Source organism: Halomonas sp., from assembly GCF_029263665.1.
Classification (GTDB): Bacteria; Pseudomonadota; Gammaproteobacteria; order Pseudomonadales; family Halomonadaceae; genus Halomonas.
Genome location: NZ_JAJUFQ010000013.1, coordinates 1 through 57,671 on the forward strand (window position 1 = coordinate 1; position 57,671 = coordinate 57,671).

Consider the following 57,671-nt stretch of genomic DNA (forward strand, 5'->3'; position numbering starts at 1 on the left):
CACAAAGTACTTAGCACAAAGTACGTAGCGCACAGCACGTAACGCAAAGGGCGCGACGGAAAAGTGCTGGCTACTGAAACAGGAGTCATTCCATGAGTCACGTCAGAACACTGAAGGGAAGTTGCCTGTGTGGCGCCGTTTCACTGCAATTGGAAACCGATAAGCACGACATCGGCGCCTGTCACTGCAATATGTGCCGGACTTGGGGAGGAGGCCCTCTTCTTGCCTTGGAGTCTGTTAGCCAAATACAGATTCAGGGAGAAGAACATATCAGCCGCTATGCTTCGTCCGACTGGGCCGAGCGCGCCTTCTGCCGGCACTGCGGCACCCACCTGTACTATCGCCTCAAGGATCAGCCGCATTACGCCATCCCCGCAGGACTGGTAGATCAAGGAGAAGACTGGGTGTTTGACTCACAGATCTTCATCGACGAAAAACCAGCCTGGTACCATTTCGCCAACGACACCAGGAACATGACGGGGAAAGAAGTTTTCGAGGCCTTTACCAAGGAACAGGATCACTCCTGACGGAGCATATCAGGCATATCGCATCAACCCCTGCAGAAAGAACCGGGAGCAACTTCTCTCGGTTCTTTCTTTGCCTGTTTCATGGCTTGCTTCATGCAGCCGTTTCGGAGCGTCGATATCCCTAGAAACCAGAGGGCCTACAGCATCCATTCCACCGGCAGGATGGAGACCACCGATACCAAAGCTCGGCGGAAGATGCCCACATTGGGCTCACCATCATAACGAAACACGCCGTCAGGAGTACGCTCCAGCCAGTACATGCTCCCATCATCGTCCAACTTGACCTCATAGGCGTTGTCGATGACATCGGTATTGAACACCCGCGCCATTTCCTGAGCCAGCTCGGGGCTCTCCACGACAAACCCCAGCTCAGTGTTGAGCTTGGCCGAGCGTGGATCGAAATTGAAGGAGCCAACGAATAGGCGCTCGCCATCCACGGCAAAGGTCTTGGCATGCAGACTGGCGCCAGAACTGCCAAAGGGACCTGCAGATTCATTACGCTCAGGCGCTGATGGCGAACGCCTCAATTCGAAAAGGCGTACTCCTGCTTCCAGCAATGCGCGCCGCCGCTTGGCATAGCCGGCATGCACTGCTGCGACATCCGTGGCCTCCAATGCATTGGTCAGAATGGTGACCTGAACGCCTTCCTTCTCCATGTCGGTGAACATCTGTGTGCCCATTTCTGCCGGTACAAAGTATGGCGATACCAGCTCCACGCTCTGTTCCGGCCAGCCCAGCAGCTTTCGCATACGCTCCATCAGCAGGTCATCATCACTGGCAAGCCCCAGCCCCTTGGAGGGGTCGTCGCTGACCAAGGTCGTCTTCGCCCATACCAGCTCCAATGTACCTTCATCCAGCGACTGCACCAGATCGCTCTGTTCCAGTACCTGGCGATATTCGCGAGCAGCTGGCGATGCCATCACAGCCTGTGTCTCGGCCTGGAAACGCGCCAGCCCTCGGCGCCCGACAGAATCAATCATTCGGCTCGCGGGATAGGCTGACTGGCTGGCCCAATAGCGATCGAAATCCTCCGAGACCTGTTGCACCACGGGACCAATGGCCACGACATCGAGATCGGCAAATGCAATGTCATCACTGGCACCAAAATACTCGTCCCCCACATTGCGCCCACCAATGACTGTGGCTTGATTATCTACCGTGAAGGACTTGTTGTGCATGCGTCGATTAGCCCGGGAAAAATCCGTCAGGTAGCCCACAAAGCGAGGCGAACGCACCAGGAAGGGATTGAACAGGCGGACTTCAATATTGGGATGTGCATCCAGGGCCGCGATCTTTTCATCGAGTCCGGCCGTGTTGGTGTCATCCAGCAGCAGTCGTACACGAACACCCCGGTCAGCCGCTTCGAGCAAGGCGTTGTACAGCATGGTGCCAGAAAGGTCGTCATGCCAGATGTAATACTGCACATCAATCGTCTGCTCCGCCGCTTGTGCCAACAGCAAGCGGGCAGCAAAGGCATCATGTGCATGACGCAGAGGGTGGAGACCACTCTTGTCCGGATGAGCGGCTTCCAGAGGTTCCGTCATTTCACCCAACCGGGTATAGCGGGCTTGTTCAGCAGGCAAGAATGCCGTCTCGCTACGTCCTTCCAGGGAAGGTAGGACACCGCACCCGTTCAATATCAGAACAAGGGCAATTGCCGGCACACCACGCAGGGCAAATAAAGGCATGGATGTCATACGTGACTCTCAACCCACATCGCTAGGCATGCCAGCATAACGAATATATGCCGTAGATACTTCTTACCCAACTGCCTGATGTTGTATGGCGCTTTCCTGTATCAGTGCTCTTCCATATCAGCAAAGCAGGAGGGCGCCAGAGATGTCAGCATTCTCTGACGCTCTTTCACCATCGACACCACACTGCCCACCATGATCAGACAAGGTGATGGCAGCGGAGTACCGGCAAGTCGCATGGGCATATCCGCCAAAGTCCCGATCAAATGCTGCTGATTCGGCAAACTGGCATTGGCGATCAGCATCACTGGCCAGTCATCTGCCAACCCTGCCTGACGCAGACCCCGACAGATGGCCTCAATCTTGTTCAACCCCATATAGAACACCAGCGTTTCATCCGTGCGCGCCAGTGATGCCCAGTCTGGCTCTCCTCCCTCCCGACACAACTGGGCTGTTATCAAGTGCAGGCTCTGGGCATGGGCACGGTCAGTCAAGGGTATTCCCATGGCAGCACAGGCCGCAGACGCCGCCGTGATGCCTGGCACGATGTCACATGCAATACTGGCGCTGTCGAGCGCTGCCAGCTCTTCGCCCATACGGCCGAACACACCGGGATCGCCTCCCTTTAGACGCACAACCGTCTTGCCCTGCCGAGCCAACTGAACCAGGAGTTCTCCAATCTCGTCCTGGGGCACACTATGGTGACCTCGCGCCTTGCCCACATAGCACCGTTCCACATGACCGGGAATCATCTGCAACACTTCATCACCCACCAAGCGGTCATACACCACCACGTCGGCGTTCTGCAGACAACGCAGGGCCTTTAGCGTCAACAGGTCACCCGCCCCACTGCCCGCGCCCACCAGAGACACGCTACCTGGTTTCAAGCGCCCTGGTTTCAAGTTCTCTGGTTTCAAGCTATCTGGCTTCAAGCCAACCGCGATCGACGCACGCATCACGTTTCTGTCTGCGTAGCATTCAGGAAACTGCTGCAGTCTGGCAGCCAAGCGTGCAACGGAATGGCACAGCCTAGCGGTAACATGACACAGGCGGACCATGACTCCCTTCGAGTCCTCAGGCAAACTGGGCTTCAGCGGCATTGCAGGCACTCGCATGGCCTTTCTCCTCTTCAAGCAAAGCTTTCAACTCTGGAATGCAACTACCGCACTGGGTACCGCAAGCCAGACGTGCACCCAAGGCTTCAACACTGTCATCACCACCATGAATGGCCGCCACAATGGGGGTGCGTCCGACCTGATAGCAGCTACACACGACAGGTCCTTGATCCACTGCACCGTCATCGCAGCCGGCCAGCACTCGACGCCGTTGCTCAGAGCTCATGGGTTTTCCATCCGCACTCTCCTGCAGACGTTCTACAAGCCAGCCCAAACCAGGCAACTCTTCAACGGGACCAACCATCAACCACCAGCGTAAGCGGCCATGTTCAATACCCGCGGCACGCAGGCGGCCACTGGAGGCATCCTGTGCCACCGGCCCCACTGGTACGGGAAGGTTATCGGATATCCAGCGCATCCAATCACGCTTGCTGCACTCAGGAGTTCCTGCCAACTGCCAACGCATACCTGAAGTCAGCGGAATTCGAGCCCAATAGGCCGTATCCTCGCAAGCTCGTGCTGCCACTCCATTCATCAGAGCAGGAGGCTTATTCGTCATGGCTAAAGGCTCACTCACCAGGGCTGAGGGCTCATTCATCAGAGCTGAGGGCCCATTCATCAGGGCTGAGGGCCCATTCATCAGGGCTGAAGGCTCTGCTACCCCCAGGCCAGAAGCCAGTGCGTCATCCAGCACCAATGTCGCTTCCCAGGAGATGTCCAGTGCGGTCAGTGCAACGGCACCATGCTTGGATTCAGGTTGGCCGGATAACGGATCGGTAAGTGATTGGTACAAGCTGCCTGCACGCCCAGCAAGGCAGAAGCGATCCGTCCAGTGGATCGGCACGATTACCTCTCCTTGACGCTGGGCCGGTGAAATACGTACCCGAGCACGCATCTCTCCCGTGGCAGCGCGGACCAAGGCCAGGCTATATTCCCTGAGGCCAAGTGCCTTGGCATCGGCTTCGTGAACATCCACGAAAGGCTCGGCCCGATGGTTCATCAAGCGCGCACTGCGGGCCGTACGGGTCATGGTGTGCCACTGGTCACGCACCCGCCCGGAGTTAAGGCGCAATGGGAACGTTTCGCTCAATGCCTGCTGAGGCCCCTGAGGTTTCACCGGCCATAGCCGTGCCTTGCCAGTAGCCGTCGCGAAGACGCCATCTTCAAACAGGCGTGCTGTGCCTTGTGGGGCCTCGGACGTCACCGGCCACTGAATCGGCTTGAGTGCGTCATAGCCTTCATGACCAAGGCCTACCAACCCGGAGAGGTTGAACAAGCGTAACTGGTGTTCGGCATCATTCTCGAAAGCGGATAAACGAGCATGCTCATCGAAGATCTCCCACGGGTGCTGGTAACAGAACGCTTCACCATAGCCCATACGCTCCGCTACTCGGCTGATGATCCACCAGTCATGTCGGGCATTACCGGGAGATGCCAGCAGACCACGCTGCCGGGAAATTCGCCGCTCGGAATTGGTCACGGTGCCATCCTTCTCCGACCAGCCACTGGCAGGCAACACGATATCTGCCATTGCCACGAGATCCGTATCCGCCATGCACTCAGAGACAATCACCAACGGGCAACGCTCAATGGCAGCACGCACCCGATTGGCATCAGGCAGGCTGACCAGAGGATTCGTTGCCATGATCCATAGCGCCTTGATCTCGCCACGTTCAATGGCATCGAACAACTGCACGGCCTTGTAGCCCGGACCATCCGGCAACGTCGGCGTCAGCGATGGCGTACTCCAGAAGCGTGTCACCCGATCGATGGCCCCCGGGTGTTCATAATCCATATGTGCAGCCAACTGATTGGCCAAGCCTCCGACTTCACGCCCGCCCATGGCATTAGGCTGCCCAGTGATGGAAAACGGCCCGGCTCCCGCTAGCCCGATCTTGCCGCCAGCAAGGTGGCAGTTGATGATGGCATGACATTTTTCAGTGCCACTGGTGGATTGATTGATGCCCTGGGAATAAAGCGTTACCACATGCAACTGGCTGGCAAACCAGTAGTAGAAGGTTTCCAGGCGTTCGGCGTCCACATCACAATCTGCAGCCACCGCCTCTACACTTGCATCATCCTCCTGAGCGGCCGCCAGAGCCTCCTCCAACCCGGTAGTGAAACGCTCCACAAAGACCTGATTAAAGCGCTTCTTCTTAGCCATCCAAGCCAGCAAGCCATTGAACAGACGCGCATCGGAACCAGGACGAATGCCAAGATACAGGTCGGCCAGCTCACAGCTATCGGTCACCCGAGGGTCGATCACGACCACTCGCATCAGAGGATTGCGATTCTTGGCCACACGCAGACGTTGAAACAGTACCGGGTGGTTCCAGGCCAGGTTGGATCCCACCAGAACCACCAGCTCCGCATCTTCGATGTCTTCATAGCTGCATGGCACCGCATCGGCACCAAGAGAGCGTTTATAGGCGGCAACTGCAGATGCCATGCATAAACGAGAGTTGGTATCGAGGTGAGGGGTACCGAGAAACCCTTTGAACAGCTTGTTGGCAACGTAGTAATCCTCTGTCAGCAGCTGTCCAGAAAGATACGTCGCCAGCGCTGCGTTACCGTGTTCCTCGCGTACTGTTTGTAGACGTGACGCTACCGACGACAAAGCGGTGTCCCAATCCACCTCTACGCCATCAACTCGAGGGCGAGTCAAGCGACCATGATGCCCGAGTGTTTCTGCCAGGGCAGAGCCCTTTACACATAGGCGGCCGTAATTCGCAGGGTGCTCGCTGTCTCCTTTCACATCGACGATGCGCCCTTCTTCCAGTTGGGCCTCGATACCACAACCCACGCCACAATAGGGGCAGGTTGTCAGGTTGAGCTGCGCCATATTCACTGTCCTCAGAGCCTGGTTAGAAACCGATAAGTGCGACACAGGTAATTCGGCAAAAGTGGTGGACCATGCGGTTCATGAGCCCATAAACGAAAGCGCCCACCCTCCAGGCCGCCAGCATTGCTGACATGGCTTGAATGGGTGGACGCCATTGCCCGACCAATGGAGAACCTCTTCTGGTTCTCCCGCTGTGATTACCTGCCGTTGTCGTGATGAGCTATCGTGAAGCGCTAAATCGAAGAGCTTGACTTGAAGAGCTAACTTGAAAAGCTGTTCTGAATAGCTGACTTGACGGATGCTTCTTCAGCTTAAGCAAACCTCGTGCCAGATTTTCTCTCAAGCAAGCCCAGCCCGCTCTCCCACTCCTCTATCTACCTCTCCGACGACGCTGCTCGATGATGCATTGCACCATATGTCCTCTGCATCCACGTCAATCGCACCATCAAGGTGCAGCTCCACTTTCATCCCATGGTCCAACGCTGCTGTACTTTCATTTCTAACTTTCATTTCTAACTTTCTTCTCCTGACGCTCTTTATTTGACTCTCTTTCTCTGCACTCCCCTACATTGCACCTCTGTTGCATGCCCCTTTTCCATGGATATCTCGCAGCATATCGTCACCAATAAAAAGGCAAGGAAGGTAAAAGCTGGAACACTTCTTGCAAAGCTCATGCAGATCAACAAGGTCGTTGACATCACCCGGCGATGCAACACAACGATGTAACAACAAGGCAGACGCCACTGACCGCAACTTTCTAGATATGAGCCATACCTTATGCCCCTGCCGTTGAAAGTGCTGCTGGTAGATGAGGAGGTCGTTCGTGCCGCCATGGTCGAAGAGGCTTTGTGCCAGGAAGGCCACGAAGTGATCTGTCGGCTTTCCAGTCCTGCCAGCCTGAATGAAATGGTCGCCCGTCACTCCCCTGATGTCGTGATCATCGACATGGAATCTCCCGACCGTGACACCTTGGACAGCATGTCGCTACTGCATCGGGAAAACCCTCGCCCAGTGGTTTTCTTTGCCGACCAACATGACCCTGACTCCATGCAGGCAGCACTCAAGGCCGGTGTCAGTGCCTATGTCGTCGATGGATTGGTGGCCGGCCGGGTAAAGGCTGTCATGGATGTAGCAATAGCACGATTCGAGTCCTTCCAGTCCATGCGCAAGGAGCTGGATCGGGCCCGTAACCAGCTCGCCGAACGCAAGCGCATTGAGAAGGCCAAGGGCCTGTTGATGAAGCATCAGAGCTGCGATGAGGAGCAGGCTTATCGCATGCTGCGCAAGCTGGCCATGGATCGTGGTCAACGCATCGCTGATGTTGCCGACAGCGTTATCGACATCCTGGAACGCCTGGAGAAAGGACTATGAGCGAAGCCAACACCTTTATTACGACCTCTCGCCCTCCCGAGATCGACACTCTGACGCTGGGCTTCATACCACTGATCGATGCCGCCTTGCTGATCATTGCCCGGGAAGGTGGTCACTTCGCTGCACAAGGGCTGGACGTCAATCTTTCCCGGGAAAACGCCTGGTCGACACTGCGCGACAAGGTTGCTGCAGGATTTCTGGATGGCGCACATATGCTCGCCCCCATGCCATTGGCAATGAGCCTTGGCATGTCTCGCGCTCCCTGTGAAACCCTGGCGCCCATCGTACTGGGCACCCATGGCAACACGCTGGTACTTTCCAACCGTTATGCCGAAGGCATGGCACCGCCAGACCCAAACGACCCTGCACGCAACGCCAGAGCCTTGCGCGATCTACTATCCGATCGCTTGATCCACCATCGTGGCACGCCGCCACGCCTGGCCATGGTCTATCCCTATTCCTGGCAGCACTTGCAGATCAGGGCATGGTTGGAGCGAGGCGGCGTCGACCCAGATAACGACGTGGAGCTGATTGCCCTGCCACCGGCACGTATGGTGGATGCCCTGCATGAAGGCCAGATTGATGGTTTCTGCGTCGGAGAGCCCTGGGGCAGCCTAGCGGAGCACCACGGTATTGGACGCATCGTGGCCAGCGGAGCAGACCTGTTTCCGGGGCACCCGGAAAAGGTGCTTGGCGTGACAGCTTCCTGGGCGCATCGTTACCCCGATACCCTAAGCGCCCTGCTGAGGGCCATACAAGCCGCAGCCGACTGGCTCGATAGTGGTGAAGAGGCCCAACAACAAACCTTGCAGTGGTTGGCACTGCCACCCTATCTGGATCGTCACGTCAGTCATCTGGACAAACTGCCGCTCGGTCAGGCGCCGACCATGCAGTACCTGACCCACCTGTCGCTCCATCCTGAAGCTTTTGCTGTCATGGCCGCGCACATGAGGCCATTGGCCGAGTCCCGAGGCAACCGACTGGACCCTGAGGTATTGGCACGCTGCTATCGACCGCTCCTGTAGAACGTCGTTACAGCAATGTGCAACACCGTGCAGCCATGCACCAATGCTGTGCTGCTCTGGTGATACATGCACGATACCGTCCATCGTCTCATACAGCTACTGTCATATATATACTTGTTTTATAAGCAATAGATTCATATCTGGCCCATATCTCGCTAGAAGAATCACATCAATAACCGGACCTGGTTTCACTGCGGTCAACGGCGATCGCTTCCCGAAAGCAGGATGAACCTGCATAGGTAGACAAAGACGTCTCTGTATTCCCGATGAAGGGGGTACGAGACGTCTTTGCCGTTTCTGGAGGCTATCCATGAGTCACTTCCCTGTGCTGCACCAACACCTGGTGATCGTCGGCAACGGCATGGCAGCTCACCGACTGGTCGAAAGTCTGCGCAAACTGCCAGGCGCTCCTTCACGCATCACGGTCATCGGTGAAGAGCACAGTGCCGCCTATAACCGCATCATGTTATCGCCTTGGCTGGCGGGTGAAATCGATCATTCAGGTCTGCTCTTGCCTAGCGCCGCAGCAGATCAGCCAGAAAAGCTTCATGCAGCCCCCCATATCGAAACCCGCCTGGGATTGCGTGTCACCACTATTGATCGTGCTGGCCATCATTTGCATTGCGCCAATGGTGAAGTGATCGACTACGACCACCTAGTGATCGCCACAGGCTCACGCTCCTTCATGCCAGAGCTGGCAGGACTCGAGCTCGAGGGCGTTGGTGGTTTTCGCGATCTTCAAGACGCAGAGAACCTTGCCAGCAACACCATAAAAGGTGGAGCCGCCGTGGTTATCGGCGGCGGCCTGCTCGGCCTGGAAGCAGCAGAAGGCCTGCGTAAGCGCGGCATGCAAGTCACAGTCCTGCAGCGCAGTGACCGCTTGATGAATCGCCAACTGGATACCACTGCCGCCAGGATGCTGACCCAAGAGCTCGGGTCCCGCGGGCTGCACATCATCACCGCAGCCAACCCCACTGAAATCATCGGCAATGATCAGGGCCAGGTATGTGGCGTCCGCCTGGCCGGAAAGAACGGCATCATCGCAGCGGACCAGGTGGTCATTGCCGCAGGCATCACTCCCAACATCGAACTGGGGCTTGATGCTGGCCTCGATTGTCAGCATGCCATCCTCGTCGACGAATACCTGGCCACTTCCGATCCTGATATCTCGGCCTTGGGTGAGTGCTGCCAGTTCCAGGATTCCACCTACGGTCTCGTCGATCCCATCTGGCGTCAGGTGGACGTACTGGCCAAGCGTCTATGTGCTCAGCCTGGAGAGCCTTATCGCGACCAGGAAAGTGCCACCAAACTCAAGATTTCCGGCATATCGCTGTACGCCTTCGGCCCTACTGATGCGGAACCGCACCACGAAGTGCTGACCTACCACGATCCCCAGCAAGGAGAGTATCGCCGCCTGCTGCTGCGTGCCGGACGCCTGGAAGGTGCCGTGCTGTACGGAGATACCCGCATGGGTCCCTGGCTGTTCCAGCTTGCCCAAGATGCCACTCAGCTCGACAGCGTGCGCCAGTCATTACTGCTGGGGCAGGCCGATACCGAAGCTCTGTTCTCCGAGCACCTGACACAGTACCAGAGCAGCGAGCCCCATGCTGAATCCGCAGGCTCCGCTCACGCAAGTGCCAGTTGCTCAGACGCCAAGAGCTCTGATCCCAAGAACGTTGATTTCAAGAGCGTTGATTCCAAGAACAGCGCCGCCGCTCAGGAGGCTGCATGACCATGACAACACTCCCCTCTTTCTCCGCTCGCCCCACTTTGATCGTGGTGGGAAACGGTATGGTCGGTCATCATTTGATCGAGCAACTGGTCGAGCGCAATCTTCATTGCGACTACCGCATCGTGGTGTTCGGCGAAGAACGCCATCTGGCCTACGACCGGGTGCACTTGTCCGAGTATTTCAGCGGCCGCGATGCCGAATCCCTGGCCCTGTCCACCACGCAATATTACGCAGAGCACGCCATTGAGCTGCACCTGCACGAACAGGTGACGGGGATTGATCGTGAAAGGCGTGAAGTGCTCACCCCTCAAGCCCGCTACCGCTTCGATCGTCTGGTTCTGGCAACAGGCTCCTACCCCTTCGTGCCACCGATTCCCGGCAACGACCACGATGGCTGCCTGGTCTATCGCACTCTGGAAGACCTCGATGCGATCCGCGATGCTGCTCAGACTTCATCGACGGGTGTCGTGGTGGGAGGAGGTCTGCTGGGCCTCGAGGCCGCCAACGCTCTGCGTGGCCTTGATCTCGATACGGCGGTGGTCGAGTTCGCTCCGCGCTTGATGCCCATGCAGGTCGATGCTCAAGGTGGAGAACTGCTGCGCGAAAAGATCGAGATGCTGGGGGTACAGGTGCTCACTGAACGCGCGACCCAACACATCGAACCAGGAGAATCGAGCCGCCTGCGCATGGTATTCCAGGATGACAAAGTCCTGGAGACCGACCTTATCGTCTTTTCTGCCGGCATCCGGCCCCGTGACGAACTGGCCCGCGACTGCGGTCTGGAAATCGGCGAACGCGGTGGCGTCGTCATCGACGATTGCTGCCTGACCAGTGATCCCGCCATTCTGGCTGTGGGCGAAGTGGCACTATGGAACAACAGTATCTTCGGACTGGTCGCACCAGGCTATCAGATGGCCAAGGTCGCTGCCGACACCCTGAGTCTGTCTGAAGTCGAGCAGCCCGCCACCTTTACCGGCGCCGACATGAGCACCAAGCTCAAGCTGCTCGGCGTCGATGTGGGTGCCATTGGCGATGCACATGGCAACCGCTCTCCGGGAGCCAAGCAATATCGTTACTTTGACCAGATCGAGCAAGTCTATCGCAAGCTGGTCGTCACCGGTGATGGCAAGAAGCTGCTGGGTGCCATGCTGGTAGGAGATAATGCCGCCTATGACACCCTGATGCAGTATTACGCCAATGGCATGGAACTGCCCAAGGATCCTGCCTCACTGATTTTGCCGAATACGGAAGGTGCCCCAGCCTTGGGCCCCGACGCCCTACCAGAAACGGCCACCATCTGCTCATGCCACAATGTCACCAAAGGCGCGATCAGTGCTGCCATTGATGCAGGTTGCAGCGACCTCGCCACCATCAAGGGACAAACCAAGGCCAGTACGGGTTGTGGCGGTTGTGCAGCGCTGCTCAAGAGCGTCTTCGACCATGAGTTGGCATCCCGTGGCATGGAAGTCGATCATTCCATCTGTGAACACTTCACACACACCCGTCAGGCACTCTACGACATCGTTCGCGTGGAAGGGATCAAGACATTCAGTGAGCTGATGGCCAAGCATGGCCAGCAGCTCGACGATGGTTCTCCCTGCCTGGGCTGCGATATTTGCAAGCCAGCAGTGGCTTCGATCCTGGCGTCCTGTTTCAACGAGCCGATCACCGATGCGGCCCATATCCCGCTGCAGGATACCAATGACACCTTCATGGCCAACATGCAGAAGAATGGGACCTACTCCGTGGTGCCCCGCATTCCCGGTGGAGAAATCACCCCGGACAAGCTGATCGTTCTGGGAGAGGTAGGCAAGAAGTACAACCTCTACACCAAGGTGACCGGAGGCCAGCGCATCGACCTGTTCGGTGCCCGCCTGGAAGACCTCCCGGCCATCTGGGGCGAACTGATCGAAGCGGGTTTCGAGACGGGCCACGCCTACGGCAAGTCTACCCGGACAGTGAAATCCTGCGTCGGCAGCACCTGGTGCCGCTACGGTGTACAGGACAGCGTCGGGATGGCCATCAGGCTCGAGCACCGCTACAAGGGGCTGCGCTCTCCCCACAAGCTCAAGTTTGCTGTATCAGGTTGTACCCGAGAATGCGCCGAAGCCCAGAGCAAGGATATTGGTGTCATTGCCACCGAGAACGGCTGGAACCTGTATATATGCGGCAACGGCGGCATGCGGCCACGTCACGCCGAACTCTTCGCCACCGATCTGGATGACGAGACGCTGATCCGCACCATCGACCGAGTACTGATGTTCTATATCCGCACAGCCGATCGTCTCCAGCGTACTTCGGTATGGCGTGAGAACATCGAAGGTGGGCTCGACTACCTCAAGGACGTCATCCTCAACGACAGCCTGGGGCTGGGTGAAGCGCTCGAGCATCAGATGCAGGCCATCGTCGACACCTACGAGTGCGAGTGGGCCAACGCCATCAGTGACCCGGAAAAGCTCAAGCGCTTCCGCACTTTCGTCAATGACCGGCGTCCAGATCCAGACATCATCGTGACCGAAGAACGTGGCCAGTTACGCCCAGCCTGATATTCGACATGCCCTATCGACTCAAGGAAACTGACTCATGAACTCATCCACTGCAGCCATGGCAACGTCTTCCGCCTCCTGCTGGCACCTCCTGTGTGAACGTCACGACCTGATCCCTTTTTCCGGTGTTGCTGCATGGCTGGAGACCAGTGAAGGGCCGGCTCAAGTTGCCATCTTCTACCTGCCTGGGCAAAAACAGGAGCTCTATGCCATTGACAACCACGATCCGTTATCCGGTGCCAATGTCATGGCCCGAGGCATCATCGGAGACCTTGACGGCCAGCTGGTGGTAGCTTCTCCGCTATACAAGCAGCATTATCGTCTGGAAGACGGGCAATGCCTGGAAGAAGCCGCCATCAAGGTGCGCGCCTGGAACATCGCTTTTGATGGCGACAATGTACTGATTTACAAATAGCGGTATTGATAAACAACATCGCTTACCAACAACTACAAGAAAAAACCTTCCTGACGCTCCACTCTGGGGCGCCAGGCCCAGGCTCTGCTCTGTCCTTTTCCCCGGCGATTGCTGTTTTAAGAAATTTGCATTTCGCCCTTGCAGCATTTCTGTCATGGTCCATGATTAAGGGGAGTTTGCTTGAAAGGGAAATGCACCCTGGGAGCAAATCAAGGTCCAAAGGATATACCCCGACAGATTTCCCCAGCGAAGAAGGAGGTTCTGGCCCCAGCAATCATTGCACGACGGCCCTGTCACACAACTGGCTGTCACATGACTGACACAGTGCGCTGACAGTGTCGACATCGAGACGTCATGTTGACGTCCAAGGTGACAATCAGGAGAGCTGTGCCGATGGTACGCATCGACAAGAAGGCCACCCGACTGTACGTGCTGGACACCAATGTCCTGATCCACGACCCAGCCGCCCTCTACCAGTTCGACGAGCATGAGGTAGTCATCCCCATGACCGTGCTGGAAGAGCTCGACAAACACAAGAATGGTATCCGAGAAATTGCTCGTACCGCCCGGCAAGTCAGCCGGACCCTCTCGGACCTTACCGCCAATGTAGACTTCGACCAGATCCACCAGGGAATTCCCATCGAACGTGCCGCAGGTTCCAATGGTTGCCTGCGCTTGCTGTGCTACAGCGACCTCACCCTTCCCGACAACATGGACGACAGTCCTGACAATCGCCTGCTGGCAGAAACCTGCCGCCTGCGCGATGAACGCCCTGACGCCTCTGTCATCTTGGTCACCAAGGACATCAATCTCCGGGTCAAGGCTTCCGCCTTGGGCGTACCGGTAGAAGATTACCTGACCGACCGTGCCTTCGATGACACGGATGTCATGGCGGAAGGTGTCAAGATCTACCCGGATGCAGGACATGATCTGTGGGAAACCCTGGCCATGGATGTCAAGGTCGAACGTGATCATCACAAGGTGATCTATCACCTCAATGGAGAAATCCCCCCCGAGTGGTACCTTGGCATGCTGGTGTCCGACAACGACCATGAAGCCAGCTTCGAGGCCATTGTACGGGAAAGCGCTCCCCATCAAGCCACCCTGGAGCTACTGACCAATTATCGCCATGGCGCCAGTGTATGGGGAGTACATGCCCACGACAGTCGCCAGAACTTTGCCCTCAACCTGTTGATGGACGATGACATCGACCTGGTCACCATTGCCGGTAGTGCCGGTACCGGAAAGACCTTCATGACCCTGGCTGCGGCCTTTCAGCAGACACTGGACAGCAAACGCTTCGAACGTATTGTCTTCACCCGAGCACCAATCTCCATGAGCGAAGACATCGGCTTTCTACCAGGCACAGAAGAGGAGAAAATGTCGCCCTGGATGGGCGCCTTCCACGACAACATGGACAACCTGTTGCGCGATGAGCACGACGGTAGCTCCACCTGGAACCAGGATGCCACTCGTCAGTTGCTCGGATCGCGAGTGCAGATCCGTGCTCCAGGCTTCATGCGTGGCCGGACCCTGAATGATACTTTTCTGATCATCGACGAGGCCCAGAACTTCACACCCAAACAGCTCAAGAGCCTGGTGACCCGTGCTGGACGCAATACCAAGATTGTGTGTCTCGGCAATGTCGGCCAGATAGACACGCCTTACCTCACGGCCAATACCTGTGGCATGGCCGCTGTCGTCCAGAACTTCAAGAACTGGCCTCATGCAGGGCATGTCACCCTACAGAGTGTCGAACGTTCCCGCTTGGCCTTGGCTGGTGAGGAGCTTCTATAGTCTATCTACCCTTGGATACTACTGCCCCCGGACCAAAGGTCCGGGGGCAGTAGGAAGAGCTGGTAACCCGTTGCTTCTTTTCGGTTAGAGTACTTAGTATTCCGCCCCAAAATAGCTATCAAGTTACTCCTGACCATCACCCTCATACGGAATGGTCACCATTCCATAAGAGTGCACGAGCTCGCTACCTTCATAACTATCAACCAGGCTCAGCGTTCCATCATCATGGTTAATCTTGAAAACCCATGTCGTCCCTGTATTTCCACTTATCGTGTTGACATAATTTCCATCAGCACTTAAATCAATATCCAAGAAATATTCATCATAACTTGGCGCATGATAGGCAATTTCTTCCGACAGCTTGATGCTTCCATCTTCATTGATACTATAGGTAGAAATACTTGATGTTGGCGTATTGGTTGTCCATGCAAACTTTCCATCACGAGATGAAGTTATCCAGCATACCGCTTGTTGTCCACCCCAAATATCGCTCCCGGCAAGAACATCAGGGGAGATAATGGATATCTTCCCTGTTTCATCAATATTATAAGAAGTTACTGAACCCGTTTGTCCTTCATACAAATCAAGGAACGGGTATTTTTTCTTGCTTTCTGGCGATGATGGATGGGGCTGGTAGTTACTGTCAATGAATCTCGCCTCGGTCACCAGAAATGTACTATTACCACCCTCTCCGGGAATCATTTTAGTTCCAATGGGCAGGGCAAAAAAGCGTTCTTTTGAAGATTGCGGTGAATTGATACTTGATACCGGGGCATCAGACAAGAGACCATCACTTCCAACCGAGTAAACATGGGTTACTCCTGTAGTTATCTCTACTACAGCCAGGAATTTTCCATCAGGAGTAAACTCTACACTCGCCGGACGACCTGTTAGGTTTCGAATTGAATTGGGAATGGGAGTCAAATCCCCCTGTTCATCAATCGTAAATCCTTTGAGATTACCATCACCGGGACCATCTTTCTTTTTTCCCATGCTGGAGACATAAACCAAGTCATGATAAGACGCAATGCTGTTAGGCTTTACATCACCAGCGTCAACCACATCCACTAACTTCAGGGACAAGTCTTCTTGTACCTTTAAAGAACTGACTGTTCCATCGCCTGCATTCGCAATAAGGACATTTTTATTATCCCAGGATCTCCACAGACCATAAGACGAACTTAACGGATCCATTCCGTCTTCACCTTTTTCTGGGGCATAGGGAAGGCCATCCAGTTTGATAAGACCAGTTCCTTTACCACCTGTATTGAACTTTCCAATTTCTTCTAAAGTTCCATCAGAGTATTGTTTATATCCGATGATTGAATTTTCCTCATCATCATTTGTGGCTACATATACACCACCTGTAATTTCTCTTGCCATCGCGTTAACTGATGCCAACATCAACACACATGCCAGAAATTTCTTCATAATCCCCTCACTTTACTTACACTCTAGATAAACAAAGGTAATTTATACAATTACCAAACCTGATCATATTCGTGATATAAATCAATATCTAGAAGAGAGTCTTCTGGCATGCCAAACTGGCACAATTAAACAAATATTGCGCATAGAGTAATGTTGTCTTAGTAATCAGAAGCAATAGCAACTTCAGTTAAAATCATTAATATAACAATAGGATACGAGGATCATCAGGAAGGAAAGTCAGCCGCTTCATTATAGCGACACACAAAAGCTCGGCAGGCTCCACAATACACCCAGGCGTCAGGTGTCCCCGTGGTAGGGGCACGCAACTGTCGTTGACCACAATTCGGGCAGGGGGTTGGCAAGCAAGGGCCTTCTGGTAGCTCATGCAAGGAGTTACTGGGTTCATCGATGGCCAATCTGGCACTACCAGAGAAGGTATCAACAAAGCGATATTCCCTTATATGGCTGCCATCGCCTTCATGACCGCTTGCACTGATTTCGTCCTGATCGAGCCAACCTCCCCGCGACAAGCCACGCAAGCAATTTCTCCCTGCATGCTTGGCTTCATAGAGTGCTCGGTCAACACGTAGCATTGCCATCTCCAGCTCTTCTGCTTCATCGAGCCAGATAGCCCCCATGCTGACAGTCACCCGGAGTGCCCTATCGCCAACCTGCATGGTCATCGATTCGACATTGCTCCTCAAGCGCTCAAGAATCTCGCGGGCATCAACCAGTTGGACATCCACCAGCATGACCACGAACTCTTCTCCACCAATACGCGCAATCTGATCATAAGGTCTGAGGCTCATACGACAGGTTTCCGAGAAAGACTGCAGCACCTTGTCGCCAGCGGCATGGCCATAGCAATCATTGAGCGCCTTGAAATGATCCAGATCGAGCATGGCCAGCACCACATGCTGTCCATGACGCATGGCCTGAGCTGCAGCGGCTTCCGCTGCATCATGAAAGGCACGCCGATTCATCACCCCAGTCAGCGCATCGGTACTTACCAGTTTCTCAATCTGGCTCTCGTGCAGCTTGCGCTCCGTGATATCCAGCAGCAGGCCATCCCATGCAACAGCACCATCAGCAACGCGCTGGGGCACTCCTCGTGCTTCAAACCAACACAGACTACTACCAGAATCGATGCACATTTCAAGCCGCCAAGGAGACATGGTAGACCCGGATTGAGCCAATTCGATGAATAGCTTCAGACGCTGCTCCTCACTCATGCGGTTCAGCAATACGTCCGCATCTTTCCTTACTTCATCGGCGCACAGCAAAGTCTGCTCTTCAAAACCCGGCCCAAGGTAGTCGAAGGACAGAGCACCTTCGTGAGCTTGGCGCAAGCGAAAGACAATCCCTGGGATACGAGCCACATAGGATTCAATATCCTCTCGAGTGCTAATATTTTCAGGAGTTTCATTGTTCTCATGCAGGTACCGTTCAGCGAGGACCTGAGAGAATACTTCCGAGATGTCATGCAGCATGACCAGACAAGCAAGACCGGCATCATAAAACGGTTGCACCACCACACTCATCTGGCACATACCGCCACCTCCTGTACGGCAGGTGACCAGTCCTTGCCAGGCGGAACCTTGACTGATGCAATCACGAATCGCCCGAGCGAACACCGACGCCTCACCTTGCGCGGCAATCACTTCCGGGGATTTTTCCAGTAATAGCTGATCCGACAATGCCAGACACGACATTGCCTGAGGGTTGGTACAACGGATGAGTCCTTGATGATCAACGCCAAGCAACACACCTGGGAAGTGCTGAAACAGCATTTTCACAGTCGCTTGAGCACACTCTTTTTCTTGCTGACGTCGATGTTCCCCTAATCCCAACATGCCCTGAAGCCACATGAGAGGCTCCCTGCACAATCTGCGCAACTAGTGTTTATGGTTATTGTGTATACCTAGCTTAGGACACGCCATGGCGACTCGCTCAGACAGCTTCCTCATTTCCATGATCTAGGTTCAACGAGGAGCTAACGCTTGAAGAGGACATGGCGTGACAAGCTCTCTGATAGGCCCAATTTGCCTGACTTGGTTTTTCAGACTTGGAGGTTTCAGAATCAGCTTTTTTCCTTCGGACTCAGTCGCTCACTCATCCAGGCACCTATGTCAGCGATCTGCTGGGGGCATACTGCATGAGCCATGGGATACTGGCGGTAGCTGGCGCCATAGCCCAATTGCTGCAGCTTCGCATGAGCCTCACGTCCAAGGGACTCGGGTACAACTGGGTCCATACTGCCATGATGCACCTCAATGGGCAGGCTCCGATTGGCCTCGTTGAGCACAATGGAATCCACAGTGGCGAAGTAAGTCGACAGTGCCAGCAAGCCTCCCAGGGGACGTTCGAAGCTCAACGCGGCCTCGTAGGCAACGGCACCACCTTGAGAGAACCCCACCAGCAGAATGCGACGACTATCGATGCCCTCTTCGATCTGATCGCGAATCACCCCTTGGATACGTTCTGCAGAGCTACGCAGTTGAGCCTCGTCGACCCGACGGTTGAGGTTCATCTCAAGAATGTCATACCAGGCAGGCATGACCATGCCACCATTGACAGTGACGGGTAGACGCGGAGCATGGGGCAAGATGAAGCGCACCCTGGCGAAGTCCGGGCGTGGAAGCATAGGGACAATGGGTTCGAAATCCCGACCGTCAGCGCCCAATCCATGCAGGATGATCATGCATGCATCAGCACGACCATCCAGAGGTTCAATGACCAGTTGGTCCTTGTCACTCATTCTTTTCTCTCTCAGCTAGTGCCATAAAGTGAGATGGCTTCACGTCACGTCTCACATGATCGAAACAACAGTATCAGCATGACAACAACTGCTGTATAGCCGGGCCGTACCAATCATCCATACAGGACCATGAAGAAACGAGCCATGAAAAACCAGAAGTCATGGAATCAGAAATCCCAGAAATACAAAAGGCCCGCCGAAGCGAGCCTTTTGATTTTCAAGCTATTCCATCAAGCATCGACACATAAGAATTGCTAGAGAAATATCAATCCGCTAGCAGTCGTGCCGATTTATCGAATTTAGTCGATGAGCTTGATGTTGGAAGCCTGGAGGCCTTTCTTGCCCTGAGTGACGTCGAAGGAGACCTTCTGACCGTCCTGCAGAGACTTGAAGCCGTCCGCTTGAATTTCGGAGAAGTGAGCGAACAGGTCGTCACCGTTGTCGTCCGGAGAGATGAAACCGAAACCTTTAGCGTCATTGAACCACTTGACTGTACCAGTAGCCATTTACGAATCCTCGTATCACTTTGAATTGCCGGGAAATACCCGAGTAGCAGTGGGTAAAACAAGAAACCTTTCCCGGGAAACCGATGCAAGAGCTTCGATGACCACTGAGATGTTCAACTTGCCAACCAACTGCGACCAGCATGCGCTGTCCTGGCGCCTACGTCAACATATTTGCTCACCATGACATAGACATTACACTCCTCGCTTGATCCAAACCGCCGCTTTTTCAGCAATCATCAGCGTTGGCGAATTCGTATTTCCGGATACGATGGTCGGCATCACACTAGCATCCACCACTCTCAGACCACTGACCCCATGGACCCGCAAGTGAGAGTCTACCACGGCCATAGGGTCTTCTCTCCTGCCCATGACCGCAGTGCCTACAGGATGAAAAATCGTGGTGCCAATGTCTCCCGCGACCCTGGCAAGCTCCTCGTCACTCTGAAAATCCGTTCCGGGTTTCATCTCCTGAGGAGAGTAGTGTGCGAATGCCGCCTGCTGCACGATGCGCCGGACCACTCGCAATGAGTCCGCAGCCACCTTGCGATCTTCCTTCGTTGATAGATAGTTCGGTGCAATTTTCGGAGCTTGGGAAGGGTCGGTGCTCTGAATTCGGACCGAGCCCCGGCTGGTAGGGTTGAGATTGCACACACTGGCAGTGATGGCGGGGAAATCATGCAGAGGTTGCCCGAACGCTTCCAGGCTCAGGGGTTGAACATGAAATTCCAGATTGGGCCATGGCTGATCCTCACTGCTACGCGTAAATATTCCCAGTTGTGAAGGCGCCATGCTCATGGGCCCTGTGCGCTTGACCAGATAGTCCCAGGCAATGCGCATCTTGCCCCAGACAGAGTTGGCCATGGTATTGAGAGTCTTCGCATCACTGAGTCGATAGACTGCACGCAACTGCAGATGGTCCTGCAGGTTTTCCCCGACACCGGGAGCCTCCTTGAGCACCGGAATTTCGTACTGCTCAAGCAGTTTCCGGGGGCCTATTCCGGATAGTTGCAACAACTGGGGCGAACCAATGGCACCCGCGCTCAGCACAACTTCGCGGTTGGCACGTATCGCCCTAGTCTTGCCGGCATGCCGCACACGGACCCCCCTACATCGGAGCTGTTGATCACTCTCTGGGTCATCTGCTTTCCTGGTATCTGACGCATCCCCTGATGTCGTCTCAAACAACAGTCTTTCCACCATGCTGGAATGCCATAGAGTCAGATTGGGTCGTGCAAGTGCATCCCGTAGAAAGGCCTTGGCAGTATTCCAGCGCCAACCTGAACGCTGATTGACTTCAAAGTAGTCGACCCCTTCATTATCGCCGCGATTGAAATCCTCTGTTGCTGGAACACCAGCTTCCTGTGCCGCTGCAGCGAAATCATCCAGTACTTGCCAGGAAAAACGCTGACGCTCGATACGCCACTCCCCGCCATGGCCATGAAAGCGCTGGTGCTCGACATCACCATCGGCACCAGGGTCGAGCCGATAGTGATCTTCATGACGCTTGAAATCTTCCAGGCATGCCTCCCAGCGCCACACGGGATCTCCGGTCATTTCTGCCCAATGATCATAGTCACGCGCCTGTCCACGCATGTAGATCATGCCATTTATGCTGGAACAGCCACCCAGAGTGCGACCACGCGGGTACAACAGTGAACGACCATTGAGCCCCGGTGTCGGAACAGTGCGGAAACGCCAGTCTGTGCGTGGGTTATCGATGCAGTATAAATATCCCACCGGGATATGAATCCAGGGATAGTTGTCTCGTCCCCCGGCTTCTATGAGCAGCACCGAGGTATGGGGGTCCTCGGACAGACGCTTGGCCAACAGGCAACCGGCACTTCCAGCACCGATGATGATGTAATCGAAAATCACGCCATCAAAACTGTTTTCATCAAGGCTGTTTTCATTAAAGCTGTTTTCACTAAAACAAGGCGTAGCGGGGTTGTCTGGCGATACCGTCATGGGCTTGTGGCTCCGTTATGCTTATATTCGGACCGTCTCAGAACATATATCAGGAGACTTGGATGTCTGCCTTACCTATTCTCAGCGCATTCCCTGTTCGATATAGCGCTTATGCGCTGAGCATCGCAGGAACTGTCGTCAGTCTTGTCGGGCTTGGCTTCTCAGCGTGGTGGTGGTTGGGAGTCGTGATATTCGGTGGACTTGCCATTCTCGGCACCTTTGACATCCGGCAACGCAAACGCACGGTAAGCCGCAACTATCCGATTCTTGCTCATATGCGCTACTTCCTGGAGTCCATTGGTCCAGAGTTCCGCCAGTACTTCATCGAAGCCGACACTGACGAAGTGCCCTTTTCCCGGGAGCAGCGCAACCTGGTCTACAACCGGGCCAAGAATACCGTCGACAAGAAACCGTTTGGCTCCTTGCGTGACATGAATCAGCCAGGTTACGAGTGGATGAGCCCATCCTTGACTCCAACGCACATCGAGGATCACGACTTCCGCATCAGGGTAGGTGAAGATCGCGCCAGACCCTATGACGTCAGCGTGGTGAACATCTCGGCGATGAGCTTCGGTGCCCTGTCTCCCAACGCCATCAGTGCTCTGAATGAAGGAGCAAAGCGAGGGGGCTTCTATCACACCACAGGGGAAGGTTCGATTTCCCCCTACCACCTGCGTGGTGGTGACCTGGTCTGGCAACTGGGCTCTGGCTATTTCGGCTGTCGTCGCGAAGATGGTGGCTTTGATCCCGAAAAATTCCGCATCAATGCCCAGCGGGATGAAGTCAAGATGATCGAGATCAAACTGTCCCAAGGAGCCAAGCCGGGCCACGGTGGCATCCTGCCGGCCGCCAAGGTGACAGCGGAAATTGCCACGACGCGTGGTGTCCCGATGGGGCATGATGTCGTATCACCATCCTCTCACTCGGAATTTTCCACTCCACGAGAGATGATCGCTTTCATCCAGACCCTGCGAGAACTTTCTGGTGGAAAACCCGTCGGGGTCAAGTTGGCCATTGGCCATCCCTGGGAGTGGTTCGCCATGGTCAAGGCAATGCGGGAATGCAATGACCATCCAGACTACATCATCGTCGACGGCGGCCAGGGAGGTACGGGGGCTGCCCCGCTGGAGTTCATCAACCGACTTGGCATGCCCCTCAACGATGCACTCAACCTGGTGCATAACACTCTGGTAGGCGCAGGATTGCGCAAGCACATCCGCATTGGTGCCAGCGGCAAGATCATCAGCGCTTTCGATATCTGCCGCACCTTGGCTCTGGGCGCAGATTGGGTCAACATGGCACGTGGCTTCATGTTTTCACTGGGCTGTATCCAGGCCCAGAGCTGCCATAATGACCGCTGCCCAAGTGGCGTAGCCACCCAGGACACCACCCGTAGCAGCCGTCTGGATATCGAGGACAAGGCATCACGCGTGTACAACTTCCATACCAACACCTTGCATGCCCTGCGCGAGTTGCTCGAAGCAGCAGGCCTGACCCATCCTGGCGAACTCGGTCCTGAACACATTATCCGTCGCCTTGAAGATGGTCATGCCCGCCCCTATATCAGTCTGCTCAACCTGCTGGAACCCGACGAACTGCTCAATGGTGGAGCCAAGGATCATCCCCTCTACAATGAGTTCTGGGATATCGCCAGCGCTGATCGTTTTGATGCCCCCACCGCCTTGATTCGTCTGAGGGAGACGAAACTGAAGTGATATCAACACAGACCCAGGAACCCCAGTCGAACACTTCCACAGCCCATATCTCCCCGTCAGACAACGACCTGCCAGATGTTCTGGCGGGCCCGATTCTCCGCCGCCTGAACAGTGAGCGGTTATGCCTGTGGCTGGTCACCAGCCAACGGATGGAGATGAGCCTGGAGATTGGCCCGCAAGGCGATCCCATGCAGCAGCTGGTACTGGGCGATGACCACTGCCGTGTACTTCCCTTGGGTCGCTATGCCTACCTCTCTCTGATCGAGGTGGAATTGGAAGACCCGCTGCCCCAGGATCGGTACATCGAATACGATCTCAGGTTGCGCGGCCTGGAGGGAGTCGACAAAGAGGGAGGAGACAAAGGGGGAATCGCCGATTGGGCACCGCACCTTTGCTACCCGGGACAACCACGTCCCGCCTTCGTGATTACCGCCCAGCAACGCAGGCTGTTGCATGGATCCTGCCGTAAACCCCATTACCAGGGTCCCGACGGCCTCGCGCATGTGGATGGCTGGCTGGAAAGGCACCTTGATACTCCAGACGCCAGGCCCCGCTGGCTATTGCTTACCGGCGATCAGGTCTATGCCGATGATGTCGCTGGTCCCATGCTGGCCGCCATCCACGCTCTGATCCGACGCCTGGGACTGTTTGATGAGGAGCTGGACGGCGCAACCATTACCAATAGCCAGGAACTCTACGCCGACCAGCAAAGCTATTACCGACGCCAACACCTGCTCCCTGATGCTGAAGGCGTGCGCAAGAGCTTTTTCAGTGGTGTGCGCAAGCCCGTATTCACTTCGGACCATGCTGGCAACCACCTGATCACCTTCGCTGAAGTCATTGCCATGTACTTGCTGGTGTGGTCCCCCACGCCCTGGCGCCTGGTGGACATAAAGCGCCCAGCATTGGATGACGATCACCGCGACACGTTCGAACGAGAACGCAAGATCATCGACAGTTTTGCAGCGTCCCTGCCCCAGGTGGCCCGCGTGATGGCGCAGTTGCCCAGCCTGATGATCTTCGACGACCACGACATCACCGACGACTGGAATCTGACAGCCGACTGGGAAGCCACGGCTTATGGGCACCCATTTTCCAAGCGCATCATCGGCAATGCCCTGCTCGGCTACCTGCTTTGCCAGGGATGGGGCAATGCCCCCGACAAGCTGGCTGATCCCCTGGCGGAGGTTGCTCATCTGCTGAACGATGCCAAGGAACATTCAGATGGCACGAGCTTCTCGGATAGCACGCATTCTGGGTCTGAGGGCGGCTCAGCGCACACTAGCGAACATGCTGCCGGTTGGCTGAACGCAGCAATGCAGGACACGGTGATCCAGCACCTGCTGAAGTTCGAAGGTTGGGAATATGAGGTATCAGGCACTCCCAAGCTGGTCGTGCTGGATACTCGCACTCGGCGCTGGAGGAGTGAACGCAATCCGAAACGCCCCTCTGGTCTGCTGGACTGGGAGGCCTTGTCCGACTTCCAGCAACAGTTGCTTGATTCACCTTCCGTGGTGATTGTCTCTCCTGCCCCCATGTTCGGTGTCAAGCTGATTGAAGTCATTCAGTCCCTGTTCACTTTTGCCGGCAAGCCACTGATGGTCGATGCCGAGAACTGGATGGCCCACCGCGGTGCCGCCAGCGTGATGCTCAACATCTTCCGGCACTCGCGCACGCCTGGACACTACGTTGTCCTGTCGGGAGACGTGCACTACTCCTTCGTCTACGATATCCGCATTCGTCATCGCCATGGTGGCCCAAGACTGTGGCAGGTCACTTCCAGCGGGCTCAAGAACAGCTTCCCCGACACCTTGCTGGATGTACTGGACCGCCTCAATCGCTGGCTGTTTTCACCACGCTCACCCATGAACTGGTTCACCAAGCGTCGCCCCATGGCCATTCGCCCCAGGGACCCAGACCGCGCCAAAGCAGGCGAGCGCCTGTGGAATGGCCCAGGCATTGGCCTGATCGAGCTGGCCGAAGATGGCAGTCCTGCAGAGATCCGTCAGTTGGATGCGCGAGGCTTCGAGGTGATCTTCCCTCAACCACACCAACATGACTGATCAAGCGGGATCTGCGGCCCCCGGCTCTATCACCAACCGGTAACAAAGCAGGTCGCAAAGCTGATAGCCCCACTGTGCTGACTAATGCATTATGGAAGGCCGAATCACGTCGGCGATCCCGACGATTTCAGTCAATCATGGTCATGGAAGCACCCAGATGACGGTCACTCTTGATGATGTCCGCCAGGCGGCCGAAGCCACCGCTGGCCACCTGGTTCGCACACCTTGCCTATACTCGGCGACGTTATCCCGCCTCGCCGGGTGCGAACTGTATATCAAGTTCGAGAATCACCAGTTCACAGCGGCTTTCAAGGAGCGCGGAGCACTCAACCACCTGCTTTCCCTCAGTCCAGAGCAGCGCTCAAGAGGCGTGATTGCCATGTCTGCCGGCAACCACGCTCAGGCTGTGGCCTATCACGCCTCCCGCCTTGGAATCAAAGCCATTATCGTGATGCCTCGCCACACCCCCAACCTCAAGGTAAGCAATACCCGTGCCTTTGGTGCCGAGGTGCATCTGCAAGGCGACGGTGTGGATGAAGCAGGCGCCTATGCTCAACGCCTGGCAGCACAGCACGGCTATGTCTTCGTCCACCCTTACGATGATCCTCGCATCATCGCCGGACAAGGAACCATCGCAGTAGAAATGCTGGAGGATACTCCCGAACTGGACTGCCTCGTGCTTCCTATCGGTGGTGGCGGATTGATTGGCGGCAACGCAGTGGCGGCCAAGGGCATCAAGCCCGATATCGACATCATGGGTGTGCAGAGCGAACGCTTCCCGGCAATGAAGCAGGCGCTCGCTGGAGAACCAGTGCATTGTGGACGAGTCACCGTCGCTGAAGGCATTGCCGTAAAACAACCAGGCAATCTCACCAGGGCTTTGGTGAACGAGCATGTCAGCGACATATTGCTGGCCAGCGAAGCCGACCTCGAACGTGCCATCCTGATGCTGCTGGAAATCGAGAAAACCGTTGCAGAAGGAGCAGGAGCAGCAGGGCTGGCAGCGGTTCTCAGTCAACCTGAACGCTTCCGGGGCCGCAAGGTAGGCCTGGTGCTCAGCGGTGGCAACATCGACATGCAGGCACTCTCGTCGGTCATCCAACGCGGCCTGGTACGCTCAGGCAGGATCGTACGTGTTCGAGTCGGAATCCCTGATGTCCCGGGAGCACTGTCGGAACTCACCCTGCTGCTGGCCAATCAGCGTGCCAATGTCGTCCATATCGCCCATCAGCGTACATTCACTGACCTGTCACTGAGAGCAACGGAAGTCGAAGCAACCCTGGAAACGCTGGGAAGCGAGCACACCAGAGAGGTAATCGAAGCGCTGCGTGCAGAAGGCTACGATCCGGTATTGCCCGCCAATGAGATTCACCCGGACGAACGCTGGGGACAGCGTTCATGATGCTTCCATGTCTCCCTTGCACACACCCATGGTGTCGGGAGACCTCGCACGAAGGTACTAGAAGACACAGGTACTAGAAGACATAGGTGCTAGAAGACATAGACACGGCAAGCACAGATCAGCCGGCAAGAAGCCTGTCATCATGAGTGCGTTATCACTATGGGCGTGTTGTGATCAAAAACCGGGCCCTGGCTGCAACCGCCAGGGCCCGTATCATGCCAGGGAGATGATGCAGCACTCAGACCGGTCGAAAGTTCTCCAGCAACCCGGCCTTGCGCCAGGCCTCCCTGACCCGCTCTTCGTGCCGCTCCAATTCATCCACCTCGGCTGTCAGTTGCTCCGCTGACTTATTGTCCACCGCCATGTGTTTCAGCTTTATTGCTGCTCGCATGATGGCTGTGCACCCCAGCGTGGCCGAGGCATTGTTCAGCCTGTTCGCCTCATCCCCAAGCGCCTTGCAATCGCCACCCTCTATCGCGATGCGCATACGCGCCAGGCGTACCGGGTAATGGGCCAAGTAGTCATGCACCATGCGTTGCAAGGCATCAGCCGACATCATCGAACGTAGCTCATTCAGTGTCATGGCCGATATCTCCTCGCCTTCCTCCGGCTCATGGCACTGTCCTTCTCGCGACACTTCGGACAAGGCGCTGCCTGCTGTCAATCTCGCATAGACATGTGAAGGATAACGCTGGAGCACACTGCTCAGTTCCTTACGCGTAAAGGGCTTGCTGATCATATCGTCCATGCCTGCCTCAACGCTTGCTTGGCGGTGCTCGGGAAGGATGTTGGCCGTCACTGCTATCATCGGCACAGTGGTACCTTGTGCATGGTTCTGGCGCTCCAGCATCCGCCATCGGCGTGCAGTTTCGATACCATCCATGCCCGACATCTGCAGATCCATGAACACCATGTCAAAGGAACGCTCACTCAACACTGCCAACGCCTGCTCGCCACTGCTCACCAGTTCGGATGATTGCCCGAGGCGTGACAGCATCGCTGCCATCAACTCGCGATTGGCGGCATTATCTTCTACCACCAGCACATGATGAGGTGCCGGCAGGTCAGTTTGCATTCCTTCTTGTTCCGCTTCACGGCACTCTTCCTCGCAACTCGCCAAGGGAAGCTCGAACCAGAAGCGACTGCCACTCCCCACCTGGCTATCCACGAGTAACTCGCCCCCCATGGCCTGCACCAGACGTCGAGCAATCGCCAACCCCAGGCCAGATCCCTCATGACGCCGTGTCATCACGCTATCGACCTGCTGGAAAGGCTCGAAGATATGCCCCAGATCTTGCTCGCCAATGCCACAGCCTGTGTCATAAACGACAAAAGAGATGCCTCGGGCATCCACCTGGGTCACCCGTAACATGACAAAGCCTTGATCGGTGAACTTGAAGGCGTTGTCGAGCAGGTTCATCAATACCTGCCGCAAGCGATGCTCATCCCCCTTCACACATTCGGGCAGACGCGGCGCCAAGCGCATGAGAAACTGAACCTTGTCGCTCGAACTGATGCGGTAACCCTGAGCCAGTTGGTTCAGCATCTGCACCAGACTAAAAGGGACATCCTCAATACCCATGTGCCCAGCTTCGATGCGGGTATAGTCGAGGACATCATTGATCACCGTATGTAGCCCCTTGGCACTGGCCTCCAGGCTTTCAACATAATGCCGCCCCTCTTCACTAAGCGGCTCATCCTTGATCAGGTCGGTCATGCCAATGACACCACTGAGAGGTGTCCGCATCTCATGACTCACCATCGCCATGAAATCGGACTTGGCACGGCTGGTAGCCTCGGCCTGTTGCACCGCTTCTCGTAATGCCTGGGACTGCGCCTCCAGCAACTCCGCCTTGAGGGTATGGCCACGTGCTTCGCGAATCAGCAGCACAACCAGCGCACTGCCAGCCAGCATGATCAGCACGATGCACGCCAGCACAACGGCATACAGGTGCAACATCGCCCGGCTATCATCACTACGCAACTTGGCAACCGTGATGGTGTGCTCCAGCAGCATTTCCCGCGTAGCTTGCTGCAGCTTTGTCAGGGACGATAACAGGGTCTGGCGAACTTCCTCGTCGAAGGCTTTCTCGCCAGAATCCAGAGATTCCATCAGTGGTTCCAGCGACACGACCAGCTGCTCGACCTTCGCCGACCAGCTGGTATCCCGATATAGCTCGGTCATGAATCGTCGCGTCTGGCCTTGATGCATCAACTGGCTGCGGCCATAAGTGATGTCATATGCCAGCACCAGAGGCTCGACATTCTCTGGTGTCGTTTCCAGCGCCTTGATGCGCAAATCATGGACAGAGCGATCGAACTGGTAGAGATTCCAGCTCAGGGTATCCAGTGCTCGATGCATCAGGTCCTGCTGCCGATCAAGCGTCAAGCCCCCCGCCACCAGTGCCGCAACAAAGAACAGCACTGCCGCAATGGCAGAAACTCGGAACCTCAAGGGAAATGAGGACATGGCAGGCCCTGTGTCTTTTTCTCTCATGGTCTCGAACTTCGACGCACATCAATGGACGAGACCTGCCAAACAGACCGATGCAGATAAACCTCGGTATACAGTTCAGGGAAGTCATCAAAAGGATAGATCACGAACAACGGCCCCTGATCCCTCACCCGCATAGGAACACCATCACGGGACATGGCAAGGATGACATCATGTTCCATCGCGTCACTGACCGGAATTTCCGAAACATAGTCATTAAGGGCAGAAACGCGAAGCAGGGATCCTGTACTACCCACCGCTGATAACAGATCACGAAGCAGCGGCCCTCGGTAGACCGAACGACCGTCATACCAAGGAAGATGAGTACGCGTCTCATGCTGGGGCAAGGCTTCGAGCATGGCCCTATCAAAATGGGCTTCATCATCGACATTGGTGATCTCGATGTCACCTGTCACTTTCAATAACACAGGGCCGGACGGTGCTTCCAGCGCCTGAGCCAGTGACATTCCTCCAAACCACGCCCATAGGAGCATGCAGCCCCACCGCCATCCAAGCATACGCTCCATCCATCAGCGTAAATGAAATGCCGAATTGTAACTTAATGCTAATGTCATCCAGAAGAATGAACAACAGCGCGTTTTTTTCGAGCCCCTCTCTCATAAGAAAAGCGTACTCGACATCATAGCGCCCCCTCTCTTGCGAGGTAGTAAAGCCGATACTTCTGAGAGAGCGCCCATCCTTCCTGTATTCTCGACCTGAATCAATATGTTTCTAATGGCTATTTTCTAATGATGAATTTCCAAGTGGTACGGAGGCCTTGTCATTGCGATCATGATGCGTGGTGTTATGGTGCTTGGTGTCATGATGCTTGGTGTCATGATGCATAGTGTCCTGGGCCATCATCTGGTCTTGCACCATGTTCTTCTTCAGTCACCTGAGAAGAAAGTTCCTTGGTCAGCCACTCCGCCAGTGCCATGGATAGCGGGTGTCGCGGAGAGGCCTCGTTTCCAGGCAAGGCCAGCACCAGGTGTGCCTCAGTGGCAACGAACCCCCAAGGTGCAATAAGGCGGCCACTGCGCAAGTCCTCTTCAACCAGATAGTCTGGCGCTATCCCCACCCCTAGACCGACCAGGGTGGCTTCCAGCAGATAACTGAGATGATCGAACCCTTGGGCCTGGGTCAGTCGCGAGGCGTCCATGTCCTGCTGAGTGCACCAGTCCAGCCAGGCATCAGGACGTGACCGTGTATGCAGCAAGGGAAGTTCGAACAGCACATGCTGTGCAGGAGGCCAACTGCCACTATCCCGATCAATCTGGGGCCATTGTCCTGGGCGCAACACTGGCCCGATGCGCTCCGGGCCAAGAATCTGCAGTGTGTGACCATCATCGCCACCGAAAGGGGGCTGCTGAAAACGCAGTACAGCATCGACGCCAGGACGCAGTTGGCTGACGTCATCACTTGCCGTGAGATGGAGTTCCAGTTGAGGCAATGCCTGCTTGAGCCGCGCCATGCGTGGAATGAACCAGCGAGCCAGGAATGACCCAGGACAACTGAGCACGAAAGGTGTTTCGGCATCCCCTCGGGAAAGCTCGCGACAGACCCGTGCCAGACCTTCCAGATGATGACGCGTTGCCGTAGCCAGCTCTCTTCCCGCAGCAGTCAGCACCAGCCCACGGCCGGAGCGTTCGAACAAGCGCACCCCCATTTGCTCTTCCAACTGCCGAACCTGACGACTCACAGCCCCATGGGTGACATGCAGCAAGTCTGCGGCTCGGGATAGACTGTCGCAACGAGCCGCTGCATCAAAGGCTTGCAATGCCTTGAGCGAGGGTAAATGAGGCAAATCCGGCAACATCTCCGATGAAGGTGGTAGCGGCATATTGAACTCCTGGTCACAGGGCAAGAACCATGTCATCTATTGTGAGTTTTTCTCACACATCATCTCCATTATATCGATTTTCCTTGGCCTCTTCCGGAGGTAAGGTATCGACAAGACGAACTTTCCTTCAGGGAGCAGAGCATGAGTCAGACTACCGTCCCCCAGTCCCTTCGGCATGGCCCCGACGATCGCGGCTTCTTTGGTGACTTTGGCGGCCGCTTCGTTGCCGAAACGCTGATGCCACTGATCCTCGACCTGCAGCAAGAATACGCGAACGCTAGCCAGGACCCCGCCTTTGCCGAGGAGCTGTCTTCCTTGTCCAGGGATTATGTGGGCCGCCAGAGTCCTCTGTATCACGCTGACCGCCTTAGTGAACATCTGGGTGGCGCCAAGATCTATCTCAAGCGTGAAGACCTGATGCATACGGGTGCCCACAAGATCAACAATGCACTGGGCCAGATCCTGCTGGCCCGGCGAATGGGCAAGACCCGCATCATTGCCGAGACAGGGGCCGGCATGCATGGCGTTGCCACCGCCACCGTGGCAGCCCGCTTCGGCCTGGAATGCGTCATCTACATGGGCAGCACGGACATTCATCGTCAGCAGCCCAACGTCCAACGCATGCAGTTGCTGGGTGCCAAGGTCATCCCTGTGACTGCCGGCGATGGTACGCTCAAGGATGCCATGAATGAAGCATTGCGCGACTGGGTGACCAATGTCGCCAATACTTTCTACATCATCGGCACCGTGGCCGGCCCTCACCCCTATCCCGCCATGGTCCGCGATTTCCAGTCGGTAATCGGTGAAGAAGTACGCGAACAGCTTCAGGAAAAGGAAGGTCGTGGCCCCGACTCTCTGGTGGCCTGCATTGGAGGTGGTTCCAATGCCATGGGCCTGTTCCATCCCTTCCTCGACGATGAGAACGTCGCTCTGATCGGCGTTGAAGCGGCTGGCGAAGGTATCGATACCGGCAAGCACGCGGCCAGTCTGCGTGGCGGGGACCCGGGTGTATTGCATGGCAATCGCACCTTCCTTCTCCAGGACGAGGAAGGCCAGATCAGCGATGCTCATTCCATCTCCGCGGGCCTCGACTATCCAGGCATTGGCCCTGAACACGCCTGGTTGCACCAGATTGGGCGCGCCGAATATGTTTCTGCCACCGACCGTGAGGCACTGGATGCCTTTACCTTGCTGTGTCGTCTGGAAGGCATCATTCCAGCCCTCGAATCTTCCCATGCTCTGGCCGAAGTGATTCGACGGGCCCCAAGCCTGCCCAGCGATCACATCATGGTGGTCAACCTGAGCGGCCGTGGTGACAAGGACATGGCTACCGTGACTCACGTATTGGCCGACGAACTCGGCCTCAGCCAGTAAGGAATCGACATGACCATATCCCAAGACCGCCTGGCACGCCGCTTCGCTACTGTCCAGACTGAGAATCGGGCTGCTTTGGTAACCTACCTGGCCGCCGGGGACCCTGACTACGCCACCAGCTTGGCTGCAGTTCGCGGCCTGGCCGAGTCCGGTGCCGATATCATCGAACTGGGTATGCCCTTCACCGATCCCATGGCCGATGGCCAGGCCATCCAGCATGCCACCCGGCGAGCACTGGAAGCGGGCCAGACCATGGACAAGACCCTGGAAATGGTGCGTGAGCTTCGCCGTGAGAACAATGACATCCCGATCGTGCTGATGGGCTACTACAATCCCATCTATCGCCGGGGCGTGGAACGCTTCGTCGGCGAAGCACGAGAGGCAGGTGTCGATGGACTGATCGTGGTTGACCTGCCACCGGAGCACGATGACGAGCTGTGTCTGCCAGCTGCCAAGGCAGGGCTCAATTTCATTCGTCTGGCGACTCCCACCACCGATGCAGCACGCCTGCCCGGTGTACTGACCAACACCTCAGGCTTCCTGTACTACGTCTCCAGCACCGGTGTCACGGGAGGCGAGGCTCCCAGCGTCGAGCGCGTACAAGCCGAGGTCGACAGTATCCGCCAGCACAGTGACATTCCCATTGCCGTAGGCTTTGGCATCCGTACCGCTGAACAGGCTAGTGCCATCGGTCGTTTCGCCGATGGAGTGGTGGTGGGTTCGGCTCTGGTCGAAGCACTCGCCAATGCGGAAAGTCGCGAGGCTGGTGTCACCGCGGTCAAGTCCCTGACCGCTGAATTGGCCGCTGCACTCAAGACGGCCCGCGGCTGACCCCACCCAGCCTTGGAAAATTGACAGTCCCAGACACTGTCTAAAAGCAGGCCAGGAGCTAAAAGCTCCTGGCCTGCTTGCATTTCACCAGGACACTTCCCTCTTTTCATCACCATCAATTGGCTTATTTCACTGGAGTTTTTATCAAAAACGGGTGTTTTCCCTATATAGATACAACTTAAGTCGATCCACATAGCCACTTTCTCGGTGATAGAATGCGCCGCTTCGCGCACCAGCGCTTTGCTTGACTCAATCTCTGGCTTCAAGTTCTGGTTCAAGCTCTGTACACGGCGCGCAACTCAATGCCCCATCAGAAGGCAGGTATTCCTAGTACCTACCACACTCATCGAGAGAGTCCCATGTTCTCTACTCTTGCTGCTCCGCTGCGGCCACTCTTGCGTCTCAGCCTGGTTCCACAAATCGCCATCGGCATTCTGTGTGGCATCATTCTGGTAGTGATTTCCCCCAAGGCAGCCCTGTCTGTCGCGCTGCTGGGCGACATCTTCATTTCTGCGCTGAAAGCCGTGGCGCCAATCCTGGTGTTCGTGCTGGTCATGGCGGCTATCGCCAACCACCAGAAAGGACAACCCACCCACATTCGTTCCGTGCTGGTGCTGTATCTCATCGGCACCTTGGTCGCCGCCCTGGTCGCTGTCATCGCCAGCTTTGCCTTTCCTACTACTCTATCGCTGGATGTTTCCCAGGCCAGCGGCAATCCTCCCGGTGGCGTCATCGAGATTCTCAAGAATCTGCTGCTCAGCGTGGTCTACAACCCTGTATCTGCGCTGATGGAAGGCAACTTCGTTGCCATCCTCGCCTGGGCCGTGGGCCTGGGCATCATGTTGCGCAATGCCAACGATACGACCCGCAAGCTGATCAATGACCTGTCCGATGCCGTGTCAGGCATTGTCCGCTTCGTCATTCGCTTTGCCCCGCTCGGTATCTTCGGACTGGTAGCCGGCACACTGGCCACTTCCGGAATGGGTGCTCTGCTCGAGTATGCTCAGCTGCTCGGAATCATCGTTGGCTGCATGCTCTTCGTGGCCCTGGTCACCAATCCATTGATCGTATTCCTGACCACTCGCCGGAACCCATATCCTCTGGTCTTCACCTGCCTGCGTGGTAGCGCCATCACGGCTTTCTTCACCCGTAGCAGCGCAGCCAACATCCCGATCAACCTGGAACTGTGCAAGCGCCTCAACCTGCATGCCGATACCTATTCCATCTCCATCCCGCTGGGCGCGACGATCAACATGTCCGGCGCCGCCATCACCATTACCGTAATCACTCTGGCGGCCGCCCACACCCTCGGTATCAGTGTGGACTTCGCCACCGCCCTGCTGCTGTGTATCGTCTCTGCTCTGGCGGCCTGTGGTGTATCCGGCGTTGCCGGTGGTTCGCTGCTGTTGATTCCCATGGCAGCGGCCCTGTTTGGTATCGACGCCGACGTGGCCATGCAGGTCGTTGCCATCGGCTTTGTCATCAGCGTGGTACAGGACTCCACCGAGACCGCTCTGAACTCTTCCACTGATGTGCTGTTCACCGCTGCGGCCTGTCGGGCGAAGGATGGAAACAAGGTGTAACAAGACCTGTCTGAGATTAGTTGACCACTACAAGCGTCATTTTCATGAGCTCAGGGAAGTGACGGCTGAAACGAACAACGCCACCCTCAAGGGTGGCGTTGTTCGTTCAAGCTGGCGGTAGACAGATCTGCCTTAACGCCTCATGCACTCAGCAATGCGTTCAGACGCTTGACGTAGGCAGCGGGGTCGTCGAGCTGACCACCTTCAGCGATGATGGCCTGATCCAGCAGGATGCGCGCCAGGTCAGCGAAACGCTCTCCTTCAGTCCCTTCGAGGCGATCCACCAGGGCATGTTCGGGGTTCAGTTCCAGAATCGGCTTGACCTCTGGCAGCTTCTGCCCAGCAGCCTCCATGATGCGGCGCATCTGGTAGCCCATCTCATGCTCGGGCAATACGACACACGCCGGAGAGTCGGTCAGGCGATAGGTGATCTTGACCTCCTGAACGTCTTCACCCAGGGCTTCCTTGACCCGCTTGACCAGTGCTTCCTTGGCCTTGGCTGTTTCTTCCTGGGCCTTCTTCTCTTCTTCGTTCTCTACTTCGCCCAGGTCGAGATCGCCTTTGGCCACGTCAACCAGCTTCTTGCCATCGAACTCGGTCAGATGGCTCATCAACCACTCATCGATGCGGTCATGCAACAACACCACTTCGATGCCCTTCTTGCGGAAGATTTCCAGATGCGGGCTGCTCTTGGCAGCATTGAAACCATCAGCAACGATGTAGTAGATCTTGTCCTGCCCTTCCTTCATCCGCTCCACGTAATCCGCCAGGGACTGATCCTGAGTCGCGCTATTGGTATGAGTGGTAGAGAAGCGCAGCAGCTCAGCAATCTTGTCGCGGTTGGCATAGTCCTCTGCAGGACCTTCCTTCAGGACAGCACCGAAGGTATTCCAGAAGGTCTGATAGGCGTCCTTGTCCTTGGCCAGCTTCTTGAGCATGTCCAAGGCACGCTTGGTCAGTGCAGACTTGATCTTGTCGACCTGCGGATCCTGCTGCAGCAGCTCTCGGGAAACGTTGAGCGACAGGTCGCGAGTATCCACTACCCCCTTGATAAAGCGCAGGTACAACGGCAGGAACTGTTCGGCATCGTCCATGATGAACACACGCTGAACATACAGCTTCACCCCACGGGCACCGTCGCGCTCGTAAAGATCGAAGGGTGCCCGGCCAGGCACGTAGAGCAGGCTGGTATATTCCAGCTTGCCTTCTACCTTGTTGTGGCTCCAGGTCAGCGGGTCAGAGAAATCATGAGCAACATGCTTGTAGAAGGCCTTGTACTCGTCATCGGACACTTCGCTCTTCGCGCGTGCCCATAGTGCCGTAGCTTCATTGACGTTCTCCCAGGTTGTCACCTCGGAGCCTTCCACCTCATTGCCTTCATCATCCCGAGCCTTTTCGGTACGCGGCATGCGCACCGGCACTTCAATATGGTCGGAATACTTGCGCACCAGATTCTGCAGACGGAAGTCGTCGGCAAACTCGTTGGCATCACTCTTCAGGTGCAGCGTGATCTCGGTGCCGTGCTTCTCGCGTTCGATATCGGCGACAACGAATTCGCCTTCGCCCCTGGAGCGCCACTCCACGCCAGTATCCGCCGCATCACCAGCCTTGCGGGTACGCACGGTCATTTCATCGGCCACGATGAAACCAGAGTAGAAACCTACTCCGAATTGACCGATCAACCTGGCATCTTTCTGCTGCTCGCCTGAAAGCTGCTTGAGAAACTCAGCGGTCCCACTCTTGGCGATGGTGCCCAGGTTGTTGATCACGTCTTCACGATTCATGCCAATACCGTTATCACGGATAGTGATGGTACCGGCTTCGGCATCATGCTCGATCTCGATGCGCAGTTCGCTGTCATTCTCATACAGGGCGTCGTTGTCCAACGCAGCATAACGCAGCTTGTCACAGGCATCAGCAGCATTGGAAATCAGCTCCCGCAGGAAGATTTCGCGATTGGAATACAGCGAATGAATCATCAGATGGAGGAGCTGCTTGACCTCTGTCTGAAAACCTAATGTCTCTTCATGAGTAGCGGTGGTCATGATCGCTCAAAACCCTTTCGACAAGATTGACAACAAGATATCTACCAACCGACCTCAGCCGACATCGCGAGGTCGTATCAGTGAGCTGCATCGAGATATGGGGGCCAGTGATCTTTTTTCAACATTTCTCAACGTCTTTCAGTTTCCGCTGTCTTCTTCAGCATCCCATATGCCCTTCCAGGCTCGGTAATCCGCCAGGCTGGCGTCGACCCGGGTCAACAGCCAGCCAACGATGAACACATCGTCAACCAGCCCGAACAGCAAGATGACATCCGGAATCAGGTCCAGGGGCGAAATCAGGTAAGCGAGCGCCAGCGCCATCCACACAAAGGCACTCCAGGGCACAGGCCTGTAGCGTCCGGAAAAGACATCCTGAAGCATGGGCAAAAACAGCTTGAGTGCTCTCATGATGTGGCGAAAGGCTCGTGATCGCTGGGCGACCCGAGAAATCACGGGGATACGGTTCCAAAACGACATCATCGGCTCCTGTCTGGCGGCACCATGGTGAGTGATGATGATCCATGGCATTGAGCATGGTATGGGGGCACCCTTCTGTGCACACAAGGCTCAAGCGAGCAAATCCTTACTTCCAGGACTGTTAAAGCACACCAATCTAGGCGACCATGAACACGATCTAGCCGACCGTTCTGGAGGGACCCCATGCCATTCGCCAGGTCATTAGACTTGCTTCGCCGTCTCACTCCATTGGTGACGGCCACAGCATTGAGCCTACCTGCCACCGCCATGGCCCAAGGTAGCGACAGTGCCATACGCACCGCCCTGGAAGCCGCCCGTAGCGGTAATTTTTCGTTGATCAACGAGTCGGCCATTCGTGGTCACGAGCTTCACGGCTATGTGGAGTACTACCAGCTACGCGAGCGCCTGCCTGCTGCCAGCCCCCAGGAAGTCCTGAACTACATTTCTGCCAATAGCGATGCTCCGACGGGCGAATGGATGCGCGAACAAGCCATTATTCGTTACGGCAAGGTGGGCAACTACGCCAATGTCCTGGCCGTGGCCAACGGCGAGCCACCGACGACGGAAGAGCAGTGCCATTACTACACTGCCCAGCTTTCTCAGAATCCAACGCTGGCCGCTGAAGGGGGACGTCGTCTGTGGCGGGTGGGCAAGTCCCAGCCCGATGCCTGTAACACGTTGTTCTCCGCGCTACGCTCCCGGGGCGAAATCAATGACCAGGAAATCTGGCAGCGCATGATGCTGGCCTGGGAAAATGATCAGTCTGGTCTGGTCAGCCACTTGAGCGGCCTCATCGGTCCTGGCTGGTCCAGCGCAGTCGCCGCGCAGCAGAGCGTCGCCGCCAATCCTTCTGCACTATCACGTGTGGGAAGCTGCATCGGCCCCAACTGTGCAGGCAATACGGCCTTCTTCCCAGCCGCCCTCAAGGCTGCAGCACACACCTCCGCATCCGGTGCCCTGGCCTCCTGGCAGCAGCTTTCAGGGGCGAATCCATTTTCTGCCCAGGATCGCCAGGACATCGAACGCGAGATCATGTATTGGGGTCTGCGCCGCGATCAACGCCAGATGCTGAGCTGGATCGACCAGGCATTGCCACGCCAGAGTGATCCAGAAGTCTTCGAGCTACGCGCTCGTCTGGCCATTCGTGATGGTGACTGGGCCGCAGTGGAACGCACCGTCGGTATCATGCCGGCAGAAACCCAGGGTGCCGCACGCTGGCAATACTGGCTGGGGCGGGCACTGGAGCAACGCGGTCAATCCGCAGCGGCCCAAAGCGCCTTCGCCAAGGCGGCCAGTCAGCGCGATTTCTTCGCTTTCGTCGCCGCAGATCGCCTCGGCCAGCCTTACAACCTGAACATGGAGAACAACCGTTTCTCCGATGCTGAGCGCGCTCAGGTGGCTGGCTGGCCATCCGTCAGACGCACCAACGCACTGCTGCGTATTGGCCAGGACGGCCTGGCCAACCTGGAGTGGAAACATGCCGTGGAAAGTGCCAGCCCGAGGGATGCACGCCTGCTGGCCGATTACGCCGTCAATGCCGGTCAGCCTGCCATGGCGGTGCAAGCCACCATCTACGGCAAGATGCTGGATGCGCTGCCCTACCGCTTCCCTGCGGCCTACCGCGACAATTTCATGCGCTGGGGACAGGCCAATGGCGTAGATCCTTACCTGTTGATGGGAATTGCCCGCCGCGAGAGCGCCTACAATCCCGGTGCTATATCGCCTGCCGGTGCACGCGGCCTGATGCAACTGATGCCTGGCACGGCATCTCTGGTTGGCTCGCGTATCGGTATCGGTGATCCAGGATGGAGCGTGCTAGAACCTGATACCAATATCCGGCTGGGCAGCACCTATATTCGCAATATGCTCGACCGCTACAGCGGTAACCGCATTGCCGCTGCCGCTGCTTATAACGCCGGACCAGGCCGAGTCGATGAGTGGTTGCGCTCCTCGCCAGGCGAGTTCGACCTGTTCGTCGAACATATTCCGTTCAAGGAAACCCGTCGTTATGTCCGTGCCGTGCTCGAATACCGTGTCGTCTTCGAGAGCCTGGCCAACAATGGCTCGACCCAAGGTGTCAGCGTGCTGACTCCCCAGGAAAGGAACAGCCAGTATAGCGTGTCCTTGATGGCATCCCGCTGATTGACCGTCAGTAAGCCACAAGCCATTGGTGCATCACCTGGAAAGGTATGCATCAATGGCTTTTTTCTTTGTGCCTGCTCTCTTTTATCCTGGCCTGTTGGTCAACGCCAGCTTGACGCCAAAGGCAACCAGCACCGTGCCTGTCAATCCATTGAGCCAACGTGAAAAGGCTGGCTTGGCGAGCCAAGCGCTGGCACTTCCCACCATGGCAGCAACCAATATCTGCCAGATGTTGGCGATGACGAAATGCACCCCGGCAAGCCACAGCGACTTGGCCAGGACCGGGTCGGCAGGCGTGATGAACTGCGGCAGAAAGGCCATGTAGAACACGATGGTCTTGGGGTTGAGGACATTTGACAGCAATCCCTCACGCAGCGGACGCCATACGCCTCCACGCTGCTGCCTGGTGGCCGCGTTTACTGCTTCTACTGCCAGCCCCTGACCGGACCTTACCTGCCTCAGGCTCTGTATACCCAGCCAGATCAGATATCCAGCCCCCAGGAGCTTGAGCAGCGCAAAGGCCCAGGCCGACTGCAGCAGGATCAACGAGACTCCCAGCGCCGAAACGGTGGCATGCACGAATAACCCGAAGCAGATTGCCAGGCTGGTCAGCACACCATCACGCAGACCACCACGAGCGGTATTGCGAATCACCAGCAGGGTATCGACGCCCGGCGTCACGCTGAGCAATGTGCAGGCCACCACAAAGGGCAAGAACTGAGCGTCAATGAACCCGGCCATCACAGCGGTGCCCGCATGCGCTCGGCATGTTTCTGGGAAACCTGATCGTTGAGTGTCCAGAAGTCATACAGCACGCCGATCAGGAACAGCCCTCCGGTAAACAGATAGATCAAGCCTGTGATCCACTTGCCCATATAGAACCGGTGCACACCGAATACACCAAGGAAAGTCAGTAGAATCCAGCACACACTGTAGTTGATCGGGCCACTGCGGTAGCGCATGTCGGCCTGGCGATCCATACTTGGGATCAGGAACAGGTCGATGATCCAGCCGATGAAGAAAAGCCCCAGGGTGAAGAACCAGATAGTGCCAGTCACGGGCTTACCGTAATAAAAGCGATGGGCACCGAGAAAGCCGAATATCCACAGTAGGTAACCCATCACTTTGGAATGGGTATCATTGGAATGAATGACGGTTGAATTCATGGCATTTCCTTTTCATTTCCATGTCCAGTCTCTCACGATTGAGATGGTTGCTGGACGCCGGGCTCTCTTTCGATCTACAGTAACTTGGCGAGCCGAGGTAAAGCACCCCTTGGGTATTTATATATGCTAAGGAGTTTGCCCCGGCGCGCAGCGTTGGACAGCAAGTGGAAATGTCGTCAGTGGTAGTTCGATTTGTCGATCGCTCGATTCTGTCGATACACGCAATACGCCCTTCTCTCTTGTCTTGCCCACGCAATACGGCTCTGACCACATTGCGGAATTCCCCATGATGGCTGAGCCGGCACTATCATCTAGCGAGTTAAGGAAATCGACAATGGCAACTGGCACTGTCAAGTGGTTTAACGACACCAAGGGCTACGGCTTCATCTCTCCGGACGACGGTGGTGACGACCTGTTCGCCCACTTCTCCGAGATTCAGGCTGAAGGCTTCAAGTCCCTGCAAGATGGCCAGAAGGTTACCTTCGACGTCACCCAGGGCAAGAAGGGCCTTCAGGCTTCCAACATCAAGCTGGCCGATTAAGCCGCTGACCGTGCTGCCCGGGGTATCCCTGGCAGCACTGGCGTCGCTTGACGCCCTCAAGGCTCACCCCATCGGGGTGGGCCTTCTTCCGCTGGAACGGCTGTAATGAAGAAAATCGCCGCCGTGACAGCTATGGTGCGTCTGTCCCCGGCTCGTTCGTCGAGGTTCCAGATGCCCCCTCATCGTCAACTTCAGGTATCTCCGACTCAGGTATCTCCCGCTCGGCTTCCTTGAACTGCTGGTCGATCTCTTTACTGGCTTCTTTGAAACGGCGCTCGGTCTCTTCAAGAATCGCGTCGACCTCGGGACTGGTCTCGTCATCCAGAGAGATGCCATCATCCTGGATAGGTTCCGGAACCTGAACCTCCTCATTTTCCTGAGTAGCATCATCCTGCTGCACAGGCTCATTCAACGGCTGATCGCTCGGCTCTTCTCTATCGGCCTGTTCAAACTGCTCATCGATCTTGCGACTGGCTTCTTCGAAACGGCGCTCGGTCTCTTCGATGATGGCATCCACCTCCCTCGAGTCCTCGGGATTCGCCTCTAGTGCTTCACCAAGCTCACCTTCCTCGGCTGTCGTCGCATCATCAACAGCCCCATCCTCAGGTGCAGGAGCCGATTCCGATGTGGATGCTGGTTCAGGTGCCGATGCCGATTCAGATGCCGCTCCAGGCTCAGGTGTCGATGCAGGTGGTGGGGCTTCTGACTCCTGGGCTTCATCTTGCTGTGCCGGGGCACTGTCCTGGATACCAGCATCTTCACTGACACCAGCTTCTTCATCACTGTCACATCCAGCCAGTATCAGTACCAGAGCTGCAACAGTTGCAGTCTGGCGGAGGGTCAGTGCCATGCTTCAATCTCCATCATTTGAATCATTCATTGCCTCAAATTGCACCAAAGTGGCAGGCATGGTGCAACTATCAACATTGCACTTCAAAACTTTTCTTTTCAGAACGCTGATTTTCGGAACACTGATTTTCGAAACATAGTTCTTCAAAATGCTAACCCCTTGAACTCAGGAACATTGCACTTCGAGGCGTCGTTTGCCGGTCTCTTCACCTTATTCCCCGGCTGGCGCAGCCAAGCGGCAACTGTCCGGCATCACCAAGCGCAATGCCAAGGGGGAAATACTCACTTCGAACGTATTTTGGAAGCAGGGTTCACCATCCAGAGTAAGAGGCAGATAGTGATCACCATCTGCCTCGAAGCGCAACCAACGCGTTCGAAAGGCATCCACATACTGGCCGTGATATGGTCTAGCGCGCAGCTCTTTCATCATCCCATACAGTTGCCTCAGAGAAGCAAAGTCTCGCACCAGCATGACATCGAGCAGGCCATCATCGAGGCGCGCTGCTGGCGTCAGCTTCTGACCGCCTCCGGCTTGCACACCATTGCCCAGTGCCAACAGGAAGATACCGGCTCGACATTCATCCCCTTCCCAGGCGACATGCCCCTGATAGAGCTCGTAGCGCCAGGCCTTGAAGGCACCGACAACCGAGTAGGCCCCTCCGCCCATCAAACGCTTGAGACGTTTGGGGGTTGAACTGGTCACTGCGGCACCGAATCCTCCCGTGGCCATGTTGATGAAATAGCGATCATTCATCAACGGCACATCCACCCAACGGCTGGGCAGGCGACAGGCAGCATCCAGCGATGCCGCCTGTCCTGGTGGCAGGCCTAATGAACGAGCCAGATCGTTGGCACTGCCCAAGGGCATGATGGCAAGCTCCGGGCGCTTGTCACGAGGCAGTTGCATCAGGCCATTGACCACCTCATTGACACTGCCATCACCTCCTCCGGCAATGACACGTTTCACTCCCTCGCAACCTGCCATATAAGCCTGGCGCTGCGCATCGCCCTGCTCCCAGGTCACTCTGACCTCAATCTGCAAGCCGCCTCGCCGGCAGGCAAACACAGCATTACGTACCTCGGGCTGCTGAGCCCGCTGGCCGTTCAGAATCAATCGATTGATACCTGGCGGCTGAGCCATCCTGACGTGTCCTTATCGTTCGTACCGTCATGATCCCACGATTCACCCAAGAAGCATTGATTGATTGCAACATTCGGCATTCGGAAAACCCGTCTCTGATTCCTTGGGGTCTTTCCTCTACCGCAGCTTCTTTTCATTGTTGCTGCTTCTCTCAATGTTGCCGCTTCTCTCAATGTTGAGCTTTCAGCTATATCACATCATCTGTGCAATATCGTCATGCAATGGCCATGCACACCATTCATTCTTCGAGCTTCCTCCTGGTACAGGTACACTGACTGTAGATCGGCCATGATGGCCGGCAACGGAACTCTGCACACCATATGATTGAACCCATCTTCATACTGACAGCCTTTGTCTCAGGTGCTGTTGCCATGTTGCTGCGCCTGCCTCCCCTGGTCGGTTTTCTGGCAGGCGGCTTTGTGCTCAACGCCATGGGCTATGATGAAATTCCCGTCTTGACGATGGTCTCGCACCTCGGCGTCACTCTGATGCTGTTCACCATCGGACTCAAGCTCAACATCCGTACTCTGCTGCGACACGAGGTCTGGGGAGGCGCCAGCCTGCACATGCTGACCACCGTGGCCATCCTGACCTCAGTGCTGGCACTTGGTCAGGCTGTCGCTCTGCCGTTGCTCGCCAACAGCGACAATCCATTGATCTCGGAACTGGACCTGCCTGCCTTGCTGGTGCTGGCGTTTGCCTTATCGTTTTCGAGCACAGTTTTCGTGGTCAAGGTCCTCGAAAAACGCAGTGAGACCCAGACATCCTATGGCCGTTTGGCCATTGGCATCCTGATCATGCAGGACCTGTTTGCCGTGATATTTCTCACAGCCTCCACTGGCCAGCTACCCAACCTCTGGGCTCTTGGATTATTGGCCCTGATTCCCCTGGCTCCCTATATGCGTCGATTGCTGGAACGCATGGGGCACGGGGAAATGCAGATGTTGTGCGGCATCATGATGGCACTGGTACTGGGCTATGGCCTATTCGAGCTGGCCGGTATCAAAGGCGACCTGGGCGCGTTGATCATCGGCCTGCTGCTGGCCCCCCATCCTGCCGCCCAGAACCTGGCGCGCTCCATGTTCAACATCAAGGAGCTACTGCTGGTCGGCTTCTTCTTCAGTATCGGCTTCACGGCACTACCGACTTGGTCGTCGCTAGGGGTAGCCGCCTTACTGGTACTGCTGTTGCCACTCAAGAGCCTTGTCTATCAGATTATCCTGATGCGCTTCCATATGCGGCACCGCACATCGATACTCGCTACCTTGAGCCTGAGCAACTATTCCGAGTTTGGTCTTATCGTCAGCACCATTGCCGTATCCAGCGGCTGGATGGCCCCTGAGTGGCTGGTGGTCATGTCTCTGGCAGTGGCCATGAGCTTTATCCTCTCGGCACTGATCAACTCGGTCAACGAGCAGTTCTATCGCTGGATCGAGCCGCATTTACCGAACATGGATAGCACCACCCTGTCGGCCGACGACCGTCCTATCAGCATCGGTGATGCCGAAGCCATCGTCCTGGGCATGGGGCGCATTGGGCGTAGCGTTTACCGTCGCCTGAGCAAGGAGCATGGTCTCAAGGTACTGGGCATTGACTCCAATCCCAAGAGTGTTCAGACACTCGGCAGCCAAGGATTCAATATCCTCGAAGGTGATGCGGTAGATTCCGACTTCTGGGACAAGATGCTGATGTCTTCTCAGATACGCCTGGTGGTGCTAGCGATGCCCCATCATGCCGGAAACCTGTCTGCCCTGAAACAGCTCAGAAGTCGCCATTTCCCAGGCAATATCACCGCGATCGTCGAATACCCCGAAGAGGTCGGTCCGATCCGTGAACTCGGCGCCAATGCGGTCTATCACGTGTATGACGAAGCAGGACGGGCCCTGGCCGACAGCGCTGCAGAGCAAGCCGGACTCGTCACACGAAGCGAACAACTGGGCTGAGTAACATTACGGGAGGCTTGCCACTCCGCCCCCGGATGTTGATACTCTGCCCTCTTGCGTTTCTCAGGAACTCTGAATCCGGTATGGAAAACCTGTTCTCCTGGCTTGGGGAAACCCTCGGCCACATGATCCGTTTTGTCGTTGATGCCCTGGGTGCGATGTTCACCGGGATCGACGATGCCGCAGCCGGCTTCGCCAATGGGCTGTCCAGCTCCCTGGGCATCTCACCTTCGCTGTTCAGCATGGCATTTCTGGCTCTAGGCATATTCTTCCTTTATCGCGCCGTTCGTGCCCTGATTCGGGGTGCCGTCATCGCCGCCATTCTCTGGGCACTGTTTGCGCTGGTCGTGCTGGGCACATTGCTCCCCTGATGATCACGCGGAGCCCAGCCCCCCAGCCACAAAAACGCCGCCCTGGTGAAAGCCAGGGCGGCGTTGGTTTATCACCATTGTCCGAAGCGCGGATCAGGCCAGGGACTTCTCGATGATTTCATACAGGTTCGGCGACAGCTTCTCCTGACGAATGCGCTCGAGTTCTGCCTTCATCAGGTCCTGACGCGCTTCATCAAAACGCTGCCAGCGAGTCAATGGCGTGATGATCCGTGCGGCAATTTCCGGATTGAGGCGGTTGAGCTCAATCACGACATCGGCCAGAAGACGATAGCCTTCACCATCCAGGCGGTGGAAGTTGACCCGGTTCTGGCCAGCAAAGGCACCGATCAGGGCACGCACCTTGTTGGGGTTCTTCAGTGAGAAGGCCGGATGCTGCATCAGGTAACGCACGCGATCGAGTGCATCTGCCTGGGGACGCGTCACCTGCAGAGTGAACCATTGGTCCATGACCAGAGGATCGTGAGCCCACTTGGTGCCAAAGGCCTTGAGCGCAGGATCGGCAATATCCACCCGAGAGCTGTGCACCAGCAGAGTCAGTGCATGACGTACATCCGTCATGTTGTGGTCGGCATCGAACTGCTGCTTGGCGGCAATGATAGCCTGCGGATCCTCGATACTCATCAGGTAGGACAACGCCACGTTCTTCAAGGCACGGCGACCTATCTGCGCCGGTGTCGGTGCGTATTCCCCTGCACTCTGATTTTCCTGATACAACGCCAGGAATTCATCGCGCAGCTCATGAGCCAGGGACTGCTTGACGAAATCACGCGCCGCATGAATCGCATCCACATCCACCAGTAACTGCTGCTCAGCGATATAAGCTTCACTGGGTAGCGTCAGCATTTCCGCCAATACGGCCTGGTCGTCGGTATCCTGGGACAGCAGTTCACGGAAAGCATCGACCACCCGCTGATCCATGACCTTCTCCACACCATTGCGATGCGCCGCAATAAGGTCATCCAGCGCCAACAATACCAGTCTCTGACCTGCATCCCATTGGTTGAAGCCATCACTGTCGTTGGCCAGCAGAAAGGCCAGTTCCTCTCGGGAATAGGGGAAGAACAATTTGACCGGTGCAGAGAAACCGCGCAGCAGGGACGGCACCGGTGCTTCAGCCACATCAGTGAACAGGAACTCTTGCTCCTCCTCACGCAGATGAATGACCGTATCGCTACCCAGGTCCTGGCCGTCAAGGGTCAGGTTGAGATCGCGACCACTCTTGGTGCCTACCAGCCCCATACGTACAGGAATATGCAACGGCAACTTGTCAGGCTGACCAGGAGTGGCAGGAGTACGCTGGCGTAATGTCAGGCGATAGGTGGCATTGGCGTAGTCATACTCACCATCGGCATCGATTTCGGGCGTACCCGCCTGGGAATACCAGCGCATGAACTGAGACAGATCCAGCCCGGAAACCTCGGCCATGCAGGCGACGAAGTCCTCGATGGTCACCGCCTGGCCATCAAAACGAGCGAAGTACAGGTCCGATCCCTTGCGGAAGGTCTCTGCCCCCAACAGGTTCGACAACATGCGTACGACTTCCGCCCCTTTTTCATAGATGGTCAGGGTGTAGAAGTTACCGATCTCGATATAGCTGTCCGGTCGCACAGGGTGGGAAGTGGGCCCAGCATCCTCGGCAAACTGCGCTGTACGGAAGAAAGACACTTCCTCGATACGCTTGACCGGAGCCGAATTGACATCCGCAGAAAAGCTCTGGTCGCGGAAGACCGTAAAGCCCTCCTTGAGCGACAGCTGAAACCAGTCGCGGCAAGTGACACGGTTGCCGGACCAGTTATGGAAATACTCATGAGCCACGATCCCTTCAACCCGCTGGAAAGTGGCATCCGTCGCGGTCTGAGGATGCGTCAATACCGCTGCCGAGTTGAAGATATTGAGGCCCTTGTTTTCCATGGCCCCCATGTTGAAGTCATTGACCGCGACAATCATGAACAGATCAAGATCGTACTCGCGTCCATAGGCCTCCTCATCCCAGCGCATGGAGCGCTTGAGAGACGCCATGGCATGTTCCGTCTTGTTGAGGTTTTCCTCTTCGACCCAGATCTGCAGGGTGACGTCTCGCCCACTCATGGTCGTGAAGTGGTCTTCCACCTTCTTCAGATCACCCGCGACCAGGGCAAACAGATAGGAAGGCTTGGGATGCGGATCTTCCCAGGTGGCGAAATGACGACCATTCGGCAGTTCACCACGTTCCACCGGGTTGCCATTGGACAGCAGTACCGGCTCACTTCCACTGTCACCTATCACGGTTGTCGCGAAGGTCGCCATTACATCGGGGCGGTCCGGATAGAAGGTGATGCGACGAAAACCTTCAGCCTCACACTGGGTGCAATACATGCTGGCCGACTGGTACAGCCCTTCCAGAGCCGTATTGTCCTTTGGCGCGATCTCTACCTCGGTATCGAGGATGAAGGATTCCGGAACCTGGAAAACCTTGAGTTCCGTCTCGCTGACCTCATACTCGTCCGCTTCCAGGGCCTGGCCATCCATGGCAATGGCCTTGAGTTCCAGGGTCTCCCCATCGAGCACCAGAGGAGCTCCCGCATCAGCCTCTGGGTGACGCTGCAGGTGCAGGCGCGCCTTGACTCGCGTTGCCGACGGATCAAGATCAAAGGTCAGCTCAGTATGCTTGACCAGATAGGCCGGGGGCCGATAGTCGCTCAGGTGAATGGGTTGATGTTCGGACATCTGGGGATGCTCCATGCAAAAGAAGTCGATGGCTTTGTAGATTAACGGAATTGTAAGGTGGCAAAGGCGCCTGACTCAAAGACGGGCCCGAGTCACCAATACTCGAGCCTGGCACCACCCCCTGTCTCATCATGAAACAGGATCATCATGGGACAGGAGCAACATTAGAGGCCACCGATTCAGGACGACTGGGAAACCGGCTCCGGGCGCGTGAAGATCCAGATAGCCAGACAGACCAGTCCAATGATCAGTCCCGCCTTCAACCACAGAATGGAAACGCTGAAGGCCAGTATGGTGATGGAAATGCCCAGCATGACCATGGCCAGCCATTTGGCATGACGGGGAATGGCCCCGGATTCTTCCCAGGCAACAACCGTGGGACCGAAGCGAGGATGTGAGCGAATCCAGTTGGCAAATCGGGGAGAGCCCTTGGACGCAGCCCAGACGGCCACCAGCAGAAAACAGGTACTGGGCAACAACGGCAGGAAGGCACCCAGCACGCCCAGAGCGAAACTCAGCCAGGCCAGTGTGATGTAAAAAAGGCGTCGGGTGGAGTTAAGCAAGATAAGGCTCCTGAGGCTGCCAGCAAAGGTGACGCATTCCATTGCTCTTCATTGAAGCCGAACGGCCAGCGCTTGGCCAATCGGCTTCCACTATCAAGGTGCTAGCATCCAGCTAAATGTTCAAGCCCAGTTTGCCTCAGCACCTCTGACCGCGGAGTCATCTCAGCCCCAAGGCCATCCCCGCTGCCAATGTCATTTTAATCACGAAAGTTATCGAATTGCAGCGCCAGGTCTGGCCCTTCCTCTCCACGCAGCAGGGCCATGACGGCTTGCAGGTCATCACGTTTCTTGCCTGTGACACGGACTTTCTCGCCTTGGATCTGGGCCTGGACCTTGAGCTTGGAATCCTTGATACGCTTGACGATATCCTTGGCTTCCTTCTGCTCCAGACCCTGCTTGAGATTGACGCTCTGACGTGCCTTGACACCGGACAATTCAGGGTTCTGTTCATCCATGACTCGTGGGTCGATGCCACGCGCAATCAGCTTGTTACGCAGCACATCCAGCATTTGCTTGAGTTGGAAATCCACCTCGGCCGTCAACGCCACCTCTTGCCCGTTCAGCTCGAAGCTGGCGTCCACACCACGGAAATCAAAACGGCCCTGCACTTCGCGATTGGCCTGATCCACGGCATTCTGTGCTTCGTGGCGATCGAATTCAGAGACGATATCAAATGAGGGCATGTGAGCTCCCAGTGGGCAAAGGAAAGGGGCATTCTAACAAGATGGTGGCGTTAGGCGAGCCATGCTTTCAACATGCAAGAGAAGACTTCGGCTCTTGCGCCACCAAGGCCTTGCGCATTCGCCAGGCCGCACAGCCATCCTCGTAGTAGTCATCCAGCCAGCTATCCAGGCGAAATCCGAAGCGTCGATACATCCCCAGCGCGATACGGTTATCGGCCCGCACCTCCAGCGACAGCCATGTACAGCCAAGTGCCTGTCCATCGGCTGCCAGCGCTTCCAGCAGACGCCGTCCCAGGCCACCACCACGCGCCCGGGGAGCGATGCCCAGGGAATAAAGACGTGCCGTCTTGCTGCCACGCCGCATCAGCAAGGTGCCATAACCGAGGACTCCTGATGCGTCTTCCGCCACCAGGGTATGAGCATTGGCACGGTTGAGCAGGTGCCATAACTGGCGCCGGGAAAAGCGGTCCCCGGAGAAAACGGTATTTTCCAGCTCGACCAAGGCGGCGAGATCAGCAGGTGTAGCAGGGCGGACCTGGGCGGACATGACAGCGATCATCCACAATAACAAGGCAACGAAGCATCAGAACAGGGAACAACGGCAGACATGAGGCCGCTGAGTGCTGAATTCTACCTTTGTCAGCACCTGCTCAGCATGAATTTATTTCAAACGGGAAGTGGCTTGTTTTCCACCAGACTCAAGCGCATTCTTGCGCCACGCTGACATCAGTCCCCTTTCTGCCTCACTGTGAGTTTCTTTCCCTATCTTCTTGAGGATCACGCCGCCATGTGTGCTCTGAGAATCGTCGTCGATCGCAGCGACGACTGGCGTCCCTATTACCCGACCGATGACCTGATTGAGGCCGACACTTTTCTGGCTCAGATCGAGCACACGCCCAAACGCATCATCAACCTGTGCACCAACCTGGATTATCTAGGTCGTGGCTACTATGTGTCATTGCTTGCCCAGGCACGAGGTTCTCGAGTATTACCCAGCGTCGATACCCTGAACACCTTGCGCAGGAAGTCCACCACCGCCATGCAGCTTGAAGGCCTGACCCCAGCCCTTGAGGAACTGAACGACCTGCTGCGCGATGAATACATGGACAGCATGACCATCGAGGTGATGTTCGGCGAATGCCACGACCCACGCCTTTCCAGGTTCTCGCGGCGCCTGTTCGAGCGTTTGCCCTGCCCTCTGCTGGAAGCCCGGTTAGAACGCAGGATTACCGGTTGGCGCCTGCTTCGGGTGCGTCCGCTATCGCTCAAGAGCTTGAACGTGGACAGCCAGGAGCTGTTCTCTCGTGCCCTCAACCGTTATTCCCGTGACATCTGGCGTACACCACGCTCCAAGCGTCGCTATCGTTTCGATCTGGCCATGCTGGTCAATCCCGAAGAGCGCCTGCCGCCCAGTAACAAAGGTGCTCTCAAGGCATTCATCCGGGCAGGTCGACGCTGTGGCATTGATGTGGCCTTGATCACGCATCGTGATGCCGGCCGGCTGGCCGAATTCGATGGCCTGTTCCTGCGTGAGACCACGGCGCTGGATCACCATACCTGGCGCCTGGCCCGGCGCGCCGAGCATGAAGGCCTGTGCGTCATCGATGCACCACAGGATATTCTACGCTGCACTAACAAGGTATATCTTCACGAACTGCTGCGTACAAAGGGAGTACCAACCCCCCAGGCTCAACTGCTGCAACGCAGTTCAACCGTGCGCCTGAAGCATCAGGCCCAGGCCATGGATTACCCCCTGGTGCTCAAGGTTCCAGATGGCTCCTTCTCTCGTGGAATCGTCAAGGTCTCATCGCCCGATGAGCTGGTGCGCGAAGCCCAACGACTGTTTGCCAGTTCAGATCTGCTCCTGCTGCAGGAATGGTTGCCGACAGAATTCGACTGGCGAATTGGTGTACTGAACGGCACCCCACTCTTCGCCAGCCGCTATTTCATGGCACGGGGTCATTGGCAGATCTATGATCACTCCGGCAAAAGCGTCAAAAGCGGTGGCTTCACTACCCATGCCATCGAAGACGTACCGAAGGCTGTGATAAAGACGGCGCTCAAGGCCACCCGGCTGATTGGCAATGGACTGTATGGTGTTGACCTGAAACAGATCGGTGATCGCGTGGTGGTCATCGAGATCAACGACAACCCGAATATCGATGCTGGCATCGAAGATGCTGTGCTGGGCAGGAAACTCTACGAAAACATCATGGCAGTATTCCTCCAGCGCATGGAAAACCGTGGCCGAGGGCGTGCGGGCTGACGAAGCTGAAGCATTCCGCTACCCTGCCAGTGCCCCTGAGCACTCATTCCACCATACTCGGATATCCATGAGGCCCCTGATGACGGATCGTGACACTCGCCACAAGAATGCCATGCAGAAGCTCAAGCAGCATGTCGATGACAAAGTCGCAGCGGCCACCGAGGAACGAGGCCTGCTGATGGTCTTCACCGGCAATGGCAAGGGCAAGACCACCGCTGCCTGGGGCACAGTGACTCGCGCCCTGGGCTACGGCTATCGCGTCGGCGTGGTGCAGTTCATCAAGGGCTTGTGGGAATGTGGCGAACGCGAACGCCTTGTCGAAGACCCCAATCTCGATGTGGCCATCATGGCGACCGGCTTTACCTGGGATACCCAGAACCGGGAAAGCGACACAGCCGCCTGCCTGGAAGTCTGGCGCGAGGCAGAACGCATGTTGGCGGATCCTGAGGTTTATCTGGTCGTGCTTGATGAGCTTACCTACATGCTCAAGTTTGGTTATCTGGATATCGCCACGGTCACGGCCGCACTGGAAAACCGACCCAGCGAACAGACAGTGATCATCACCGGACGCAACGCCCATCGCGGCCTGTTGGAAATGGCGGACACCATTACCGAGATGCAGGAAGTTCGCCATGCCTTCAACGACGGCCTGAAAGCCCGGCGAGGCATCGACTACTGAACGGTCATCCTGAAGACCCGCTTCATGCGTTCGAAGAACGCCTCCGCTTCACCACTGTTGCACGGATGACGAGGCTCACCAGCGATCACGTCCGGTGATGCCCGAAGCCTATCCTCATTGGGGTATATCAAACGCTTCAAATGTCCTTCTATGGTCAACCAGTAGCCAAGCACTGGCTACTGAAGCACCACCGCCACTTCTTCATTCCAGTGGAAGGACAATGACAATGACAGCGACAACCACACCATCTTTCCGAGTACGATCGTTCCGGTTGCTCCCCTTTCAGACACCAACTTCATCCAGAATACTCTCCGCCCGTTCCATGTCTTGCCATGCTCTGACCCTGGGCATGTTGAGCGCATTGAGCCTGCACCCTGGCACCACCTTGGCTGCCGATCAGCCTGCCGACACGGTCATGCAGGATGGCGTCATCCATACTGTCGATGCCGAAGACTCCACGGCCCAGGCACTGGCGGTCCGCGATGGTGTCATCGTTTATGTTGGTGATGATACCGGTGCCGAAGATTTCATCGGTCCGAACACTCGCGTCATCGACCTGGATGGGAAGATGGTCATGCCTGGCCTGCAGGATGCCCACATCCACGGCATCAGTGCCGAGCGTCCGCAATGTGACCTCGATTACCAGCCATTCAGCGTCGAGGACTTCAAGTCACACCTCAAAGATTGTCTTGGCAACCCTGAATATGGCAGCAACAATGATGACTGGCTGACGGTTCAGCACTGGTACGTGCAATTCCTGACACCCCAGGGTACTCAGGTATCAAAGGCTCTGCTTGATGAACTGGACAGCGAGCGCCCGATCATCATTTATGATGTCTGGGGCCATTCGGCACTGGCCAACTCCCGAGCCCTTGCATTAGCCGGTATCGATGTCGACACACCCAACCCGAGCGATGGCGTCATTGGACGCAACGATGATGGTACCCCCGACGGCTGGCTTTACGATGGTGCCCAGTTCCTGGTCGACGAAGCCATACCCGAACAGCCACCAATCGATCCACTGGAATCTGCTCGTCAGGGCATGCAGGCATTGATCGCGGAGGGCGTGACCAGCTTCCAGGCCCAGAGCATGGATCGTGAAACGGTTGCCACCTTCGCCGAGCTGCGCGACCGCCATGAATTGCCGGCCCGTGCTCACTTTCTCATTGACTCAGGTGCCAAGAGCGGTGACGAACTCAACGCCTTCATCGCCGAGCTCGATGACATGCGCGCTACCTATGAACGCACGCAGCAGTTACCTCGACAGGTCTATGCCTGGCGCTCGCAAGACCAGCAAGGCCCTCGCCTGGTCGCCGAACCTGGGCTATCCATCGATGGCGTAGGAGAAATCATGGCCGACGGCATTCTCCAAGCACCCACCCAGACAGCGGCACTGCTTGAGCCTTACCTCGTCAATACCGGCAATACTAAGTCGCCTCACTGGGAGCCTGGTGACAAGCGCGGCGAAGCCTATATCGATGCCGAAACATTAGGCACCATGGCAGCCCGCCTCGCTGAAAGCGGCTATCAGACTCAGATTCACGCCATCGGTGATCGTGCCGTGCGCAATGCTTTGAATGCCTTCGCTGCCTTGCGAGGCAATGATGGCACCGACGACGAGTCCGCAGGCTATGACCAGGCTGGCGATTCCCGCCCACTGATGTCTCATGCCGAACTGGTCGACAGCACCGACCACGGGCGCTTCGCCAGCCTCGGCGTGGTCCCGGTGATGTCCTACCAATGGGCCAAGCCAGCGCCGGACTCCACCGATGCGGTGAAGCCTTATCTCGGTACCGAGCGCTGGGCTGGCTATGAGCCAGAAGGCCAGCTTCAGGCGGCAGGTGCCAAGATTGCCTATGGCAGCGACTATCCGGTGGATCCGCTTGACCACTGGTTCGCCATCGAAGCAGCGGTATTGCGCGAAGCCGATTGGGGACCGGAATTCCCCCGCTATGCAGGAGATGTCAACGCAGAACAGCAAGCCCTGTCACTGAAAGATGCATTGCGCGGGATTACGCTCAATGCCGCCTATGCCATGCACCAGGACGATGTCACGGGCTCCCTCGAAGAAGGCAAGCTCGCCGACTTGCTGATCCTGGACCGTAACCTGTTCGAGATTCCCCCCGAGGATATCTCCGATACCCAAGTCCTGGTGACCATGGTCGGAGGGAAAGTCGTTCATCAGGCAGATGACAGCAAACACTGAGTCACAGCGTCAGGCGGTGCTTCCTCAGAACATCAGCCTGACGCCTGCCACCACCCCGGTATCCTCAGTCGGCTCGCCATGAGCCCGGCTGTGGTCAGCGGTATCGCCATACTGCTTTTCCCAGTAGCCGCCGACATAGGGCACGAAGCGACGGCTGACTTCATAGCCGAGCCGCATGCCGACGCGCAGCGAGTTCATCCCTTCAAAGATCTCGAATTCCTTGGTTTCGCTGCCAGCCAGCAGGATTTCGGTACGTGGCTGCAGCGTCAGCCGTTGAGTCAGGCGCAGATCGTATTCGCCTTCCAGCGTAGCCCAGGCATCGCCATCCTCACTGACTCTCAAGGCCACGTCTGTCTCAATACCATAGGGCATGGTACCCATCAGCCCGAATACCCCGTAGGTGCGCTTGGCGTAGTCATTAGAGAACACCCCGCCCTGATGCCCCAGGCCCACCTGCGCTTCCCAGAAGTCTGCAACCAGCCGACTGTAGAGCAGCTCCAGGGACTCAAACTCAGCATCCTGATCGTCGCCCTGGACGTTGCGGCCTTCCGACTTCAGATACAGCCGGTTGATATCACCGCCATACCAGCCCTCGAACTCCCACACCAACGCCTCCGGGCCCTTGTCGGGTATGACGTATTCCAGGCGGTCGAAACTTGCCACTCCCATGGCATGTTCTTCCATCGGCGAGGGCCAGTCTTGCGGTACGTCGTAACCATCCTCGGCATGGACAACGGACATAGGCACCCACAGCAGAACGCCCGAAACGATGACTCTCTTGGTACTCTTCATGGCGTCCCCCTCAGGCAACCTTGACCACACGGAACATGCCCGCATGCATGTGATAAAGCAGATGGCAATGAAAAGCCCAGCTGCCCTCGGCATCGGCTGTGATCAATGCAGAGACACGCTCCCCCGGCTTGATGTTCAGCGTATGCTTGCGCGGAATCAGCTCGCCCTGCCCGTTCTCCAGCTCCATCCACATGCCATGCAGGTGGATGGGGTGCTCCATCATCGTCTCGTTGACCAGAATCAGGCGCAGGCGCTCATCCTTGGTGAAGTGAATCGGGCCACTGACCTCGCTGAATTTCTTGCCATCGAAGGACCACATGTAGCGCGCCATGTTGCCAGTCAGACGCAGCTCCATCTCACGGCCTGGTGGACGTCGATCCGGCCATGGAGCAAAAGACTTGAGATCGGAATAGAGCAGGACACGACGTTCCTGCGGATCAAGGCCTATGCCCGCCTGGTCATACTGAGAGCCCGGCTGAGCCATACCGGGTGCCAGCCCCTCACCCGTTGCCGCGGTCTGATCGGCACCGGCATATCCCGCGCCCTGCATGCTCGAATGGTCCATTTCCGCCATATTGGAATGGTCCATCTCCGCCATGCTGGAGTGATCCATCTCCGCCATATTGGAATGATCCATCTCCGCCATATTGGAATGATCCATCCCCGCCATGTTGGAATGATCCATGCCTGCCATGTTGGAATGATCCATCCCCGACATATCGTGAGCCCCCATGGCTTCCATCCCTCGGTCAGCAATCCTGCGCCGCTCGGGAATCTCTGCCGCCATACCTTCGCGAGAAGCCAGAGTGGCTCTGGCATAACCACTACGATCCATGGTTTCAGCGAAGATGGTGTACGCCTGATCTGCCTCGGGGGTCACAATGACATCGAAGGTTTCTGCCACGGCAATACGGAACTCATCGACCGGCACCGGCTGAACCGGCTGACCATCAGCCGCGACCACCGTCATCTTTAGTCCAGGAATACGCACATCGAAATAGGTCATGGCCGAGCCATTGATCACCCGCAATCGCACTCGCTCGCCCGGTTTGAACAATGCTGTCCAGTTCTCTTCCACTGAGTGGCCATTGAGCAGGTAGGTATAGGTACTACCGGTTACGTCAGCGATATCCCGCGAGCTCATGCGCATCTTCGCCCACATGCCACGCATCTCTGCCGTTTCAGCGAAGCCCTTGTCACTTACGTCAGCGAAAAAGTCCGCCACCGTACGTTCCTGAAGGTTGTAGTACCCCTCGGTGCTCTTCAGATTGCGGAAGACCGTCATCGGGTCTTCGTAGGTCCAGTCGCTCAACAACAGCACATGTTCACGGTCGTAACGAATCGGTTCAGGTGTTTCGGGGTCGATGATCAGTGGGCCAAGATGGCCGACCTGTTCCTGGAGCCCTGAATGGCTGTGATACCAGTAAGTTCCGTTCTGGCGCACAGGAAAACGATAGGTGAAGGTCTCCCCTGGCGCGATGCCAGCAAAACTCACCCCGGGTACGCCATCCATGTTGGCCGGCAGGATCAGGCCATGCCAGTGGATCGACGAGGGCTCATCAAGCAGGTTGGTCACCTTGAGTACCGCATCCTGGCCTTCCTGCAGGCGAATCAAAGGCCCAGGACTCGTGCCATTGAGGGTAACTGGGTGGGCGACTTTCCCGGCTATGGGCAATGCTTCACGACGGATAGCCAGGGAAATTTCAGGTCCGTTCTCGATACCTTTCGAATAAGCTGTGGCCTGGCCCCAAGGGTTCGCCCAAGCGGGTTGAAGCCCCATGGCCGCAGCCGATCCCATACCCAAAGCAGCGCCGCCTTTGAGCAGTTGGCGGCGAGAGATGACCATCGAATTTGTCATGCGCGACTCCCGTCAATATTTTACTTTCCTCATATTGACGGAGGTTCCTGAATTCACCCTGAATCCCTTCTCCTTCCTTCACGTCACTTACCTGGTCGCCTACCTGGTCACTGCCACTCAGTCATTCAAGGCAGGCAGTACGATGACCACTCGCAAGCCGCCATGAGGGCTGGACATGAAATCGAGCTTGCCGGAA

45 protein-coding genes (1 of these 45 running past the window's edge) are annotated in these 57,671 nt (G+C 56.4%); 20 read left to right on the top strand and 25 right to left on the bottom strand.

Going from position 1 to position 57,671, the window contains the following annotated elements; translation table 11 throughout:
- Positions 1–92: 92 nt before the first annotated feature.
- Complete coding sequence (locus Q1K07_RS13400; protein WP_300311639.1) at positions 93–527, top strand: GFA family protein; 435 nt, start codon at positions 93–95, stop codon at positions 525–527.
- A 137-nt stretch (positions 528–664) separates the two neighbouring features.
- On the opposite strand, the gene Q1K07_RS13405 is transcribed toward Q1K07_RS13400, so the two are convergent.
- From Q1K07_RS13405 to Q1K07_RS13415, 3 genes are all read right to left on the bottom strand, one after another.
- Positions 665–2,224 carry a phospholipase D family protein gene (locus Q1K07_RS13405; protein ID WP_300311641.1) on the bottom strand — a complete coding sequence of 520 codons (1,560 nt, stop codon included), beginning with the start codon at positions 2,222–2,224 and terminating at the stop codon, positions 665–667.
- Positions 2,225–2,325: 101 nt separating this feature from the next.
- Positions 2,326–3,336, bottom strand: coding sequence for a uroporphyrinogen-III C-methyltransferase (gene cobA / locus Q1K07_RS13410; protein WP_300311643.1), 1,011 nt, complete (start codon positions 3,334–3,336; stop codon positions 2,326–2,328).
- Positions 3,296–6,178, bottom strand: a complete 2,883-nt coding sequence (locus tag Q1K07_RS13415) for a nitrate reductase (protein ID WP_300311645.1) — start codon at positions 6,176–6,178, stop codon at positions 3,296–3,298. Before Q1K07_RS13415 ends, cobA begins: the two co-directional genes overlap by 41 nt.
- Positions 6,179–6,955: 777 nt before the next feature.
- Here Q1K07_RS13415 and Q1K07_RS13420 point away from each other — a divergent pair.
- From Q1K07_RS13420 to Q1K07_RS13445, 6 genes are all read left to right on the top strand, one after another.
- Positions 6,956–7,549 (top strand): ANTAR domain-containing protein, encoded by a 594-nt coding sequence (locus Q1K07_RS13420; RefSeq protein ID WP_300311647.1) that lies wholly within the window; start codon positions 6,956–6,958, stop codon positions 7,547–7,549.
- Positions 7,546–8,574, top strand: a complete 1,029-nt coding sequence (locus Q1K07_RS13425) for a CmpA/NrtA family ABC transporter substrate-binding protein (RefSeq protein WP_300311649.1) — start codon at positions 7,546–7,548, stop codon at positions 8,572–8,574. The genes Q1K07_RS13420 and Q1K07_RS13425 overlap by 4 nt, the downstream gene beginning before the upstream one ends.
- Before the next feature lie 310 nt (positions 8,575–8,884).
- Positions 8,885–10,306, top strand: a complete 1,422-nt coding sequence (locus Q1K07_RS13430; RefSeq protein ID WP_300311678.1) for an FAD-dependent oxidoreductase — start codon at positions 8,885–8,887, stop codon at positions 10,304–10,306.
- A 2-nt stretch (positions 10,307–10,308) separates the two neighbouring features.
- Positions 10,309–12,852, top strand: a complete 2,544-nt coding sequence (gene nirB, locus Q1K07_RS13435; protein ID WP_300311893.1) for a nitrite reductase large subunit NirB — start codon at positions 10,309–10,311, stop codon at positions 12,850–12,852.
- 37 nt (positions 12,853–12,889) lie between these two features.
- Complete coding sequence (nirD, locus tag Q1K07_RS13440) at positions 12,890–13,267, top strand: nitrite reductase small subunit NirD (protein ID WP_300311679.1); 378 nt, start codon at positions 12,890–12,892, stop codon at positions 13,265–13,267.
- A gap of 393 nt (positions 13,268–13,660) precedes the next feature.
- A complete protein-coding gene (locus tag Q1K07_RS13445; protein ID WP_300311682.1) occupies positions 13,661–15,064 on the top strand; it encodes a PhoH family protein in 1,404 nt (467 codons plus the stop codon).
- Positions 15,065–15,187: 123 nt separating this feature from the next.
- On the opposite strand, the gene Q1K07_RS13450 is transcribed toward Q1K07_RS13445, so the two are convergent.
- From Q1K07_RS13450 to Q1K07_RS13470, 5 genes are all read right to left on the bottom strand, one after another.
- Positions 15,188–16,495, bottom strand: a complete 1,308-nt coding sequence (locus tag Q1K07_RS13450) for a beta-propeller fold lactonase family protein (protein ID WP_300311685.1) — start codon at positions 16,493–16,495, stop codon at positions 15,188–15,190.
- A gap of 224 nt (positions 16,496–16,719) precedes the next feature.
- Positions 16,720–18,363, bottom strand: coding sequence for a sensor domain-containing diguanylate cyclase (locus Q1K07_RS13455; protein WP_300311687.1), 1,644 nt, complete (start codon positions 18,361–18,363; stop codon positions 16,720–16,722).
- Between the two features lie 212 nt (positions 18,364–18,575).
- The gene (locus Q1K07_RS13460; protein ID WP_149285635.1) at positions 18,576–19,253 is read right to left on the bottom strand and encodes an alpha/beta fold hydrolase; all 678 of its coding nucleotides are present in this window, start codon (positions 19,251–19,253) and stop codon (positions 18,576–18,578) included.
- A gap of 299 nt (positions 19,254–19,552) precedes the next feature.
- A complete protein-coding gene (locus Q1K07_RS13465) occupies positions 19,553–19,759 on the bottom strand; it encodes a cold-shock protein (protein WP_149285636.1) in 207 nt (68 codons plus the stop codon).
- Positions 19,760–19,951: 192 nt separating this feature from the next.
- On the bottom strand, positions 19,952–21,724 hold the full coding sequence (locus tag Q1K07_RS13470) for a GMC family oxidoreductase N-terminal domain-containing protein (RefSeq protein WP_300311693.1): 1,773 nt from the start codon (positions 21,722–21,724) through the stop codon (positions 19,952–19,954).
- Between the two features lie 62 nt (positions 21,725–21,786).
- On the opposite strand from Q1K07_RS13470, the gene Q1K07_RS13475 reads away from it, so the two are divergent.
- The 3 genes from Q1K07_RS13475 (at position 21,787) to Q1K07_RS13485 (ending at position 26,904) form a co-directional block, all read left to right on the top strand.
- Entirely contained in the window at positions 21,787–23,439 is a 1,653-nt protein-coding gene (locus tag Q1K07_RS13475) for an FMN-binding glutamate synthase family protein (RefSeq protein ID WP_300311696.1), read from the top strand.
- Complete coding sequence (locus tag Q1K07_RS13480; RefSeq protein WP_300311701.1) at positions 23,436–25,502, top strand: alkaline phosphatase family protein; 2,067 nt, start codon at positions 23,436–23,438, stop codon at positions 25,500–25,502. The genes Q1K07_RS13475 and Q1K07_RS13480 overlap by 4 nt, the downstream gene beginning before the upstream one ends.
- Positions 25,503–25,659: 157 nt before the next feature.
- Entirely contained in the window at positions 25,660–26,904 is a 1,245-nt protein-coding gene (locus Q1K07_RS13485; RefSeq protein WP_300311704.1) for a threonine ammonia-lyase, read from the top strand.
- 238 nt (positions 26,905–27,142) lie between these two features.
- Here Q1K07_RS13485 and Q1K07_RS13490 read toward each other — a convergent pair whose 3' ends face one another.
- The 3 genes from Q1K07_RS13490 to Q1K07_RS13500 all read right to left on the bottom strand — a co-directional run bounded on the left by Q1K07_RS13490 (position 27,143) and on the right by Q1K07_RS13500 (position 31,238).
- The gene (locus tag Q1K07_RS13490; RefSeq protein ID WP_300311707.1) at positions 27,143–29,374 is read right to left on the bottom strand and encodes an ATP-binding protein; all 2,232 of its coding nucleotides are present in this window, start codon (positions 29,372–29,374) and stop codon (positions 27,143–27,145) included.
- 23 nt (positions 29,375–29,397) lie between these two features.
- Positions 29,398–29,865: a molybdopterin-dependent oxidoreductase gene (locus Q1K07_RS13495; RefSeq protein WP_300311710.1), complete on the bottom strand. Its 468-nt coding sequence runs from the start codon at positions 29,863–29,865 to the stop codon at positions 29,398–29,400.
- A gap of 368 nt (positions 29,866–30,233) precedes the next feature.
- Positions 30,234–31,238 (bottom strand): LysR family transcriptional regulator, encoded by a 1,005-nt coding sequence (locus Q1K07_RS13500; RefSeq protein WP_300311713.1) that lies wholly within the window; start codon positions 31,236–31,238, stop codon positions 30,234–30,236.
- 141 nt (positions 31,239–31,379) lie between these two features.
- On the opposite strand from Q1K07_RS13500, the gene trpB reads away from it, so the two are divergent.
- From trpB to sstT, 3 genes are all read left to right on the top strand, one after another.
- The gene (gene trpB / locus Q1K07_RS13505) at positions 31,380–32,612 is read left to right on the top strand and encodes a tryptophan synthase subunit beta (protein WP_300311716.1); all 1,233 of its coding nucleotides are present in this window, start codon (positions 31,380–31,382) and stop codon (positions 32,610–32,612) included.
- A gap of 9 nt (positions 32,613–32,621) precedes the next feature.
- Complete coding sequence (gene trpA / locus Q1K07_RS13510; RefSeq protein WP_300311719.1) at positions 32,622–33,443, top strand: tryptophan synthase subunit alpha; 822 nt, start codon at positions 32,622–32,624, stop codon at positions 33,441–33,443.
- A 359-nt stretch (positions 33,444–33,802) separates the two neighbouring features.
- Complete coding sequence (sstT, locus tag Q1K07_RS13515; RefSeq protein WP_300311722.1) at positions 33,803–35,026, top strand: serine/threonine transporter SstT; 1,224 nt, start codon at positions 33,803–33,805, stop codon at positions 35,024–35,026.
- A 140-nt stretch (positions 35,027–35,166) separates the two neighbouring features.
- Here the strand turns inward: sstT and htpG are convergent, their stop codons facing one another.
- Positions 35,167–37,071: a molecular chaperone HtpG gene (gene htpG / locus Q1K07_RS13520; RefSeq protein WP_300311724.1), complete on the bottom strand. Its 1,905-nt coding sequence runs from the start codon at positions 37,069–37,071 to the stop codon at positions 35,167–35,169.
- Positions 37,072–37,209: 138 nt separating this feature from the next.
- Positions 37,210–37,548, bottom strand: a complete 339-nt coding sequence (locus Q1K07_RS13525; protein WP_300311725.1) for a YkvA family protein — start codon at positions 37,546–37,548, stop codon at positions 37,210–37,212.
- Between the two features lie 207 nt (positions 37,549–37,755).
- On the opposite strand from Q1K07_RS13525, the gene Q1K07_RS13530 reads away from it, so the two are divergent.
- Positions 37,756–39,690 carry a transglycosylase SLT domain-containing protein gene (locus Q1K07_RS13530; protein WP_366945076.1) on the top strand — a complete coding sequence of 645 codons (1,935 nt, stop codon included), beginning with the start codon at positions 37,756–37,758 and terminating at the stop codon, positions 39,688–39,690.
- Between the two features lie 84 nt (positions 39,691–39,774).
- Here Q1K07_RS13530 and Q1K07_RS13535 read toward each other — a convergent pair whose 3' ends face one another.
- Both Q1K07_RS13535 and Q1K07_RS13540 read right to left on the bottom strand, forming a co-directional pair.
- Complete coding sequence (locus Q1K07_RS13535) at positions 39,775–40,431, bottom strand: LysE family translocator (RefSeq protein WP_300311728.1); 657 nt, start codon at positions 40,429–40,431, stop codon at positions 39,775–39,777.
- The gene (locus Q1K07_RS13540; protein ID WP_149285650.1) at positions 40,431–40,856 is read right to left on the bottom strand and encodes a TM2 domain-containing protein; all 426 of its coding nucleotides are present in this window, start codon (positions 40,854–40,856) and stop codon (positions 40,431–40,433) included. Before Q1K07_RS13540 ends, Q1K07_RS13535 begins: the two co-directional genes overlap by 1 nt.
- A 334-nt stretch (positions 40,857–41,190) precedes the next feature.
- Here Q1K07_RS13540 and Q1K07_RS13545 point away from each other — a divergent pair, with 334 nt between their 5' ends.
- Positions 41,191–41,397: a cold-shock protein gene (locus Q1K07_RS13545; RefSeq protein ID WP_149285651.1), complete on the top strand. Its 207-nt coding sequence runs from the start codon at positions 41,191–41,193 to the stop codon at positions 41,395–41,397.
- A 130-nt stretch (positions 41,398–41,527) separates the two neighbouring features.
- On the opposite strand, the gene Q1K07_RS13550 is transcribed toward Q1K07_RS13545, so the two are convergent.
- Together Q1K07_RS13550 and yegS are read right to left on the bottom strand one after the other, a co-directional pair.
- Positions 41,528–42,247, bottom strand: coding sequence for a hypothetical protein (locus Q1K07_RS13550; protein ID WP_300311732.1), 720 nt, complete (start codon positions 42,245–42,247; stop codon positions 41,528–41,530).
- 210 nt (positions 42,248–42,457) lie between these two features.
- Complete coding sequence (gene yegS / locus Q1K07_RS13555; protein ID WP_300311735.1) at positions 42,458–43,387, bottom strand: lipid kinase YegS; 930 nt, start codon at positions 43,385–43,387, stop codon at positions 42,458–42,460.
- A gap of 320 nt (positions 43,388–43,707) precedes the next feature.
- On the opposite strand from yegS, the gene Q1K07_RS13560 reads away from it, so the two are divergent.
- The gene (locus Q1K07_RS13560) at positions 43,708–45,330 is read left to right on the top strand and encodes a cation:proton antiporter family protein (protein ID WP_300311737.1); all 1,623 of its coding nucleotides are present in this window, start codon (positions 43,708–43,710) and stop codon (positions 45,328–45,330) included.
- A gap of 83 nt (positions 45,331–45,413) precedes the next feature.
- A complete protein-coding gene (locus tag Q1K07_RS13565) occupies positions 45,414–45,701 on the top strand; it encodes a hypothetical protein (protein ID WP_300311740.1) in 288 nt (95 codons plus the stop codon).
- A 93-nt stretch (positions 45,702–45,794) separates the two neighbouring features.
- Here Q1K07_RS13565 and pepN read toward each other — a convergent pair whose 3' ends face one another.
- The 4 genes from pepN to Q1K07_RS13585 all read right to left on the bottom strand — a co-directional run bounded on the left by pepN (position 45,795) and on the right by Q1K07_RS13585 (position 50,221).
- Complete coding sequence (gene pepN, locus Q1K07_RS13570; protein WP_300311743.1) at positions 45,795–48,428, bottom strand: aminopeptidase N; 2,634 nt, start codon at positions 48,426–48,428, stop codon at positions 45,795–45,797.
- Positions 48,429–48,607: 179 nt separating this feature from the next.
- Positions 48,608–48,991: a YbaN family protein gene (locus Q1K07_RS13575; protein ID WP_300311746.1), complete on the bottom strand. Its 384-nt coding sequence runs from the start codon at positions 48,989–48,991 to the stop codon at positions 48,608–48,610.
- 197 nt (positions 48,992–49,188) lie between these two features.
- Complete coding sequence (locus Q1K07_RS13580; protein ID WP_300311748.1) at positions 49,189–49,674, bottom strand: YajQ family cyclic di-GMP-binding protein; 486 nt, start codon at positions 49,672–49,674, stop codon at positions 49,189–49,191.
- A gap of 67 nt (positions 49,675–49,741) precedes the next feature.
- Positions 49,742–50,221, bottom strand: a complete 480-nt coding sequence (locus Q1K07_RS13585; RefSeq protein WP_300311751.1) for an N-acetyltransferase — start codon at positions 50,219–50,221, stop codon at positions 49,742–49,744.
- A gap of 240 nt (positions 50,222–50,461) precedes the next feature.
- Between Q1K07_RS13585 and Q1K07_RS13590 the strand changes: the two genes are divergently transcribed.
- Positions 50,462–51,940, top strand: a complete 1,479-nt coding sequence (locus Q1K07_RS13590; protein ID WP_300311754.1) for a RimK family protein — start codon at positions 50,462–50,464, stop codon at positions 51,938–51,940.
- Between the two features lie 79 nt (positions 51,941–52,019).
- Complete coding sequence (gene cobO, locus Q1K07_RS13595; RefSeq protein ID WP_300311756.1) at positions 52,020–52,619, top strand: cob(I)yrinic acid a,c-diamide adenosyltransferase; 600 nt, start codon at positions 52,020–52,022, stop codon at positions 52,617–52,619.
- Positions 52,620–52,795: 176 nt separating this feature from the next.
- Here the strand turns inward: cobO and Q1K07_RS13600 are convergent, their stop codons facing one another.
- Positions 52,796–52,918: a hypothetical protein gene (locus tag Q1K07_RS13600; protein WP_300311759.1), complete on the bottom strand. Its 123-nt coding sequence runs from the start codon at positions 52,916–52,918 to the stop codon at positions 52,796–52,798.
- Between the two features lie 50 nt (positions 52,919–52,968).
- Between Q1K07_RS13600 and Q1K07_RS13605 the strand changes: the two genes are divergently transcribed.
- Complete coding sequence (locus Q1K07_RS13605; RefSeq protein ID WP_300311762.1) at positions 52,969–54,825, top strand: amidohydrolase; 1,857 nt, start codon at positions 52,969–52,971, stop codon at positions 54,823–54,825.
- A 24-nt stretch (positions 54,826–54,849) separates the two neighbouring features.
- Here Q1K07_RS13605 and Q1K07_RS13610 read toward each other — a convergent pair whose 3' ends face one another.
- The 3 genes from Q1K07_RS13610 to Q1K07_RS13620 all read right to left on the bottom strand — a co-directional run.
- Positions 54,850–55,617 (bottom strand): copper resistance protein B, encoded by a 768-nt coding sequence (locus tag Q1K07_RS13610; RefSeq protein ID WP_300311765.1) that lies wholly within the window; start codon positions 55,615–55,617, stop codon positions 54,850–54,852.
- A gap of 10 nt (positions 55,618–55,627) precedes the next feature.
- Positions 55,628–57,475 carry a copper resistance system multicopper oxidase gene (locus Q1K07_RS13615; protein WP_300311767.1) on the bottom strand — a complete coding sequence of 616 codons (1,848 nt, stop codon included), beginning with the start codon at positions 57,473–57,475 and terminating at the stop codon, positions 55,628–55,630.
- 117 nt (positions 57,476–57,592) lie between these two features.
- A protein-coding gene (locus Q1K07_RS13620; RefSeq protein WP_300311769.1) for a sensor histidine kinase crosses the window boundary here: on the bottom strand, positions 57,593–57,671 show its 3' portion. 1,259 nt of this gene lie beyond the right edge of the window; the window shows 79 of its 1,338 coding nt (coding positions 1,260–1,338); its start codon lies beyond the right edge, outside the window — the gene reads right to left on this strand; the stop codon is at positions 57,593–57,595.

What these genes read in the sequence shown, in the direction of transcription:
- Q1K07_RS13470 (WP_300311693.1), bottom strand. Translation starts at nt 21,724, where the DNA reads ATGACGGTATCGCCAGACAACCCCGCTACGCCTTGTTTTAGTGAAAAC.
- Q1K07_RS13465 (WP_149285636.1), bottom strand. Translation starts at nt 19,759, where the DNA reads ATGGCTACTGGTACAGTCAAGTGGTTCAATGACGCTAAAGGTTTCGGT.
- Q1K07_RS13560 (WP_300311737.1), top strand. Translation starts at nt 43,708, where the DNA reads ATGATTGAACCCATCTTCATACTGACAGCCTTTGTCTCAGGTGCTGTT.
- Q1K07_RS13415 (WP_300311645.1), bottom strand. Translation starts at nt 6,178, where the DNA reads ATGGCGCAGCTCAACCTGACAACCTGCCCCTATTGTGGCGTGGGTTGT.
- Q1K07_RS13605 (WP_300311762.1), top strand. Translation starts at nt 52,969, where the DNA reads ATGTTGAGCGCATTGAGCCTGCACCCTGGCACCACCTTGGCTGCCGAT.
- Q1K07_RS13540 (WP_149285650.1), bottom strand. Translation starts at nt 40,856, where the DNA reads ATGAATTCAACCGTCATTCATTCCAATGATACCCATTCCAAAGTGATG.
- nirB (WP_300311893.1), top strand. Translation starts at nt 10,309, where the DNA reads ATGACAACACTCCCCTCTTTCTCCGCTCGCCCCACTTTGATCGTGGTG.
- Q1K07_RS13545 (WP_149285651.1), top strand. Translation starts at nt 41,191, where the DNA reads ATGGCAACTGGCACTGTCAAGTGGTTTAACGACACCAAGGGCTACGGC.
- Q1K07_RS13490 (WP_300311707.1), bottom strand. Translation starts at nt 29,374, where the DNA reads ATGTCCTCATTTCCCTTGAGGTTCCGAGTTTCTGCCATTGCGGCAGTG.
- htpG (WP_300311724.1), bottom strand. Translation starts at nt 37,071, where the DNA reads ATGACCACCGCTACTCATGAAGAGACATTAGGTTTTCAGACAGAGGTC.
- trpA (WP_300311719.1), top strand. Translation starts at nt 32,622, where the DNA reads ATGACCATATCCCAAGACCGCCTGGCACGCCGCTTCGCTACTGTCCAG.
- trpB (WP_300311716.1), top strand. Translation starts at nt 31,380, where the DNA reads ATGAGTCAGACTACCGTCCCCCAGTCCCTTCGGCATGGCCCCGACGAT.
- nirD (WP_300311679.1), top strand. Translation starts at nt 12,890, where the DNA reads ATGAACTCATCCACTGCAGCCATGGCAACGTCTTCCGCCTCCTGCTGG.
- Q1K07_RS13500 (WP_300311713.1), bottom strand. Translation starts at nt 31,238, where the DNA reads ATGCCGCTACCACCTTCATCGGAGATGTTGCCGGATTTGCCTCATTTA.
- Q1K07_RS13420 (WP_300311647.1), top strand. Translation starts at nt 6,956, where the DNA reads ATGCCCCTGCCGTTGAAAGTGCTGCTGGTAGATGAGGAGGTCGTTCGT.
- Q1K07_RS13445 (WP_300311682.1), top strand. Translation starts at nt 13,661, where the DNA reads ATGGTACGCATCGACAAGAAGGCCACCCGACTGTACGTGCTGGACACC.
- Q1K07_RS13450 (WP_300311685.1), bottom strand. Translation starts at nt 16,495, where the DNA reads ATGAAGAAATTTCTGGCATGTGTGTTGATGTTGGCATCAGTTAACGCG.
- Q1K07_RS13600 (WP_300311759.1), bottom strand. Translation starts at nt 52,918, where the DNA reads ATGAAGTTGGTGTCTGAAAGGGGAGCAACCGGAACGATCGTACTCGGA.
- yegS (WP_300311735.1), bottom strand. Translation starts at nt 43,387, where the DNA reads ATGGCTCAGCCGCCAGGTATCAATCGATTGATTCTGAACGGCCAGCGG.
- Q1K07_RS13535 (WP_300311728.1), bottom strand. Translation starts at nt 40,431, where the DNA reads ATGGCCGGGTTCATTGACGCTCAGTTCTTGCCCTTTGTGGTGGCCTGC.
- Q1K07_RS13475 (WP_300311696.1), top strand. Translation starts at nt 21,787, where the DNA reads ATGTCTGCCTTACCTATTCTCAGCGCATTCCCTGTTCGATATAGCGCT.
- Q1K07_RS13565 (WP_300311740.1), top strand. Translation starts at nt 45,414, where the DNA reads ATGGAAAACCTGTTCTCCTGGCTTGGGGAAACCCTCGGCCACATGATC.
- Q1K07_RS13495 (WP_300311710.1), bottom strand. Translation starts at nt 29,865, where the DNA reads ATGTCACTGGCTCAGGCGCTGGAAGCACCGTCCGGCCCTGTGTTATTG.
- Q1K07_RS13455 (WP_300311687.1), bottom strand. Translation starts at nt 18,363, where the DNA reads ATGTGGCTTCAGGGCATGTTGGGATTAGGGGAACATCGACGTCAGCAA.
- Q1K07_RS13485 (WP_300311704.1), top strand. Translation starts at nt 25,660, where the DNA reads ATGACGGTCACTCTTGATGATGTCCGCCAGGCGGCCGAAGCCACCGCT.
- Q1K07_RS13615 (WP_300311767.1), bottom strand. Translation starts at nt 57,475, where the DNA reads ATGACAAATTCGATGGTCATCTCTCGCCGCCAACTGCTCAAAGGCGGC.
- Q1K07_RS13610 (WP_300311765.1), bottom strand. Translation starts at nt 55,617, where the DNA reads ATGAAGAGTACCAAGAGAGTCATCGTTTCGGGCGTTCTGCTGTGGGTG.
- Q1K07_RS13430 (WP_300311678.1), top strand. Translation starts at nt 8,885, where the DNA reads ATGAGTCACTTCCCTGTGCTGCACCAACACCTGGTGATCGTCGGCAAC.
- cobA (WP_300311643.1), bottom strand. Translation starts at nt 3,336, where the DNA reads ATGCGAGTGCCTGCAATGCCGCTGAAGCCCAGTTTGCCTGAGGACTCG.
- Q1K07_RS13580 (WP_300311748.1), bottom strand. Translation starts at nt 49,674, where the DNA reads ATGCCCTCATTTGATATCGTCTCTGAATTCGATCGCCACGAAGCACAG.
- Q1K07_RS13550 (WP_300311732.1), bottom strand. Translation starts at nt 42,247, where the DNA reads ATGGCACTGACCCTCCGCCAGACTGCAACTGTTGCAGCTCTGGTACTG.
- Q1K07_RS13525 (WP_300311725.1), bottom strand. Translation starts at nt 37,548, where the DNA reads ATGTCGTTTTGGAACCGTATCCCCGTGATTTCTCGGGTCGCCCAGCGA.
- sstT (WP_300311722.1), top strand. Translation starts at nt 33,803, where the DNA reads ATGTTCTCTACTCTTGCTGCTCCGCTGCGGCCACTCTTGCGTCTCAGC.
- pepN (WP_300311743.1), bottom strand. Translation starts at nt 48,428, where the DNA reads ATGTCCGAACATCAACCCATTCACCTGAGCGACTATCGGCCCCCGGCC.
- cobO (WP_300311756.1), top strand. Translation starts at nt 52,020, where the DNA reads ATGACGGATCGTGACACTCGCCACAAGAATGCCATGCAGAAGCTCAAG.
- Q1K07_RS13460 (WP_149285635.1), bottom strand. Translation starts at nt 19,253, where the DNA reads ATGAGTGACAAGGACCAACTGGTCATTGAACCTCTGGATGGTCGTGCT.
- Q1K07_RS13405 (WP_300311641.1), bottom strand. Translation starts at nt 2,224, where the DNA reads ATGACATCCATGCCTTTATTTGCCCTGCGTGGTGTGCCGGCAATTGCC.
- Q1K07_RS13590 (WP_300311754.1), top strand. Translation starts at nt 50,462, where the DNA reads ATGTGTGCTCTGAGAATCGTCGTCGATCGCAGCGACGACTGGCGTCCC.
- Q1K07_RS13425 (WP_300311649.1), top strand. Translation starts at nt 7,546, where the DNA reads ATGAGCGAAGCCAACACCTTTATTACGACCTCTCGCCCTCCCGAGATC.
- Q1K07_RS13400 (WP_300311639.1), top strand. Translation starts at nt 93, where the DNA reads ATGAGTCACGTCAGAACACTGAAGGGAAGTTGCCTGTGTGGCGCCGTT.
- Q1K07_RS13585 (WP_300311751.1), bottom strand. Translation starts at nt 50,221, where the DNA reads ATGTCCGCCCAGGTCCGCCCTGCTACACCTGCTGATCTCGCCGCCTTG.